Annotated in this window: 50 protein-coding genes (1 of these 50 cut by a window edge); 23 read left to right on the top strand and 27 right to left on the bottom strand. The window is 70.1% G+C overall.

Going from position 1 to position 56437, the window contains the following annotated elements; genetic code table 11:
- From CXQ97_RS16250 to CXQ97_RS16225, 7 genes are all read left to right on the top strand, one after another.
- Positions 1-126 carry the 3' end of a DUF2252 domain-containing protein gene (locus CXQ97_RS16250; protein ID WP_104181927.1) on the top strand. The gene continues 1188 nt to the left of window position 1, outside the view, so 126 of the gene's 1314 nt are visible here — the last part of the coding sequence; its start codon lies beyond the left edge, outside the window; its stop codon occupies positions 124-126.
- A gap of 138 nt (positions 127-264) precedes the next feature.
- Positions 265-2133 (top strand): molecular chaperone DnaK, encoded by a 1869-nt coding sequence (gene dnaK / locus CXQ97_RS16245; protein WP_104181926.1) that lies wholly within the window; start codon positions 265-267, stop codon positions 2131-2133.
- A gap of 2 nt (positions 2134-2135) precedes the next feature.
- Positions 2136-2792, top strand: coding sequence for a nucleotide exchange factor GrpE (locus CXQ97_RS16240; protein WP_104181925.1), 657 nt, complete (start codon positions 2136-2138; stop codon positions 2790-2792).
- A gap of 163 nt (positions 2793-2955) precedes the next feature.
- The gene (locus CXQ97_RS16235; protein ID WP_104181924.1) at positions 2956-3945 is read left to right on the top strand and encodes a DnaJ C-terminal domain-containing protein; all 990 of its coding nucleotides are present in this window, start codon (positions 2956-2958) and stop codon (positions 3943-3945) included.
- Between the two features lie 50 nt (positions 3946-3995).
- Positions 3996-4424 carry a heat shock protein transcriptional repressor HspR gene (locus CXQ97_RS16230; RefSeq protein ID WP_306740138.1) on the top strand — a complete coding sequence of 143 codons (429 nt, stop codon included), beginning with the start codon at positions 3996-3998 and terminating at the stop codon, positions 4422-4424.
- 123 nt (positions 4425-4547) lie between these two features.
- Positions 4548-5114: a hypothetical protein gene (locus CXQ97_RS19970; protein ID WP_181035119.1), complete on the top strand. Its 567-nt coding sequence runs from the start codon at positions 4548-4550 to the stop codon at positions 5112-5114.
- A gap of 50 nt (positions 5115-5164) precedes the next feature.
- Positions 5165-5866: a PspA/IM30 family protein gene (locus tag CXQ97_RS16225; protein ID WP_181035118.1), complete on the top strand. Its 702-nt coding sequence runs from the start codon at positions 5165-5167 to the stop codon at positions 5864-5866.
- Here the strand turns inward: CXQ97_RS16225 and CXQ97_RS16220 are convergent.
- Positions 5823-6401: a hypothetical protein gene (locus CXQ97_RS16220; RefSeq protein ID WP_104181922.1), complete on the bottom strand. Its 579-nt coding sequence runs from the start codon at positions 6399-6401 to the stop codon at positions 5823-5825. The genes CXQ97_RS16225 and CXQ97_RS16220 overlap by 44 nt on opposite strands.
- A 99-nt stretch (positions 6402-6500) precedes the next feature.
- Here CXQ97_RS16220 and CXQ97_RS16215 point away from each other — a divergent pair, with 99 nt between their 5' ends.
- Complete coding sequence (locus CXQ97_RS16215) at positions 6501-7184, top strand: SDR family oxidoreductase (protein ID WP_104181921.1); 684 nt, start codon at positions 6501-6503, stop codon at positions 7182-7184.
- Positions 7185-7227: 43 nt separating this feature from the next.
- Here the strand turns inward: CXQ97_RS16215 and CXQ97_RS16210 are convergent, their stop codons facing one another.
- Complete coding sequence (locus CXQ97_RS16210) at positions 7228-8406, bottom strand: MFS transporter (RefSeq protein ID WP_104181920.1); 1179 nt, start codon at positions 8404-8406, stop codon at positions 7228-7230.
- Positions 8407-8432: 26 nt separating this feature from the next.
- Between CXQ97_RS16210 and CXQ97_RS16205 the strand changes: the two genes are divergently transcribed.
- Positions 8433-9041, top strand: coding sequence for a TetR/AcrR family transcriptional regulator (locus CXQ97_RS16205; RefSeq protein ID WP_104181919.1), 609 nt, complete (start codon positions 8433-8435; stop codon positions 9039-9041).
- Here the strand turns inward: CXQ97_RS16205 and CXQ97_RS16200 are convergent.
- The 7 genes from CXQ97_RS16200 to CXQ97_RS16170 form a co-directional block, all read right to left on the bottom strand.
- Positions 9031-10074 (bottom strand): LLM class flavin-dependent oxidoreductase, encoded by a 1044-nt coding sequence (locus tag CXQ97_RS16200; RefSeq protein ID WP_104181918.1) that lies wholly within the window; start codon positions 10072-10074, stop codon positions 9031-9033. The genes CXQ97_RS16205 and CXQ97_RS16200 overlap by 11 nt on opposite strands.
- Before the next feature lie 53 nt (positions 10075-10127).
- The gene (locus CXQ97_RS16195; RefSeq protein ID WP_104181917.1) at positions 10128-10325 is read right to left on the bottom strand and encodes a 4-oxalocrotonate tautomerase family protein; all 198 of its coding nucleotides are present in this window, start codon (positions 10323-10325) and stop codon (positions 10128-10130) included.
- Positions 10326-10335: 10 nt separating this feature from the next.
- Entirely contained in the window at positions 10336-11817 is a 1482-nt protein-coding gene (locus CXQ97_RS16190) for an aldehyde dehydrogenase (RefSeq protein ID WP_104181937.1), read from the bottom strand.
- The gene (locus tag CXQ97_RS16185; RefSeq protein WP_258062674.1) at positions 11810-12568 is read right to left on the bottom strand and encodes an alpha/beta fold hydrolase; all 759 of its coding nucleotides are present in this window, start codon (positions 12566-12568) and stop codon (positions 11810-11812) included. Before CXQ97_RS16185 ends, CXQ97_RS16190 begins: the two co-directional genes overlap by 8 nt.
- Complete coding sequence (locus CXQ97_RS16180) at positions 12565-13116, bottom strand: amino acid synthesis family protein (protein ID WP_104181916.1); 552 nt, start codon at positions 13114-13116, stop codon at positions 12565-12567. The genes CXQ97_RS16185 and CXQ97_RS16180 overlap by 4 nt, the downstream gene beginning before the upstream one ends.
- Positions 13113-13739 carry an amino acid synthesis family protein gene (locus CXQ97_RS16175; protein ID WP_104181935.1) on the bottom strand — a complete coding sequence of 209 codons (627 nt, stop codon included), beginning with the start codon at positions 13737-13739 and terminating at the stop codon, positions 13113-13115. The genes CXQ97_RS16180 and CXQ97_RS16175 overlap by 4 nt, the downstream gene beginning before the upstream one ends.
- Positions 13740-13852: 113 nt before the next feature.
- Entirely contained in the window at positions 13853-14554 is a 702-nt protein-coding gene (locus CXQ97_RS16170) for a GntR family transcriptional regulator (RefSeq protein ID WP_104181915.1), read from the bottom strand.
- Positions 14555-14694: 140 nt separating this feature from the next.
- Here CXQ97_RS16170 and CXQ97_RS16165 point away from each other — a divergent pair, with 140 nt between their 5' ends.
- From CXQ97_RS16165 to CXQ97_RS16150, 4 genes are all read left to right on the top strand, one after another.
- On the top strand, positions 14695-15639 hold the full coding sequence (locus CXQ97_RS16165) for a flavin reductase (RefSeq protein WP_104181914.1): 945 nt from the start codon (positions 14695-14697) through the stop codon (positions 15637-15639).
- Between the two features lie 130 nt (positions 15640-15769).
- On the top strand, positions 15770-17299 hold the full coding sequence (locus CXQ97_RS16160) for a BCCT family transporter (protein WP_104181913.1): 1530 nt from the start codon (positions 15770-15772) through the stop codon (positions 17297-17299).
- Between the two features lie 110 nt (positions 17300-17409).
- Positions 17410-18930 (top strand): NAD-dependent succinate-semialdehyde dehydrogenase, encoded by a 1521-nt coding sequence (locus CXQ97_RS16155; protein WP_104181912.1) that lies wholly within the window; start codon positions 17410-17412, stop codon positions 18928-18930.
- A gap of 82 nt (positions 18931-19012) precedes the next feature.
- On the top strand, positions 19013-19606 hold the full coding sequence (locus CXQ97_RS16150; protein ID WP_104181911.1) for a riboflavin kinase: 594 nt from the start codon (positions 19013-19015) through the stop codon (positions 19604-19606).
- 71 nt (positions 19607-19677) lie between these two features.
- Here CXQ97_RS16150 and CXQ97_RS16145 read toward each other — a convergent pair whose 3' ends face one another.
- Genes CXQ97_RS16145 through glnT form a run of 7 tightly spaced genes read right to left on the bottom strand, consistent with a single transcriptional unit; the run spans position 19678 to position 27208 of the window.
- Positions 19678-20265 carry an XRE family transcriptional regulator gene (locus CXQ97_RS16145; protein ID WP_258062673.1) on the bottom strand — a complete coding sequence of 196 codons (588 nt, stop codon included), beginning with the start codon at positions 20263-20265 and terminating at the stop codon, positions 19678-19680.
- Positions 20266-20320: 55 nt separating this feature from the next.
- On the bottom strand, positions 20321-21604 hold the full coding sequence (locus CXQ97_RS16140; RefSeq protein WP_104181909.1) for an allantoate amidohydrolase: 1284 nt from the start codon (positions 21602-21604) through the stop codon (positions 20321-20323).
- Positions 21605-21640: 36 nt separating this feature from the next.
- Positions 21641-22774 (bottom strand): FAD-dependent oxidoreductase, encoded by a 1134-nt coding sequence (locus tag CXQ97_RS16135; protein WP_104181908.1) that lies wholly within the window; start codon positions 22772-22774, stop codon positions 21641-21643.
- A 9-nt stretch (positions 22775-22783) separates the two neighbouring features.
- Positions 22784-24163: an FMN-binding glutamate synthase family protein gene (locus tag CXQ97_RS16130; protein ID WP_219815447.1), complete on the bottom strand. Its 1380-nt coding sequence runs from the start codon at positions 24161-24163 to the stop codon at positions 22784-22786.
- Positions 24164-24176: 13 nt separating this feature from the next.
- Entirely contained in the window at positions 24177-24917 is a 741-nt protein-coding gene (locus CXQ97_RS16125; protein ID WP_104181907.1) for a protein glxC, read from the bottom strand.
- The gene (locus CXQ97_RS16120; RefSeq protein WP_104181906.1) at positions 24905-25813 is read right to left on the bottom strand and encodes a glutamine amidotransferase; all 909 of its coding nucleotides are present in this window, start codon (positions 25811-25813) and stop codon (positions 24905-24907) included. The genes CXQ97_RS16125 and CXQ97_RS16120 overlap by 13 nt, the downstream gene beginning before the upstream one ends.
- Before the next feature lie 21 nt (positions 25814-25834).
- Positions 25835-27208 (bottom strand): type III glutamate--ammonia ligase, encoded by a 1374-nt coding sequence (gene glnT, locus CXQ97_RS16115; RefSeq protein WP_104181905.1) that lies wholly within the window; start codon positions 27206-27208, stop codon positions 25835-25837.
- Positions 27209-27366: 158 nt separating this feature from the next.
- Between glnT and CXQ97_RS16110 the strand changes: the two genes are divergently transcribed.
- Both CXQ97_RS16110 and CXQ97_RS16105 read left to right on the top strand, forming a co-directional pair.
- Entirely contained in the window at positions 27367-27954 is a 588-nt protein-coding gene (locus tag CXQ97_RS16110; protein ID WP_181035117.1) for a HutD family protein, read from the top strand.
- Positions 27955-28114: 160 nt separating this feature from the next.
- Positions 28115-29245, top strand: a complete 1131-nt coding sequence (locus tag CXQ97_RS16105) for a tyramine oxidase subunit B (protein WP_104181903.1) — start codon at positions 28115-28117, stop codon at positions 29243-29245.
- Between the two features lie 91 nt (positions 29246-29336).
- Here CXQ97_RS16105 and CXQ97_RS16100 read toward each other — a convergent pair whose 3' ends face one another.
- Together CXQ97_RS16100 and trmB are read right to left on the bottom strand one after the other, a co-directional pair.
- Positions 29337-30368, bottom strand: a complete 1032-nt coding sequence (locus CXQ97_RS16100) for a DUF695 domain-containing protein (protein WP_104181902.1) — start codon at positions 30366-30368, stop codon at positions 29337-29339.
- A 25-nt stretch (positions 30369-30393) separates the two neighbouring features.
- Entirely contained in the window at positions 30394-31272 is an 879-nt protein-coding gene (trmB, locus tag CXQ97_RS16095) for a tRNA (guanosine(46)-N7)-methyltransferase TrmB (RefSeq protein ID WP_104181901.1), read from the bottom strand.
- 560 nt (positions 31273-31832) lie between these two features.
- Between trmB and CXQ97_RS16090 the strand changes: the two genes are divergently transcribed.
- Positions 31833-33509, top strand: coding sequence for a DEAD/DEAH box helicase (locus tag CXQ97_RS16090; RefSeq protein WP_104181900.1), 1677 nt, complete (start codon positions 31833-31835; stop codon positions 33507-33509).
- Between the two features lie 118 nt (positions 33510-33627).
- On the top strand, positions 33628-34029 hold the full coding sequence (locus tag CXQ97_RS16085; protein ID WP_104181899.1) for a YccF domain-containing protein: 402 nt from the start codon (positions 33628-33630) through the stop codon (positions 34027-34029).
- A 22-nt stretch (positions 34030-34051) separates the two neighbouring features.
- Here CXQ97_RS16085 and CXQ97_RS16080 read toward each other — a convergent pair whose 3' ends face one another.
- The 5 genes from CXQ97_RS16080 to CXQ97_RS16060 all read right to left on the bottom strand — a co-directional run bounded on the left by CXQ97_RS16080 (position 34052) and on the right by CXQ97_RS16060 (position 42353).
- Positions 34052-35782: an amidase gene (locus CXQ97_RS16080; protein WP_104181898.1), complete on the bottom strand. Its 1731-nt coding sequence runs from the start codon at positions 35780-35782 to the stop codon at positions 34052-34054.
- On the bottom strand, positions 35782-36807 hold the full coding sequence (locus tag CXQ97_RS16075) for an agmatine/peptidylarginine deiminase (RefSeq protein ID WP_104181933.1): 1026 nt from the start codon (positions 36805-36807) through the stop codon (positions 35782-35784). The genes CXQ97_RS16080 and CXQ97_RS16075 overlap by 1 nt, the downstream gene beginning before the upstream one ends.
- A gap of 128 nt (positions 36808-36935) precedes the next feature.
- Positions 36936-38486, bottom strand: a complete 1551-nt coding sequence (locus tag CXQ97_RS16070; RefSeq protein ID WP_104181897.1) for an APC family permease — start codon at positions 38484-38486, stop codon at positions 36936-36938.
- 250 nt (positions 38487-38736) lie between these two features.
- Entirely contained in the window at positions 38737-40224 is a 1488-nt protein-coding gene (locus CXQ97_RS16065; protein WP_104181896.1) for a flotillin family protein, read from the bottom strand.
- A 146-nt stretch (positions 40225-40370) separates the two neighbouring features.
- Positions 40371-42353: a penicillin-binding transpeptidase domain-containing protein gene (locus CXQ97_RS16060; RefSeq protein ID WP_104181895.1), complete on the bottom strand. Its 1983-nt coding sequence runs from the start codon at positions 42351-42353 to the stop codon at positions 40371-40373.
- Between the two features lie 162 nt (positions 42354-42515).
- On the opposite strand from CXQ97_RS16060, the gene clpB reads away from it, so the two are divergent.
- On the top strand, positions 42516-45128 hold the full coding sequence (gene clpB / locus CXQ97_RS16055) for an ATP-dependent chaperone ClpB (protein WP_104181894.1): 2613 nt from the start codon (positions 42516-42518) through the stop codon (positions 45126-45128).
- 79 nt (positions 45129-45207) lie between these two features.
- Here the strand turns inward: clpB and CXQ97_RS16050 are convergent, their stop codons facing one another.
- Positions 45208-46464 (bottom strand): septum formation family protein, encoded by a 1257-nt coding sequence (locus tag CXQ97_RS16050; protein ID WP_104181893.1) that lies wholly within the window; start codon positions 46462-46464, stop codon positions 45208-45210.
- Positions 46465-46758: 294 nt separating this feature from the next.
- Here CXQ97_RS16050 and CXQ97_RS16045 point away from each other — a divergent pair, with 294 nt between their 5' ends.
- A complete protein-coding gene (locus tag CXQ97_RS16045) occupies positions 46759-46998 on the top strand; it encodes a DUF3073 domain-containing protein (protein ID WP_104181892.1) in 240 nt (79 codons plus the stop codon).
- A 150-nt stretch (positions 46999-47148) separates the two neighbouring features.
- Here the strand turns inward: CXQ97_RS16045 and CXQ97_RS16040 are convergent, their stop codons facing one another.
- Together CXQ97_RS16040 and CXQ97_RS16035 are read right to left on the bottom strand one after the other, a co-directional pair.
- Entirely contained in the window at positions 47149-48309 is a 1161-nt protein-coding gene (locus CXQ97_RS16040) for an ROK family transcriptional regulator (RefSeq protein ID WP_258062671.1), read from the bottom strand.
- Between the two features lie 84 nt (positions 48310-48393).
- Complete coding sequence (locus CXQ97_RS16035) at positions 48394-49452, bottom strand: LacI family DNA-binding transcriptional regulator (RefSeq protein ID WP_219815446.1); 1059 nt, start codon at positions 49450-49452, stop codon at positions 48394-48396.
- A 165-nt stretch (positions 49453-49617) separates the two neighbouring features.
- Between CXQ97_RS16035 and CXQ97_RS16030 the strand changes: the two genes are divergently transcribed.
- The 4 genes from CXQ97_RS16030 to CXQ97_RS16015 are packed head-to-tail and all read left to right on the top strand — an operon-like array spanning position 49618 to position 55032.
- Positions 49618-50919 carry an extracellular solute-binding protein gene (locus CXQ97_RS16030; protein ID WP_104181890.1) on the top strand — a complete coding sequence of 434 codons (1302 nt, stop codon included), beginning with the start codon at positions 49618-49620 and terminating at the stop codon, positions 50917-50919.
- 8 nt (positions 50920-50927) lie between these two features.
- Positions 50928-51875 carry a carbohydrate ABC transporter permease gene (locus tag CXQ97_RS16025; protein WP_104181889.1) on the top strand — a complete coding sequence of 316 codons (948 nt, stop codon included), beginning with the start codon at positions 50928-50930 and terminating at the stop codon, positions 51873-51875.
- The gene (locus tag CXQ97_RS16020; protein ID WP_104181888.1) at positions 51875-52693 is read left to right on the top strand and encodes a carbohydrate ABC transporter permease; all 819 of its coding nucleotides are present in this window, start codon (positions 51875-51877) and stop codon (positions 52691-52693) included. Before CXQ97_RS16025 ends, CXQ97_RS16020 begins: the two co-directional genes overlap by 1 nt.
- 2 nt (positions 52694-52695) lie before the next feature.
- Positions 52696-55032, top strand: coding sequence for a glycoside hydrolase family 3 N-terminal domain-containing protein (locus CXQ97_RS16015; protein ID WP_104181887.1), 2337 nt, complete (start codon positions 52696-52698; stop codon positions 55030-55032).
- Between the two features lie 165 nt (positions 55033-55197).
- Here the strand turns inward: CXQ97_RS16015 and CXQ97_RS16010 are convergent, their stop codons facing one another.
- A complete protein-coding gene (locus tag CXQ97_RS16010; protein WP_104181886.1) occupies positions 55198-56022 on the bottom strand; it encodes a DUF2382 domain-containing protein in 825 nt (274 codons plus the stop codon).
- Positions 56023-56437 lie beyond the last annotated feature (415 nt).

Raw genomic sequence — 56437 nt, 5'->3', positions numbered from 1 at the left:
CGCGAGGACTTCCTCCAGGACATCGGCGGCTTCGGAGAGGCCTACGCGGAAACCGTGCGCCAGGACCATGCGCTCTTCGTCGACGCCTTCCGGGAGGGGCTCATCACCGCCGTGCCGGCTGCATAGGAACCCGAGTTGAGTGTTCTGGACTCAAGTCGGTTTTGATCTCCTGCCGGGCCCGACTATAGTTGAGTGCAGAACGCTCAATCTACGCGCCCGGCGGATGAGCGCCTCGCAAATCCCGGGCAGTCGAAAGGAACTTGCATGTCACGTGCAGTAGGTATTGACCTCGGAACCACCAACTCGGTCGTCTCGGTCCTCGAAGGCGGCGAGCCCACCGTCATCGCGAACGCCGAGGGTGCACGCACCACGCCGTCGATCGTCGCCTTCTCCAAGGCCGGCGAGGTCCTGGTCGGCGAGATCGCCAAGCGCCAGGCCGTCAACAACATCGACCGCACCATCGCCTCGGTCAAGCGCCACATGGGCACCGACTGGAACGTCGGCATCGACGGCAAGAAGTACACGCCGCAGGAGATCTCCGCGCGCATCCTCCAGAAGCTCAAGACCGACGCCGAGAGCTACCTCGGCGAGAAGGTCACCGACGCCGTGATCACCGTTCCCGCGTACTTCAACGACGCCGAGCGCCAGGCCACCAAGGAGGCCGGCGAGATCGCGGGCCTCAAGGTGCTGCGTATCGTCAACGAGCCCACCGCGGCGGCCCTCGCCTACGGCCTCGACAAGGGCAAGGAGGACGAGCTCATCCTCGTCTTCGACCTCGGCGGCGGAACGTTCGACGTCTCCCTCCTCGAGGTCGGCAAGGACGAGGACGCGTTCTCCACGATCCAGGTCCGCTCGACCGCCGGCGACAACCGCCTCGGCGGCGACGACTGGGACCAGCGCGTCGTCGACTACCTGCTCTCCCAGGCCAAGGCCAAGGGTGCGGACCTCTCGAAGGACAAGATCGCCCTGCAGCGCCTCAAGGAGGCCGCCGAGCAGGCCAAGAAGGAACTGTCGTCGGCGACGTCCACGAACATCTCCCTCCAGTACCTCTCGGTCACCGCGGACGGCCCCGTCCACCTCGACGAGCACCTGTCGCGCGCCAAGTTCCAGGACCTCACCAAGGACCTCCTGGACCGCACCAAGAAGCCGTTCCAGGACGTCATCGCCGAGGCCGGCATCAAGGTCTCCGACATCGACCACATCGTCCTCGTCGGCGGCTCGACCCGCATGCCCGCCGTGGGCGAACTCGTCAAGGAGCTCGCAGGCGGCAAGGAGCCCAACAAGGGCGTCAACCCGGACGAGGTCGTGGCCGTCGGTGCCGCACTGCAGGCCGGTGTGCTGAAGGGCGAGCGCAAGGACGTCCTGCTGATCGACGTCACCCCGCTGTCCCTCGGCATCGAGACCAAGGGGGGCATGATGACCAAGCTCATCGAGCGCAACACGGCCATCCCGACCAAGCGCAGCGAGACCTTCACCACCGCTGACGACAACCAGCCGTCCGTGGCGATCCAGGTCTTCCAGGGCGAGCGCGAGTTCACCCGCGACAACAAGCCGCTGGGCACGTTCGAGCTGACCGGGATCGCGCCGGCCCCCCGCGGCGTCCCGCAGGTCGAGGTCACCTTCGACATCGACGCCAACGGCATCGTGCACGTGTCCGCCAAGGACAAGGGCACGGGCACCGAGCAGTCGATGACCATCACCGGCGGATCGTCGCTCTCCAAGGAGGACATCGACCGCATGGTGCGCGAGGCCGAGGAGCATGCAGCCGAGGACAAGCAGCGCCGCGAGGCCGCCGACACCCGCAACGGTGCCGAGCAGCTCGCCTACTCCGTGGACAAGCTCATCGCCGACAACGCCGACAAGCTGCCCGAGGACGTCAGGAACGACGTCCAGGCCGACGTCGACGCCCTGAAGAAGGCACTCGAGTCGCAGGACAACGAGGACGAGGTCAAGACGGCGTTCGAGAAGCTGCAGGCCTCCCAGTCCAAGCTCGGCGAAGCGATCTACGCCTCGGCCCAGCAGGACGCGGGCTCCGCGGCCGGCGCACCGACCGACGACCAGCCGGCCTCCGCAGGCACCGACGAGGACATCGTCGACGCCGAAGAGGTCGACGACATCAACGAGAAGAAGTAGCCATGCCGCACCACGGAAACGAAGAAGAGCACGAGTCAGAGCCGGTGAGCTTTCGCGACAACCGGAAGATCGACCCTGAGACGGGCGAAGTCCGTGGGCAGCAGAACGACGCCGACGCTCCGGCCGCGGAGGAGTCCGCGGCCGGAGGGCAGGCTCCCGGCGGGGACGCCTCCGACGGGGACGCCCTGGCCCAGGCCGAGGCGATCCTCAACGAGGCCGGCGCCGAGGGGAGCGATCCGACGGTGGACGTCGTCGCGGAACTCCGCAACGACCTGCTCCGCCTGCAGGCCGAGTACGTCAACTACCGCCGCCGCGTGGAGCGCGACCGCGATGTCGCACGCGATCAGGCGGTCATCGGCGTTCTCAATTCGCTGATGCCCGTCCTCGACGACATCGATGCTGCCCGCCAGCACGGCGACCTCGCCGAGGGGCCCTTCGCGGCCATCGCCGGCAAGTTCGAGAACGCGCTCAGGACGTACGAGCTCAGCCGGATCGACGAGGTCGGCGTCGCGTTCGACCCGAACATCCACGAGGCGCTCATCCAGCAGCCCAGTGCGGACGTCCAGGCTGATAGCGTCAGCCAGATCCTCCGCGCGGGCTACCGCAAGGGCGAACGCGTCCTCAGGGCCGCCCAGGTCATCGTGGCGGTTCCGGAGTAGTCAGCGCCGTGAACGCCGGAGCAGCCCCCGAACGGCGGCAACGAAATCTCCCTGCTCGCAGAGCTCGCTGGGAGATCTTGAAGCCGCCCTCCTCGGGGGCTGCCCCGGCTTGCGCTGCTTACTCGCTGTCTTGAATCGGAAGAACTAGGAAAGGAGACGCCACTTGGCCAGTCAGGATTGGGTCGACAAGGATTTCTACAAGATCCTGGGTGTCTCCAAGGATGCCTCCGGCGCCGACATCAAGAAGGCGTACCGGAAGCTGGCCCGCAAGTACCACCCCGACCAGAACCAGGGTGATGCGGCCTCCGAGAAGACGTTCAAGGACGTGTCGGAAGCGTACTCGGTGCTCTCTGACGACGAAGAGCGCCAGCAGTACGATGCCATCCGCGCGATGGGCGGAGGGGCACGGTTCTCCGCCGGCGGCTCCGGTGGTGGTGCCGGCAGCAGTGCGGGCTTCGAGGACATCTTCGGGAACCTCTTCGGTCAGGGGGCCGGGACGCGCCAGCGCACCGGCTTCTCCAACAGCAACCTCCCACCCGAGTTCGCGGACCTGTTCGGCGGCGGGGGCGGCAACGGCTTCCCCGGCGGTTTCCAGTCGACCCGGCCGCAGAAGGGCGCCGACCGCACCGCCTCCACGTCCATCTCCTTCGCGGGGGCCATCAACGGGACCACGATCGGCCTGCGCGAACCCTCGGGCGAGCAGATCGACGTGCGCGTCCCCGCGGGCATCCGCGACGGCCAGAAGGTCCGCGTCAAGGGCAAGGGGCAGCCGGGCCAGGACGGCCCGGGCGACCTGATGGTCACCGTCTCGGTCAAGGAGCACCCGCTGTTCAAGCGCGACGGCGACAACATCCGCGTACACGTACCCGTCAGCTTCCCCGAGGCGGTGCTCGGCGCCCAGATCGAGATCCCCACGCTCACGGGTGAACTGGTGAAGATGCGGATCCCCGCCGGCACGCCCTCGGGGCGGACCCTGCGACTGAAGGGCCGGGGCGTGAAGACCTCGAAGGCCACGGGCGACCTGCTCGTCACCGTCGACGTCGTCGTCCCGCAGAACCTGTCCCGCGAGGCCGAGGCCGCCGTCGAGTCCTTCAGGGACGCGACGAAGGACGCCGACCCGCGCGCCGGGCTCGCCGCCAAGGCGCGCCTGTAACCGACCATCCGAGCGACCGCCGGGAGTTCCGGCGAGGAAGGAGGCCCACCGTGGACTATACGACGCCCATCTACGTCATCTCCGTGGCCGCCGAGCTCGCCGACATGCACCCGCAGACGCTGCGCCAGTACGACCGGCTGGGCCTCGTGACGCCCAGCCGGGCGCCGGGCCGCGCGAGGCGCTACTCGCAGAAGGACGTGGGGACGCTGCGGGAGATCCAGCGTCTCTCGCAGGAAGGCGTGTCCCTCGAGGGGATCCGCCGCATCCTCGAACTCGAGAACCAGGTGGCGGCCCTCAGGGCACGCGTCACGGAGCTGACCGCCGAGCTGGCGTCCCGTCGCCTGCACTCCGAGTCCAGCCGCATCTTCGCCGCGGGGCTCGCGGGCGACGTCGTGACGCTGGCGCGCGGTCAGCGCCCCCGCCCGCGCAGCCAGGCGCTCGTGGTGTGGCGCCCCGACACCGCGCGCACGGCGAACTAGGCTCCGCCGCCGACGCGCCCGGGCTGTTGCGCCGTCCGCGGGGTGGCGTCCGGCAGGCCGCGGTGGAATTTGTCAGGGTACGCGGGCAGACTGGATGGATGGAACCCTTCCCGGAGTCGCGGCATGTTTGAACTCTTCGTCGAGGCCCTCGTGGTCGGCGCCGGCGTCCTCGCGGCCCTCGGTGCCGGGACGGGTGTCGCGGGCTGGCTGGTGGTGCGCAAGGTCAGGCGGTCTCACATCATCGAGCGCACGAAGGACCGTGGCATGCTGGCCGCCCGTGCCTACGCCCCTGACCGGCTGACGAGGGAGCCCGCGCGCCTCATCGGTGACCTCAAGCGTTCCTCCCGCGCCACGCACCTCGCCCTCGCGGAGGCCGGGGCGCAGAGACGTCCCGTCGGCGACCTGCCGCGCGCCGCGGCGGAGATCGACCAGGCCGCGGCCTCGCTCGAGAACCTGCTGAGGGCCGCGGACCGCGAACCGAACCGCGCCCTCAAGCAGGAGTGGACCGCCGACCTCGCCGCGCAGGCCCGGGCGCTCGACGAGCTCTCCGCCGACCTGCGCCGCTGCCTCCTGCAGACCTCCCGGTCCATCGACACCCTCCAGCTCGACCAGGCCACCAAGCGCCTCCGCACCGAGATCTCCGCCATGGCCACCTGGCGGGACAGCTACGGGAACCGGCAGACCTGGTGACCGGTTGGACCAGTCAGCAGCAACCCAACCACCGACCCGGGGGTCCCACAGTGTCGATCAAACGCCGCATCACGCGCATCGTGCAGGCCAACCGTTACGCCGCGGCGGAAGCGAAGGAGGACCCGAGGGCCCAGGCGCGGACGGCCCAGCAGGCGCAGCGCGCGCTCCTCGACCAGGCGCGCCGGGGAGCGGCGGACGTCGCGGCACACCACCACCGCGTGGGCCTCGCGGCGAACGAGGCCGCCGACTACGTGAACCGGATCGAGGCCGCGGCGGCGGCGGCGGTGCGGCGGGGCGACGACGACGCCGCCCGGGCGGCGATCCGTGAGTCGATGACCGCGCGGCGCCGCCTCGAGACCCTCACCAGCCAGTTGCACGAGGCGGAGCAGCAGGCCCGCCGTCTCCACGACGACGTGCGCCGGCTCGAACAGCGCGTGCAGCAGAACGCGATGGAGTACGACGCGATGCTGGCGCGCCGCGCAGCGGCCCAGGCTGCCATCGGCGTCCACGACGCGCTGGCCTCGTCCTCCCGCGAGGCGGCGGCGATCGATGCCGCCCGCCGCAACGCCGAACTCGAGGTGCGGCGCTTCGAGGCGCAGGCCCAGGCGCGCGAGGAACTGTCGTGGACCGACCCGTCGTCGCCGCGCCTCCAGCAGGCCTTCGAGGAACTCGAAGCGGAGGCGGCCGCCCAGCAGGAGCTCGAGGAACTCAAGCGGAGGAACGCCCGAGGCTATCCTCCAGCGCAGCGCTGAGCGCCCGCAGGAGGGCGTCGTCGACGTCGTCCTCGTGCCGGAGCCGGATGCGCCAGGCGAACGGGTCGTCGGCGCGGACCGGTTCGAGTCCGGGCAGGTCCGGCACAGCGAGGCGGAAGGACAGATCCGCGGCGGTCCTCGTGCTCGGGGTGAGTTGCGCGAACTTCCGCCGTGACGACTGCAGCGACACGTAGGTCTTGCGCATCTGGATGACGGTCCCGGGCGTCTCCGCGGCCCAGAGCCGGATCCGGTCGGCCAGGGGCCGAAGGGCCGGCCGGTCGGCGTACTGGGCCTCGTAGAGCTCGTCGGCGGACCGGAGGAAGACCTCGGGGAGCCCGAAGACCTCCCAGTCGACGCTCATCAGGCTGTACCCGGTGACTCCCCGGTCCCTGAGCCAGCGGGACAGCTCCTCCCGCGTGGTGATCCCCGCGGAGCGAGCCTCCGCGGCCCAGTCCGACGGCTTCCGCCCGGTGGTGCGGAGGAGCAGCGCCGCGTTCGTGTCCACCATCGACTGCCAGCTCCGCATCTCGGCCATGTCCACACTGTAACGGCACCGGTGGCGGCACCGGGGCGGGGCGGATCCTCCCGGTCCGGCGCCCGGGAGGGCGGCGGCGGCCGTTGCTACACTCGGCGCATGACCGAGCTGAGTGGTGCCCATGTCCTCGTCGTCGGCGCCACCGGGGTCCTCGGGGCCGAGCTGTCCCGCCAGCTCGCGGCCCGGGGCGCCCAGCTCACGCTGTCCGGCAGGTCCGCGGACAAGCTGGGAGGCCTCGCCGAGGAACTCGGGGACGCCGTCGTGGGCCGCGTCGCCGCGGACCTGGGCAAGCCCACCGGGCCGGCCGACATCGCGGCCGCCGTGTACGGCCGCGAGCTGCACGGGCTGGTGTTCGCATCGGGCGTCGTGGCCTTCGGTCCCGCCACCGAGGTGGACGACGACACCCTCGACGAGCTCGTGCTCGTCAACCTGCTCGGCTACATGCGGCTCGTCCGCGCGGTCGCCCCCTCGCTCGGGAAGGACTCGTTCATCGCACAGATCAGTGCCGTCGTCGCCGAGAGCCCGACGGCGGGCATGGCCGCGTACTCTGCCACGAAGGCGGGGCTGAGCGCATACGGGAAGGCGCTGACGCTGGAACTGCGCCGGCAGGGCGTCCGGGTCCTCGACGTCCGTCCGCCGCACACGGAGACCGGGCTCGCGACGCGGCCCATCGCGGGGGAGGCCCCGAGGCTGCCCCAGGGCAAGGACCCGGCCGCCGTCGCCGGACGCATCGTCACGGCCATCAGCGACGGGGAGCGGGACCTGCCGTCGTCGGCCTTCTGAGCCCGGCCTTCTGAGGTCGGCAGCCCCCGGAGCGGGCGGAGCCCTACCGCAGCCGCACGGCGCCCGCCGTCATCGGGACCGCGAGCGCGCCGGCCGCGCACGCGAGAGCCGCCACCGTGAAGCCGACCGCGGTGCTGGCGTTCTCCAGCAGGATCCCCGTGAGCGACGCACCGGCCGCCTGCCCGAGCACGAGGGCGATGAACAGGAGTGACGTCCCGGCCGCGCTGTCCTCCGCGACGGCGGACGCCCACAGGATCAGCACGGACGTCGCCGCCGTGTAGGCGAGGCCGAAGAGGGCTGCAGCGGTATAGGCCAGGGCCAGGGAGCCCGGTGCTGTCCCGATCAGCGCGGTCGCCGCCGCCGTGACGACGGTCGACAGCGACCAGGACACCGGGACGGAGTGGTTCGCGAGCCGGCGGGACACGGCGGCGGCTCCGGCGCCGCCCACCCCCAGGGCTATCCAGGCGCCGGCGGACAGGCCGACGCTCATGCCGCCGGCCTCCTCGAGCGTCGCCCTGCCGTAGACCCAGACGGCAGCCGAGCCGCTTCCGAAGACGAGGGCCCCGATGAGCGGCCGGGCCAGTCCGTGGAAACTCGATCGCGCCACGAGCGAGGGTGCAGTCCGTCGCCCCGCAGGACGCGTGCCGGGACGGTCGCTCCGGTCCAGCCGCAGGACGGCGAGCATCGACGCCGTGGCGAGGACCGCCACCAGCACCCACGCCAGGCGCCACGCCTCGCCGAGCACGAGGGACAGGGCCCCCGCGAGGACGACGCCGAACCCCGTCCCTGAGTTGACCACCGACTGGAGCCGCCCCTGGGCCGATGGATCGGCGTTGCGGCGGACCAGCTCCACCATGGCGGGCGAGGCGAATCCCGCTCCCGTCCCGGCGAGCAGGACACCTCCCGCGAACACCGGGGTGGTGGAGGCGCCGGCGATCGCCAGGCTGCCGAGGGCCGCCGAGACCCCGGCCAGCGCGGCCACCGTACGGGGGCGGAGGGAGGCATGGCGGAAGCCGATACCGGCGGACACGCAGTAGAGGATCGAGGCGCCGGAGGCCAGCAGTCCGCTCACTGCGGGCGTCAGGGGGAACGCCGCGGAGAACGCCGGCAGGAACAGGCCGTAGCCGAGGCGGGCCAGACCGTAGGTGACGGCGATGAGCGCGACGCCGGAGGTGGCGAAGAGCAGGGGCTGGACCCCGGAGGACTGTAACGATCGTTTCATTGAAACGAACGTTATACCCTTGTCGCATGGCACCACAACCGACGGCACGGGACCGGCTGCTCGATGCGGCGGAGGATCTTGCGGCGACGCAGGGGGTGAGCGCTCCTGTCGACGCGATCCTCCAACGCGCCCGGGTCTCGCCGGCCACGCTCTACGCGCACTTCGGCAACAAGGAAGGGCTGATCACGGAGGCACTGCGTCGCCGGCTGGCCCGATGGGACACCACGTGGCAGGAGTGCGTCGACGAGGCGCCCTCCCCCGAGGAGAAGCTGCTCGCCGTCTTCACCGCACTCGGCCGGCACCGGCACGCCCTCACGCCCTCACGATGGTGCGTGTTCCTCGGTGTCGCCGCGGAGACCCCGCACCCCGGGCCGGACCTCGGGGACACGCTCGCCGCCGACACGCGGCTGCTCCTGGACCGGCTGGAGGACCTGGCGGCGCCCCTCGTCGGCGCGCAGCAGGCGCCGCTGCTCGCGCGTCGGCTCGTCCTGATCTACACCGGCGTCCTCGGGATGATCCTGCGCGGCACGGACGTGGACACCGCCACCGCCGAGGGCCGGCACCTCGCCGGCATGACCCTGCACGCCGTCGTCGGGCCGGCTGCCCCGGGAGCAACCCTCCGGCTCATGCGCTGAAGGCCGGGACGACCTCCCTGATGAACAGTTCCAGCGACCTCTTCTTCTCCTCGTGACTCATCCCGTTGTCGATCCAGTAGCTGAACTCGTCGACACCGAGGTCCTGGTAGTGCTTGATGCGCTCGACCACCTCGTCGGGCGTGCCGATCATCGCCGACCGGTGCAGGCTGTCGAGCTCGAACTCCGGACGGTCCGCGAACTTCGCCTCGGGTGAGGGGTCGAGGAAGCCATCGGTCGGGGTCGTCCGATTCCCGGCCCAGGCATCGAAGGACCTGTAGTAGCGGTTGATCGCGGCGGCACCGGGACGCCAGCCGTCCGCATCGCCGGATTCGTGCAGGTAGGTATGGCGCAGGCACATGACCTCGGGCTTCTTCGAGCCGGGGAACTTCTCCACGGCGGCCCTGGTCTTGGCGGTGAGGTCCGCCACTTCGGCGTCATCCTTCATCAGCGGCGTGACCATGATGTTGAAGCCGTTCTGCACAGCGAACTCGTGCGACTCGGGGGAACGTGCCGCCACCCAGATCGGGATGGTGTCCTGCACCGGCTTCGGCACGCTGGTCGAGGTGGGGAACTGCCAGATCTCGCCCTCGTGGGCGTAGTCACCCTGCCACAGGGCCTGCATCGCGGGAAGAAGCTCGCGCAGGTGCTGGGCACCCGCTGCCGCGGGCATGCCTCCGGCGAGACGGTCGAACTCGAACTGGTACGCCCCCCGGGCTAGGCCGAGTTCGAGGCGACCGTTGCTGATGACGTCCACGAGGGCGGATTCCCCGGCGGCCCGGATGGGGTTCCAGAACGGGGCGATGAGCGTTCCCGCACCCAGGCGGATGGTCGTCGTCTTCGCGGCGAGATAGGCGAGCACCGGCATGGGACTGGGGGAGACGGTGTACTCCATGGAATGGTGTTCCCCGGTCCAGACGGTGGAGAAGCCGCCCTCCTCCGCGAGCTGCACCAGCTCCACGAGATCCTCCAGGAGCTGCCGATGGCTGACGTCGCCGTCCCAGCGTTCCATGTGGGCGAAAAGTGAAAAACGCATTGTTGTTGGCCTTCCGTGGTGCGATTGCAGGTGGTCGGGTCGGTCGGATCGGCTCAGGGCTGGTCCCTCGCCTCCGCGATGGTCCGGTCCCCCCTGGACCAGTGGGTGGCGGGAACTTCGCGGATGATGACCGTCGTGTTCTGCGGCAGGGCACCGACCGTCTCCTCGGCAGCGCGGTGCAGGGCGGACACGAGAGCGCGTAGCTGCTCCGGACTGCGTCCTTCGGCGATACTCACATCGATGAGAGGCATGGTCGGGTTCCTATCCGCGCATCACGAACGGGTCGGCGACGGGATCCTCGTCCGTGTTGATCCAGATGCTCTTCAGCCGCGTGTACTCGTGCATCGACTCGAGCCCGTGCTCGATGCCCACGCCGCTGCTCTTGAAGCCCTGGCGCGGGGACATCGGGGACATCGCCCGGTAGGTGTTCACCCAGATCGTGCCGGCTTCGAGCTGTCGGCTCATCCGGTGGGCGCGCGCCAGGTTCTGGGTCCAGACGCCGGCCGCGAGACCGTAGTCGGTGTCGTTGGCCAGCTTGAGGACCTCCTCCTCGGTGTCGAAGGGCATGATCGCGGCGACGGGCCCGAAGATCTCCTCCCGCGTGACGCGCATGGTGTTGTCCACCCCGGTCAGGACGGTCGGTGCGTAGAAGTAGCCCGGCAGGTCGACGTCGGGGCGTTTTCCGCCGGTGAGGACCGTCGCACCCTCGCTCACGCCGAGTTCCACGTAGGAGCCCACCTTGTCCCGCTGGGCTGCGAAGGCCAGGGGACCCAGCTCGGTCTCGTCGAGCAGCGGATCGCCGATGACGATGGAGCGTGCCCGGTCCGCGACCCGTTCCAGCAACTCGTCGTAGATCGAGCGGTGGGCGAAGACGCGGCTGCCGGCGATGCAGGTCTGGCCGGCCGCGGCGAAGATGCCGGCGACGACGCCCATGGCGGCGTTGGGGATGTTCGCGTCACCGAAGACGATATTGGGGCTCTTCCCGCCGAGCTCCAGCGTGCAGCCGATGAAGCGGGCAGCAGCGGAGGCGGCGATGCGCGAACCGGTGGCGGTGGAGCCGGTGAACGAGATCTTCGCGATCCCCGGGTGATCCACCAGCGGCGCCCCCGCCTCGGCGCCGTATCCGGTGACCACATTGATGACGCCGTCGGGGAATCCCGCCTCGACGGCGAGTTCCGCGAGGCGCAGCACGGTGCGCGAGGTGTACTCGGAGGGCTTGATGACCAGGGTGTTGCCCGCTGCCAGGGCCGGCGCCAGTTTCGAGGTGGTCAGCGTCAGGGGTGAGTTCCAGGGGGTGATGGCGCCGACCACTCCGAGCGCTTCGCGCTGGGTGTAGTTGAGCATCTGGACCGAGTTCGTGGGGACCTGGCTGCCCTGGACCTTGTCGGCCAGACCGGCGTAGTAGTACAGGTATTCGGGGAGGCTGATCAGCTGGCCCCTCATCTCGCGCAGGAGCTTCCCGTTGTCCTCGGACTCCAGACGCGCCAGTTCCTCGGCGTGCTGCCCGACTAGGTCACCGAGACGTCGTAGCAGGTGTCCGCGCCGGGTAGGGGAGAGGTCCCGCCAGCGCGGGTCGTGGAACGCCCGGTCGGCGGCCGCCACGGCGGCGTCGATGTCCGCGGACGTGCCGCGGGCGGCCGTGTAGAGGATCTCCAGTGTGGCGGGGTTGGTGCTCTCGAAGTACTCGTCTCCGACGGGTGCGGCGTACCGTCCGCCGATGAAATGGTCGTATCGCTCAGACATGGTCTTCTCCACTCGATTCCTTGATGAAGCGATCAATGATGCGAGCCAGCTCCTCCGGCTGTTCCACGGGGAGCATGTGGCGGGCACCGGGCACCACGACCGTGCGCGCATCGGGGATGGCCTCGCCGAGGCGGCGGGTCATCTCCGGGGTGGAGCCGGGATCCAGCTCTCCTGTCACGGCCAGGGACGGGGTCCCGATCAGTCCGAGGACCGGACCGATCTCGGCGTCCGCGCGTGCGAACACCTCGTATGCGTGGAGGTAGGACTCCACCGAATTCGCCAGCAGGGTGGTCCGCGTCTGTTCGACCCTGCTGCGGTCCACCCCCTGGCCCCGGGGGTACCACCGCTCGATCGAGGCTTCCACGCTGCCGCGGAAGTCCGCCCGGGCACCCTCGAGCCGCCGCTGCACCGAGACCGACTCGTCGGGGGTCCGCCGGCAGACCGAACTGACACTGGTCAGGCTCGCGACCAGGTCGGGGCGGTGCAGGGCCAGGTGCTGTGCGATGAGAGCGCCCAGTGAGAACCCCACGAGATGGGACCGTCCCGGCAGGCGCCGGGCGACATCCTCGGCCAGCTCGCCGAGTGAGACTGGGCCGGTGAGCGCCGGCTCGCTGCCGTGGCCGGGCAGGTCCAGGGCGACGACGGGACCGTCCCGGAGTCGCCGGAGCCCGGCTGTCAGGGGTTCCCACATGCTGCGGTCCAGCCCCACCCCGTGGAGGAGGACGATCGGGAGGGGCTGGGGGAGGGTCACTGCTCGCTGCTCAGCGGAGCCAGGCGTTGCTGGGGACGTCCCTGGGCGGCGGCAGCGAGGGCGATGACGATCTCGCCCGCGTGCGGTGCGTCCGCCAGACGTACCTCGATGCTCTGGTGGTGCGACCGGATGGTCGCGTCGGTGATGTGCTTAAGCGGGATGTCGAACACGACACCCGCCGGTCCACGCTTCTCCACCGCGGGTAGCAGGGTCGTCGCAGAGGCGGCGTCGCGGAAGTGGTTCCCGAACTTCAGGGTGTGGATGAGCGCCGAGCCGTGCTCGATCTCGCCGTCGAGACCGACGATGGCGGCCTTGCCGAAGGCCTCCACCGGGGCTCCCAGGGCTTCGACCACGCGAGCCGCCAGCAGGGCCCCGACCTCGGAGGCGTTCGCGTCGATGCCGGGGTCGAGGTCCTCGACGAAACCCTGGCCGGCCCACGGGTTGGCGATCACCACCGCGACGACGGCCACGCGCGCTGCGGGCTCGACGGGCCGGCCTCCCTCGGTGAGGACTTCTTCGACCAGGGTGACGATCTTGCGTGCGCTCATGCTGGGGCTCCTTGGAGGATGGCGGATGTGACGACGGGGTCCGTGTTGCGGTCCCCGATACGCGGGTGGGGTCGGGGTCCGGTGGAGGCGGCGACGACGACGACGATCTCGTCGGCGCGCGGGCCGTCGTTCACCCTGGTGGTGATGGTCTGGTAGTGGCTGCGCGTCGCAGCGTGGGTCTTGTGCCACATCGGCACGACCAACGGCTGACCGGGCTCCGCGCGGTCGTCGGCGAAGCAGATGATCGACGATCCTTCGAGGAACTCGCGGACGAGGTTGCCGAAGAACGGGGTGTGGATCAGCGCTCCCGCATGCTCGATCTCGCCCGCGGTTCCCACGATCGCGGCCTTGCCGAACGCCTCGATCTGCTCGGCGCCGCCCAGTCCCTCGAGGAGGCGGTCGGTGAGCACCCGCGCCAGCAGCGGGGCGAGGTCCTCGGCGGCCGTGGAGAGATCCGTCTCCGGACCTGTCCCCGCCCAGGGGTTGGACACGACGGCTGCGACGGTCGCACGCCGCACCGACTGGACGGGGCTCTGCCCGTTCTCCGACAGCACGTCCTCCTGGTAGTAGACGATCTTCCGGAGGCCCGCACCGGAAGCTCCGTGGGCCGTTCGCTCGGTCATGGACATCTAGGGCCTTTCGGGGCGGGAACAGGGGCGTGGGGGATGGCCTGCCTCGCACACAGGCTCAGGCCGCCGATGGCACGGTCCGTACCGGCCGGCGGTCGCGGCGGGGATCAGGAGGAGAGCTCGACCGGGGCGGTGCGGGCATCGGTGAGGACCTCCCGTGCCGAGGCGTGGACGTGGTTCCGCATGGCGGCCTCGGCTCCGAAATGGTCCTTGTCGCGGATCATCGTCAGCACCGCGCGGTGTTCACCCGTCGATGCCCTGATCCGGCCGGGGTGCTCCGCGGTGCGCAGCACGAGCCGGTGGTACGCCAGTTGATTCATCAGGCGGTCGTAATGCTCCACCAGCTTGGAGTTCTCCGCGCCGGTGATGATGGTGCGGTGGAACTCGTGGACGAGTGCCGCGTACCGGGTGGCGTCCTGGTCCACCGCCGCACGGTCGGACTCCTCGATGTTGTGCTCGAGCACCCCCAGTTCCGGGACCGAGCCGCGACGGGCCAGCAGGCCGGCAGCAAGACCTTCCAGGCTCTCCTTGAGCTGGAACAGCTCCACGATCTCCCGACGTGTCGGTTCCCGGATGAAGGTCCCGACCTTCGGGCGGATCTCCACGAGTCCCTCGTGCTGCAACTGCTTCAGCGTCTCCCGGATGGGGGTGCGGCTCACGTCGAACTCCTGCGCCAGGAAGACCTCGGAGAGCGGCGCGCCCGGCGAGAAGCCGCCGCTGAGGACCAGCCGGCGTACGCGGTCGAGCAAGGGGCGCTCGCTTTCGTCTACATCGCGGTCCTGATGCTCGGAATCCAGAAGCTGTTGCATGCATCAAACGTTAGAGCCCTCCCGGCAGCGCGTCAAGGTTGTTGGGTGTTGTGCCGGGAAACACGATGTTCACAGCGACTTAATACTCGGTCACCGCTATGTATTGACTCGGATATGTGACGTGGCTAACGTCTACTACCATGCAACAGACATTCCGAGAGACTCTTGACTCCACCTGGGGTGCCGCGTGGGACCACGGAGACGTGGCCGCCCTGGCATCCATCGTCACCTCCGACTACGTGAGGGTCAGCCGCTCCAGCGGCAAGCACGCAGGACTCGTCGATCTGCAGAACGAGATCGAGGCGATCCGCTCCGGCTTCCCGGACCTGGTGACGACCATCGATTCCGTGGTCACCGAGGACGACACCGCTGCGATCTTCTGGACGACGACCGGGACCCACACGGAGACCTTCCTCGGCGTGCCGGCAACGAACCGCCGCGTGCAGACGCGCGGCTGCAACCACGTGAACCTCGTGAACGGGAAGATCGACCGGGAGGAGGTCACGTGGGACGGCTCGGAGCTGCTGCACAGCCTGGGCATTCGCCATCTCAGCGACGCGCCGTCGACGTCGGACGACATCACCCTCGACGACTTCTCGGGCGAACCCGATCCGCAGGTGATGAAGACCTTCAATCGTCAGTTCATCACCGGCGTGACCGTCGTGACCACGCAGGACCAGGGCGCTCCCAAGGGGCTGGCGGTCAACGCCTATGCCTCCATCTCCCTGGAACCACCGCTGGTCATGGTGTGCATCCAGAAGACCTCGTCCACCTACCCGGCACTGTTCGCCGCGACCCACCTGGGTATCAACATCCTCGGCACCGGGCAGCGGGAGACCATCGCGACCTTCGCCTCCAAGTCCGCCGACAAGTTCGCCGAGGTCGACTGGCATGCAGGACCGAACGGGAGCCCGTTGATCGACGGATCCCCGGCCTCACTGGAGGCCGAGATCCGCGAACGGTTCCAGGCCAAGACCCACACCGTCTTCATCTGCCGTGTCCGACACGCAGAAGTCGTCGAGACGCCGCCGATCATCTACAAAGCGGGGCGCTTCTACGACAGCGACGATCTCACCCAGCTGTGAATCCGCCCGAGAAGTGAGCCCTTCCCCCTCGCGAAAGAAACCGGAGCAAACCGTGGTCCAGCACCTCGATCCACCCACCCCGACCCGTTCTCATGACGATCACGCGTCCCGGAGAACCAGGCCGGGAGCAGTGTTCATCGCCTCGATCGCTCTCATCGTCGCGTTCGTGCTCTGGGCCTCGCTGTCCCCGGCTTCCCTGAACGGGGTCATGACGGCGAGTATCAACTGGGCGACGGGGTCGGTCGGTTGGAGCTACCTGATCGTGACCCTGCTGAGCATCGGGTTGCTGCTCTATCTGGCCTTCAGCCGGTACGGCGGCATCCGGCTCGGCTCGAACGACGCCCGCCCCGAGTACAGCACGTGGGCGTGGCTGGCGATGATCCTCTCGGCGGTCATGGGCATCGGACTGGTCAGCTACGGGGTCGCCGAGCCCATCTCCCACTTCCTGGCGCCACCGCACGCCCTCGCCGAACCCGAGACGATGAACGCGGCCGTCCTGGCCATGCAGTACAGCTTCTTCGACTGGGGTCTCCATGCCTGGGCCGTCTTCGGGGTCTTCGGGCTGGCCATCGGCTACTCCACCCACCGCAAGGGACGCCCCGGGCTCGTCTCCCCGATGCTCCGGCCGGTCCTCGGCAAGCTCGTCGATGGCTGGTTCGGCAAGGCGATCGACATCTTCGCGATCATCGCCACACTGTTCGGGACCACCACCTCGCTCGGCCTGGGCGCCTCCCAGATCGCCGAAGGCCTGAACCGCATCCTCGGACTACCGACCAACCTGGCCGTCCAGATCGTCATCATCGCCGTGATCACGGTCCTGTTCACCCTCTCGGCCCTCTCCGGGGTGAACAAGGGGATCAAGTACATCAGCGAGATCACGATGGGCCTCTCGGCTCTCCTGGCGGTCTATGTCTTCGTGATGGGGCCGACGAACTTCATCTCCAACCTCTTCTTCCGGTCCATCGGCCAGTACGCCAGCGAGTTCTTCACCACCAGCCTGATCACCCCCTCCACGCCGGAGGACCTTCAGTGGATGCAGTGGTGGACGTACTTCATGATGGCGTGGTGGCTCAGCTGGGGGGCCTTCGTCGGGGTGTTCCTCGCGAAGATCTCGAAGGGCCGTACCGTCCGACAGTTCGTGGCCGGCGTGCTCCTGGTGCCCAGCCTGGTGTTCTTCGCATGGTTCACCATCTTCGGTGGCGCGGCCATCAAGATGGACATGGACGGAGCCGGTATCGGGGAGGCCACCACCGCCAACATCAACTCCGCCTTCTTCACGATGCTCGACCAGCTCCCGCTCTCCGAGGTCACCGCCGTTCTGACCGTGCTGCTGGTGGCACTGTTCTTCATCTCCGGTGCCGACGCGAACACCTACGTGCTGAGCATGCTCTCGTCCAGGGGCACCCTGACACCCTCCAAGCCCGTCCTCACGCTGTGGGGGCTCCTCACCGGGCTCTGCGCGGTGTTGCTCCTCGCCGCCGGCGGGCTCGCCGCCCTGCAACAGGCGGCGATGCTCTCCGCCCTGCCCTTCACGATCATCGTGGCCCTCCTCGGCATCTCGCTGATCCTCGAACTCCGCAAGGACCCCGAGTTCGAACTGCTACGCCACGCCCGACTCCAGGACATCTCCCGGCAGGGCCCCGGCGCGGACGGGCACTGAGGTCGGCGCCGGGCGGCAGCCGGGCACGACACCCCGTGCGCGCCCGGCCTCGACATCCCCTGCACGTCCCCCTGCCCGATCCGGCAGCAATCCGACGAAGAGGCTGATACATGAGCAACACCGACCTGATCCTGGACCCACCGACGATCCGGGAGAGGACCGGCGACGTGCTGGCGCGGACCCCCACCGGCCTCCTCATCGACGGCACGTGGCGGGACTCCTCCGACGGCGGCACCTTCCCGGTGGAGAACCCTGCCACCGGCGAGGTGATAGCGACCATGGCCTCCGCCACCCGCAGGGACTCGCAGGCGGCCATGGATGCTGCCGCCGAGGCACAGGAATCGTGGGCCCGGACCTCGTCCCGATCCCGTTCGGAGATCCTCCGCCGGGCCTTCGACCTCGTTCAGGACCGCGCCGATGACCTGGCACTCCTGATGACCCTCGAGATGGGGAAGCCCCTCCCCGAAGCCCTCGGCGAAGTGAAGTACGGCGGCGAGTTCCTGCGCTGGTTCTCCGAAGAAGCTGTCCGCGACTACGGCCGCTACTCGGAGGCGCCGGAGGGCGACCTGCGGATGCTCGTCTCGCGCAAGCCGGTCGGCCCGTGCCTGCTGATCACCCCGTGGAACTTCCCGTTGGCCATGGCGACCCGCAAGATCGCTCCCGCCGTCGCCGCGGGCTGCACCATGGTGCTCAAACCGGCCCGCCTCACGCCTCTGACCTCGCAGTACTTCGCCCAGATCATGATCGACGCCGGTCTCCCGGCCGGTGTGCTCAACGTGGTGTCCTCGGCATCGGCGTCGGCCGTCTCCGAACCGATCCTGGCTGATCCACGGCTGCGGAAGGTGTCCTTCACGGGGTCCACACCCGTCGGTAAGCACCTGATGAAGCTGGCGACGGACAACGTGCTGCGCACCTCGATGGAGCTCGGCGGCAACGGCCCGCTGATCGTCTTCGAGGACGCGGACATCGACAAGGCCGTCGCGGGCGCCATGGCTGCGAAGATGCGCAACATGGGCGAGGCGTGCACCGCGGCGAACCGCCTCCTCGTCCACGAATCGGTGGCCGACGAGTTCGTCGCCAAGCTGGCCGCGAAGATGTCGGCCCTGACGGTGGGCGACGGGACCGACGAGGGCACCGACGTCGGTCCGCTGATCGAGGCCAGGGCGAGGGACGCCGTCGAGGAGTTCGTGCTGGACGCGGTGAGGCAGGGAGCGACAGTGGTCGTCGGCGGGTCGCGCATCGACGGCCCCGGATACTTCTTCCAGCCCACCCTGCTGACGCATGTGCCCCGGAACGCCCGGGTCGTCCGCGAGGAGATCTTCGGGCCGGTCGCACCCGTGGTGACCTTCTCGACCGAGGACGAGGCGGTCGAGCTGGCGAACTCGACCGAGTACGGGCTCGCCTCCTACGTCTTCACCGAGAACATCTCCCGCGGACTGCGCATCGGTGACCGCATCGAGTTCGGGCTCCTGGGCCTGAACGTCGGGGTCATCTCCAACGCAGCGGCGCCCTTCGGCGGCGTGAAGCAGTCGGGCATCGGCCGGGAGGGCGGAGCAGAGGGCATCGCGGAGTACACCACCATCCAGTACATCGGCATCGAGAACCCCTGGGCCGGACCACCGCCACGCTGAATGCACGTACGGGTCGGCTCACTCGGCCGGCCTCCCGTCCTCAACCAGCTCGGTCCCGTGCTTCTTGGAAAAGGTGAAGAAAATGCAGACACCCGATATCGGGCGACCGCCGGTGGACCGTCGGCACGACCGCGTCGTCGAGGGGGTCGTTGCCCACGGGGACAAGCGCGGCCGCCTTCTCGGCTTTCCGACGGCGAACATCGCCGGTGACTCCGTGATCCTCGAGGACGGCGTGTGGGCCGGCACGGTGCAGGTGGACCCGCAGGGGGACGGACGGGTATACGTTGCGGCCATCTCCCTGGGCAGTCGGCCCACCTACTACGCGCAGGACGGCGTGCGGCTGATCGAGGCCTTCCTCCTCGACTTCGATGAACAGATCTATGGTCGGCGGGTCCGGGTGCAGTTCATCCATCGCCTGCGCCCGCAGTGGGGCTTCGAGGACTCGTCGCACCTCGTGCGCCAGCTTCGCCGTGACGTGGCGGACGTGGAAGCCTGGGCCCGGCAGCAGGGCTCCCGCGCGGTGCGGTCCTGCCCGCTGCAGGTCCCCAGCTACAGCTGGGTCGCTGCCCGCACGCAACTCCCCGTGGGATACCTTCGTCATCGATATCCGTCCCTGGAACAGCTGAGGGACGCGGGTTCCCCCTCGGCGGCGTCAGGGCCTCCCGGCGCCGGGTAGGGCCGTCCCGGTCGGGCCCCGAAGCGTGTGCCGAGCCCCGAACCGCTGGGGCCCGGACACCGAGGACCCGTTCAGCGGGCGGCGACGGCGAGGAACTGGATGGGGAGTTCGAGGAGCTCGAGCGGTCCGTGGGGTCCTTCTCCGTCGAGGAGCAGTGAATCCCCGGACTCCATGGCGTACTCGTACGGCCCGTGCCCGTACACCATCTTCCCGGCGAGCATGAAGATGAACTCGGTACCCGGGTGCTGGAACAGGGGGAAGACATCGGAGGCGTCGGTCAGCGTGACGAGGGTGGGCTCGAGCGCGTCGGGTCGGCCCTTGAGGGTTCCCAGCACGTGGTATTCATGTCCGTGCTGTGTGCCGCTGCGGACGGTGACGCTGCCTGCGCCGCGCTTGGTGAAGGTGGCATCACGGTCGGTGTCCGCTCCGCGGAAGAGCGCCGTGACCGGGATCGCCAGTCCGTCCGCCAGGCGCTGCAGTGTCGTCAGCGAGCAGGAGGTGCTGGCGGTCTCGATCTTCGAGATCATGCCCTTGGACAGCCCTGTCCGAGCCGCGAGTTCGGCCGATGACAGGTTCTGGGCCGTCCGGTAATGCCTCACCTGGGTGCCGATGACCTGCTCGATCTTCCCGCCGCCGTCGTCCTGAGCATGTTCGGTCATAGCTGCCATCCTAGGTAGAAGCACGAGCGGGGCCGGCACGGTGGCTCCGACCGCCTCAGGAGAGCAGCCCGGCGAGCGAGTCGGCCAGTGCGACGGCGCCTGCTTCGGCGTCGTCGTCCTCGACGAACTCCTCGGGTGAGTGGGAGATGCCGGTGGGGTTCCGCACGAACAGCATGGCCGTGGGGATGTGGGTGCTGAGGATGCCCGAGTCGTGTCCGGCACCGGTGTGCAGGAGCGGTGCGGCGGGGATCAGCTCCTGGAGCCGGCCCCCCAACCCGACGTCGAAGTGCACGGTCGGGCTAAGGGATTCCAGGGTGAGAAGGGCGGTGCATCCCTCCTCGGCAGCCTGGACCTCGGTGCGGGCCCGGATGGCTTCGACGACGGCCGCGGTGACCGCGTCATCGGGGTGGCGTACGTCGATCCACAGGTCCACCCGCGAGGCGATGACATTGGTGCCTCCGGGAACCGGTTGCAGCCGGCCCACCGTTGCCCGGGCGCCCGGGTGTGTCCTGGCGATCTCCCGGATGCTGACGATCATCTTCGCGGCGGCGACCACGGGGTCCCGCCGGTCCGTCATGAGCGTGGTGCCGGCGTGGTTGCCCTGGCCGCCGACGCTCAGCTTCCATCGGCCGTGGCCCAGGATGGACGAGCCGATGGCCACGGGCTGGTCGAGGTCGATCAGACCGCGTCCCTGCTCGACATGCAACTCCACGAAGACTCCGAGCTGTGCAAGGGTGCGGGCGTCGACGCCGATCAGCCCGGGGTCCTGGCCCTGGGACGCCGCGGCGTCCGCATAGGTGGTGCCGTCCGCGTCCGTGAGCCGGCGGGCACTGTCTGCGTCGATGGCGCCGGTGAGGAGGCGTGATCCGAGGCAGGCGATTCCGAACCGCGAGCCTTCCTCCTCGGGGAAGACGGCTATCGCCAGGGGGCGCTCGAGGCTGGTTCCCCGTGCCCGGAGGATGTCGACGGCGACCAGGGCCGATGCCACGCCGAGAGGTCCGTCGTACTCGCCGCCGCCGGGTACCGAATCGAGGTGGCTACCTGTGACGACCGCGTCCTGCCGGACGCCCGAGGCCGTGTCCCACCACGCCCAGATGATCCCGTTGGAGTCCGTGACCACCTCCAGCCCGCGCTCTTCTGCCTGCTCGACGAACCAGCTCCTCAGGTCCATCTCGGCGGAGGAGAAGACGGGTCGCGAGAACCCGCCGCGCACCCTGTCCCTGCCTACGGCGGCGATGCTCCGCAGCAGGCCGCTGACAGTGGTCGGGGTGGTCGGGGTGGTCGGGGTGGTCGGGGTGGTCGGGGTGGTCGGGGTGGCAGGGGTGGCGGGGGAGGGCACGATGGTTCCGATTCTGGCGGGGAGCGGGCAGGGGTATCAGCTGTGGCTGATGTTCAGGGACGGGCGGAAGCGGGCCGGGACGCTGCCCGAACCGGTGGCCAGATCGGCTGCCCACCGGCCGATCAGGGGTGCGAACTTCGCCCCGTGCCCCGAACACGGGGAGAGGATGGTGATCCCGTGTGCGCGGTCGACGATGAAGTCCTCGTCGGGCGTATTGGTGAACAGGCAGGTGGTCTCGGCATACGGCTCGGGATCGACGCCCGGGAGGTACTTCCTGACGTAGTCCACCACCCGGAGCCTGTTGCGCGGGTCGACCGTGCCGGTCTGTTCGGCGGCCGAGGGGATGATTCCGCCGCCGTTGTATTCGGCGACCTTCTGGCCTGCGAAGCCTGCGTCGCGTCCTCCGGGTAGCCCATAGGTCTGCAGGTCGGCGCTCTTGTGGATGAAGGTGGGCCATGGCTCGTCCGTGCGATAGCGGAAGTGGTACGCCTGTTCCTGGCGGACGGTGATCCGCGGCAGCCCCGCGAGGAATCCGGCCGGCAACGGGAGGTGTCCCATCAGTGCGGGTAGCCACCCGCCGGCGCTGACGACCACGTGTCCGGCCTCGATCGTCTCCCCTGCCTCGGAGTGCACGCGGTAGCCCGCCCCGTGCTCCTCCACCCTCGCTGCACTCCATCCGGTCAGGACCGTCGCGCCGTGCTGTATGGCCTGCCCGACCATCGCGTGCACGGAACGTTCGGCGTCGATGACCCCGGCGCCGGGGTGCCACAGGACGGGCGTGTCGAAGGCGATCTGCGGCCACCGTGATCGTGCCTCGGCCGCGCTGAGCAGCTCGTGGTCGACCCCGGCGCCGGCGAGGACCCGGGCCAGCTGGTCCGGCCCGCGGTGCGGACCGTAGTCCACGGCGCCGGCCGGGGTGATCAGTTCCAGCCCGCTGGCCCGATCGAGTTCGTCCCACAGGGCCCTCGACTCGACCACGGCCCGGGCATAGAAGGGGTCGGGGTAGGCATAGCGGAAGATGCGGGCCGATCCGTGGGAGCTGCCGTCATGGCTCGCCGGAGTCGTGCGTTCGACGATCGTGACCTGATGGCCCCGCCTGGCGAGCTGCCAGGCCGTCGCTGCACCCGCCAGGCCGGCGCCGACGACGACGTAATCGGTGGACGTGGTCATCGAGGTCTCCTAGCCTGCACCGGGGATCCAGCTGGTGCCTGCCAGCGGGACTCTCGCCATGGCGGAGGCCTCGATGGTCAGGGCGACGAGGTCCTCGGGTTCGAGGTTGTGCAGGTGCGACTTCCCGCAGGCCCGGGCGATGGTCTGGGCCTCCATCGTCAGGACGCGGAGGTAGTTGGCCAGGCGCCGGCCCCCGGCGACCGGGTCCAGGCGCAAGGCGAGGTCCGGGTCCTGCGTGGTGATGCCCGCGGGGTCGCGGCCGTCCTGGAAGTCGTCGTAGAACCCTGCCGCGGAGCCCAGCGCACTGTAGTCGGCCGCGTACCTGGGGTCGTTGTCGCCCAGCGCGATGAGGGCCGCCGTCCCGATCGCGACCGCATCGGCGCCGAGGGCCAGCGCCTTGGCCACGTCGGCCCCCGTGCGGATGCCGCCGGAGACGATGAGCTGGACCTTCCGGTGGACGCCGAGCTCCTGGAGTGCCTGGACGGCCTGCGGGATGGCGGCGAGGGTGGGGATGCCGACGTTCTCGATGAAGACCTGCTGCGTCGCGGCGGTGCCGCCCTGCATCCCGTCGACCACGACGACGTCGGCACCGGATTTCACGGCCAGCGCGGTGTCGTAGTAGGGGCGTGACGCGCCGATCTTGACGTAGACGGGCGTCCTCCAGTCGGTGATCTCCCGCAGTTCGCCGATCTTGATCTCGAGGTCGTCCGGACCGGTCCAGTCCGGGTGGCGACTGGCGGAGCGCTGGTCGATGCCCACCGGCAGGGTGCGCATGCCGGCGACGCGTTCGGTGATCTTCTGGCCGAGCAGCATGCCGCCGCCGCCGGGCTTGGCTCCCTGTCCCAGCACGATCTCGATGGCGTCCGCCTTGCGCAGGTCGTCCGGGTTCATGCCGTAGCGGGACGGCAGGTACTGGTACACGAGGTGCCTGGACTGGCCCCGCTCCTCGGGCGTCATGCCGCCGTCGCCCGTCGTGGTGGAGGTGCCGACCTCGCTCGCCCCACGGCCCAGTGCCTCCTTGGCGTTGGCCGACAGGGCGCCGAAGCTCATGCCGGCGATGGTCACGGGGGTCTGCAGGTGGAGGGGCCTGCTGGCGTGACGGTCGCCGAGGACGACGTCGGTGTCGCACTTCTCGCGATAGCCCTCCAGCGGGTAGCGGGACATCGAAGCCCCCAGGAACAGCAGGTCGTCGAAGTGGGGGACCTTGCGCTTGGCACCCCAGCCCCGGATGTCGTAGACGCCGGTGGCGGCGGCGCGCTGGATATCGGCGATGGTCGCGCGGTCGAACGTCGCGGATTCCCGCAGACCCGACTCGGCGGTGTTCGGGGCGGGGGCGTGCGGAGCAGGGATGTGCGCGGGGGCGTCCTGCTGGACCGGGGGAAGGGTCATGGGAGTGTCCTTGCTAGTACGACGTCGAGTTGTGGACGTTGAAGTGGTAGAGCTTGCGGGCCGAGCCGTAGCGCTTGAAGTCCGCCGGGCTGTCCGTCCGCCCGGCAGCGGCGAGCAGGCCTGCGAGTTCGTCGAGATGCTCGGGCGTCATGGGCTTCTCGATGCAGTCCGCCCCCAGGGAGGCGACGGAACCCCGGACGTAGATCCGGGCCTCGTAGATCGAGTCGCCCAGTGCGTCGCCTGCGTCACCACAGACCACCAGGCGCCCGGCCTGTGCCATGAACGCGGACATGTGCCCGATACTGCCGCCCACGACGATGTCCACGCCTTTCATGGAGATCCCGCAGCGGGCCCCGGCGTTGCCGTCGATGACGACCAGGCCACCGTGTCCCGTGGCTGCCGCGGACTGGGACGCATCACCCGTGACGTGGACGGTGCCGGACATGATGTTCTCCGCCAGCCCGACCCCGGCGTTGCCGGTGATGGTCACGCTCCCCTTCTGGTGCATGCCTGCCGCGTAGTAACCGGCATGACCTTCGATGGCGACGTCGATGTCCGCGGTGATACCGACGGCGAGACTGTGTCTGCCGCCGGGGGAGGTGACCGTCCAGGACTGGCCGTCCACGGCGTCGTGCAGGGCCTGGTTGAGCTCGCGGACGGGCGCCGTCCCGAGATCGATCGTGCTCGTCCCGGCCGCTTCCGCGCCGGCGCCCTCCGTGGGTGCGGCGGCGTCGGGCAGTGTCAGAGTGACCATGTGTAGACCTTTCCGGGTTCCGGTTCGAAGATGCGGGCGCTTCCGATGCCGGGCAGTGCAGCAAGGGCGCGGTATTCCGACGCCATGGCGACGTAGTCGTCCGTCTCGGCGATGATGGCCGGCTTGCAGGCGATGGGGTCGCGGACGACCGCCATGCCGTCCGCAGTGGTGACCACGAGGGTGTAGAAGCCGTCGAGGACCCTGCCGAGGTTGACCAGGGCTTCCTCGAGCGAGTCGCCCTGCGTCAGGCGGGAGGCGATGTAGCGGGCGCCGACCTCGGTGTCGTTGTCCGAGTCGAAGACCACTCCTTCCCGCAGGAGGTTCCGGCGGACCGTGGCGTGGTTGGAGAAGGAGCCGTTGTGGACCAGGCAGAGGTCGTCCGCGACGGAGAACGGGTGGGACCCGCCGGCGGTGACTGCTGATTCGGTGGCCATCCGGGTGTGGGACAGGCCCTGACTCCCGGCCATGGACTCGAGACCGTGGTCGGCGGCGATCTCCATGGGGTGGCCGACGCTCTTCATCACGGCCACGTGCTCACCCCGCCCGGTGATGGTCGAGCCGGGAAGCGTCTCGCTGACGGCCTTGACCAGGAGGTCGGTCGGGACGGCCGCGTTGACCAGGGTGGTGTCGCCGATGATCTGCACGGTCGGGGAGGCATCCGAAGGCAGCAGATCGCCGAGGGACGCCGTGATGATCGAGGCGTCCCTGCCCTGGTGTCGACCGAGGAGGCTCAGGGTCGAGGTCCCCGGCGAGACCAGGCCCGGGACGTCGTACACGGCCAGGCCGGCCGAATCCGGGCCGCGGTCCACGATCTGGCACAGCATCGAGGACAGCAGGGTGCCCATCCGGGGGTGCAGCGATGGGTTGCGCAGCTGCAGCGCGGCGATTCCGCACATGAGTCGTCCTTTGCTGGGGGGTTAGATGGAGGTGAGGTACGTGCGGATCTCCCAGTCGCTGACCTGGTTGTGCCAGCTCAGGAACTCCTCCTCCTTGGCGTCGGCGTAGTACCTGCCGATCGTTGCGTCGCCACTGAGACTGGAGAGGATCACGGGGTCCCGCCGGAGGGCCTCGACCGCGTGCAGGAGCGTGGCGGGCAGCAGGTGGGCGTCAGGCCGCGATTCTCCCGGACCGGACGGCGATCCCGGGTCGGTCGTGCATCTGACGCCGTCCAGTCCTGCCTCGATGGCCGTGGCGATGGCGAGGTACGGATTCGCGGCGCCATCCCCGGAACGGAGTTCGATTCTCCTGTCGTCCGGGACACGGACCAGATGCGTGCGGTCGTTGCCGCCGAAGGAGGCCTTTCGCGGCGACCAGGTCGCCCCCGACGAGCTCGTCGTGGCTCCGGAGCGCTTGTAGGAGTTGACGGTCGGCGCCAGGAAGGCCTGCAGGGCCGGGGCGTGCTCCAGGAGGCCGCCGATGAAGGAGTACGCCAGCGCGGACAGTCCGAGCCCGCGCGTGTCTTCCGCGTCCGGGAACAGCGCGTCGTCACCTGCCCACAGGGACAGGTGGAGGTGCAGTCCGGTACCCGTCCGGTCCGTGAACGGTTTGGGCATGAAGGTCGCCGTCATGCCGCGCTGGTCGGCGAGGATATTGAGGATGTAGCGGAGGGTGACGACGCGGTCGGCGGTGGTCAGGGCGTCGGCGTAGTCGAAGTTCTGCTCGAACTGGCCGGCGGCGTCCTCGTGGTCGTTGGCGTAGTTGCCCCAGCCCAGGCCATTCATGGCCTCGGAGATGGACGTCAGATGCTCGTACATGCGGGTGACCCCGCGGGCGTCGTAGCACGGGTGGGGTGAATCGTCCTTGGGATCGGCCGTGCTGAGTGTCCCGTCCGGGTTCCTGTTCACCAGGAAGTACTCGACTTCTGCGCCGATCTTCGCCTGCATCCCCTCCTGCGCCAGCCCGGCCAGGGTGTTCTTGAGGATGACGCGCGGCGCGTAGGGCCAGGGCTTCCCGTCCACGTGCGGGTCGCAGTGGATGATCGCCAGGCCTTTCCTGATGAAAGGGACCGGTGTGAACGATGTCAGGTCCGGCACGGCGATCAGGTCGGAGTCCTGGGGCTTCTGGCCGATGAGGCCGGCTGCGTATCCCGCGAAGCCCATCGCACCGGCTTCGAGCTCGTCCGCCGCCTCCACCGGCACGAGTTTCGCGCAGGGTTTGCCCGTCATGTCCACGAAGGTGGCGAGCAGGAACCGCACGTCGTGGGCCTTCGCGATGTCCGCCAGGGAGATGCGGCCCGCCTCGACCGGTCCCGGCGTCGCGGTCTGCGCCTTCGGGGTTGCAAGACTTGTCATGGGGTTCCCGTCGCCTCCTGTTGCTTCAAGTGAAACACTGTTGAACTACAGTAGACAGATCGGGTGTTTCGGCCAGGCGAGCGGAGTGTTAACTCTGCGTGACACGGTCCGGGAGCCAGCAGCCGCGACGGGAGCAGCAGCGTGAGGGGATGGGGAGAATGGTCCGCGAAGGCAGTGGTGGAGACCTCCGGCCCGCCTCGGGCTCGATCGTCAGGACGCAGGATGTCGCGCCCAGCGCCTGGAGGAACGGAGCAGGGACCACGCGGGAGATCGCCGCCTGCCGGGCTGCGGGATCCGCAGCCGACTTCGACTGGCGGATCAGCGTCGCGGACCTGAGGCATGATGCGTCGTTCTCCCGCTTCCCCGGGATCGACAGGACGTTCCTCCTCGCGTCGGGTGCCGGCGTCGTTCTGGAGATCGCCGGCACCGCAGTGGCCCTCGAGGAGTGGCAGGCGACGGCTTTCCCGGGGGAGGACGAGGTGAGCGTCGCTCTTCCGCGGGGTCCGGCCACCGCCGTGAACCTCATGACCGCACGTTCGCACACCGGGACGATGAGCGTGCTGCCCGTCGATGGGGCGCACCCCCTCACGCCCGCCACGGTCGCCGTGCTGGTGCTGGAAGGAGGAGCCCGCACTCCCCGGGGGAGGGTCCTCCGCCCGATGGACTTCCTGCTGCGTGGCGCCGGTCCGGAGATCCTGCACTTCACGGACGCGGTTGCCGTCTTCGTCGACATCCGCGGACGGTAGGCACGGCGACGGGCACGCGCCGATACCGTCCCGCGAGACTCCGCAGGCCCGTCGGGTGAGAAGTTACACGCTGGAAACCCGGGGATGACCGACCAGAAACGCTCCCTGCGTTCACTTGGGGTAATCGAAGTTTCACCACGTGAATCACCAGGGAGCTCCCATGTCGACCGAAATCAACTTCCGTTACCTCAGCGAACCCGACATGATCGACGCCGGCGTCGGCGATGTCGTCCGCTGCACCGATGTCATGGAGGAGGCTCTCGTCCTCCTCCGCCAGGGCGACTACCGGATGGCGGGCGAGAACGGCAATTCACACGGCGCGATGATCACGTTCCCCGAGCGCCCCGCGTTCGACGGCATGCCCGCGGACGGGCCGGATCGCCGCTTCATGGCGATGCCCGCCTACCTGGGAGGGCGCTTCGGCACCACGGGCGTGAAGTGGTACGGCTCCAACGCGGAGAACCGTCGGAAAGGCCTGCCCCGATCGGTCCACGTCTTCGTGCTGAACGACCGGGACACCGGGGCGCCGCTCGCGATCATGAGTGCCAACCTCCTCAGCGCCTACCGTACCGGCGCCGTACCCGGTGTAGGGGTGAAGCACCTCGCGAAAGCCGACGCGAGGACCGCGGCCGTGATCGGCCCCGGGGTGATCGCACGGTCCGTCCTCGAGACGACGTTGGCGCTCCGCCCCTCGATCGACACGGTTTCGGTGAAAGGCCGGAGCGCCGCCGGCACACAGGCGTTCGTCGACTGGGCCACGGCGAAGTTCCCGCAGCTCAGCCGCGTCATCGCGGCCGAGACGATCGAGGAGGCGATCGCCGATGCCGACATCGTCATGGCGACCACCACCACCGACGCCGCCGGAAGCGAGGCGTTCCCGTACTTCCCGAAGTCCGCCATCAAGCCGGGCGCCCTGCTGCTGCTCCCGGCCGCTGCCCGGTTCGACGACGACTTCCTCCAGGACGCACGCCTCGTGATCGACGCTGAAGGCCTCTACCAGGCCTGGCTGGAGGAATACGGCCCCACCGCCTACCAGATCCTGGGCATCCCGGGTTCGCACTGGTTCGGGCTCCTCGAGAACGGGACGCTGCCTCCCTCGAAGATCGAGGAGATCGCGGACATCGCGACCGGGAAGCTCCCCGGTCGCCGGGACGACGACGAGATCATCCTCTACTCCGTCGGGGGGATGCCCGTGGAGGACGTCGCATGGGCGACGGACCTCTACCGCGTCGCCGAGGAGAGGAACATCGGCACCGTCCTGAACCTCTGGGACACGCCGGCCCTCGCCTGATCCGCCGCGCTGCCGTCGCGTCGAGGGTGCCCGTCGTCGCACGGGCCCGACCCGCTGCCGGCCGGCATCGTTCGGTGCCGGCCGGCACGCGTCAGGCGAAGTCCTGCACCTTCTTCCAGCCGGGGTCGAGCACGTGCCTGGCCGTCACGGGGCGCCGCTCCCGCGCGGCGGCATCGAGGACGTCCCGCCCGTTCTGGTCCTCGGAGTCCGAATAGAAGTGGAACGTCCTGATCCCCCTCGAGGTCTCGGCCGCGACGAGCATCCCGCGGCGGCCGAGGCCGCGCACGAGGGCGTCCTCCAGCTCGTCCAGGGCGCCCAGGGCCGACGGCCGGGGAAGGCCCTGCCCGTCGGCGTCGAACGGGACCCGCAGTGCCGTGTGGAGGTCGAACCGTGGATGGTCGATCCACCGCAGCGGGCGCAGGACCCGCACGAGCACCGGGTCGCCGGTGCCGAGCGTCCCCTGCATCAGGAGCCAGCCCGGATCGGGCAGGGTCCGCGCCAGGTCCGTCACCCGGGCGGGCAGGTCCGACGCCGGGATGCTGTCCACGACGTCGTCGGCGATGCAGTCCACGCGGCGGACCCAGCGTTCCACGTCGTCCTCGCCGAGCAGCCATTCGAGCAGCAGGACGCACAGGCCGTGCTCGTCGTCCCACTGGCCCGTGAACCCGGGGTTGTGCACCGAGACGATCAGGCCGTCGCCCTTGGGTGCGACGGCGGCGTGGACGCGGGTACGGCTCAGGTCGAAGGTCCTGCCGCGGTAGGTGATGGTCGAATCGAGCATGTCGGGCCTGGCGCTGCGGGCGGGGAGGAACTCCCAGCGCCAGCTCGACGGCGGGGACGCCCGGTACCAGCGCTCGGCCACGGGACGCAGCGCGGCATCACCACCGCTGGAGACGCAGAGGGTGTGCTCGGCGTCGACACCCGTCCGCGTCTCCCACTCGAGGCCACGGGCGATCGCCCGCACCCTCCGGGTCATCTCGTCGACGTAGGCCTCGAAGTCCCCGGCCCGTGTGGCGGTGGTCAGCAGGTCCTCGCCGTCGTCCGCCCACCACTGCCAGAACGCGACGATGGGATCCGTCCCGCGCCCTCGCCCCGGGCAGGCCCGGCGGTCGAAGAGTCCCATAGCGCCTGCTTCCCCTGATGCCCGGTCAGCGGCGGCGGTAGGTGAGGTCGAAGACCATCCGTCCGGCCGCGATCGCCTTGTTCTCGAAACTCGTGAGGGTCCGCCCGTCGAAGCGCGGCGCCCACCCGCCGCGCTCGTCGACGCCTTCGTTGAGGCCCGTGTTGCCGGTGCTCACCGGGTCGCGGCCTTCCCGCACCGGAGCGCCACCCACGACGGACTCCACCCCGCTGTCCCACACCTGGGTGAGGGGACTCGCCGCGCCGGCGCGCTCGCCGTGGTGCAGGTTCTCGAAGTGCCTGCTCGCGTCCAGGGCCGCGCGCATCTGCACCGCGTAGCTGGACCAGTCGGTGGCCAGGCGGAAGATGCCGCCCGGTTCGAGGACACGCGCCGCGAGCTCGACGTAGTCGTCCTTGACGAGCCTGCGTTTGTGGTGGCGGGCCTTGTGCCAGGGGTCGGGGAAGAACGTCCACAGCTCGGCGACGGACGACGCCGGGATCATCCCCGCGAAGGCCGCTGCCGCATCGACCTGGGCGGTGCGCACGTTCGTCAGTTCCTTCTGGCTGATGCGCAGCATCGTCTGCGCCAGTCCCGGGCGGTAGACCTCGAGGGCGAGGTAGTCGCGGTCCGGGTCGAGCCCGGCGGCGTGCGTGATGGCCTCGCCGAGTCCCGAACCCACCTCGACGACGAGCGGTGCGGTCCGCCCGAACACCGTTCCGGCATCGAACACGAACCCGGGTGCCACGGAGGTGTCGGCGTTCTCCACGCGCGGCACCTCGACGAGGAAGGCCTCGGCGAGCTCGTCCCACGCCTCGCGGCGCCGTCCCTGCAGGCGCGAGCCCCGCCGGACGAAGGACACGGGCTGGGTGCGGTGCGGCTGGTCGGGGGTCTGCGCTAGTGGCTCCATCACCTCCAAGGCTACCGGCAGCGGGCCGGGCGGCCCTTCCGTCCCCGGGTGCACCGGGCGGCGCCCGGTGCACCCGGGTCATCCCGGCCCGACGCCGGCCGGACGTCGAATCGACCCGCGCGGAGATCGTCCGGGCGGCGCTCTCCCTCACCCCGCGGCGTCGATCAGCCTCGTCCGCGCCCGCCGACGCGTCGAATGACGGGCCGCCTCGGCGGAGCTGCCCCGGATCATCGACGCCCTGCAGGCCGAGGCCCGGCAGGGCCCCTGCCTCGACGCCGTCGTCCGCGAGCGGATCGTCCCGGTGACGGGAACGGCGGCCGCGCCGCCGGGTGCCGATGCGGGCTCGGGGCTGCTCTGCTGGTAAACTGGGGATACTTGCCTGCGCAGGGCGGATCGGTTCCGCCAGTGAGATGCGCAGCCTGCGTCGCTAGAACGCATTCTTTTGTCCCGCATCCAGCTTCCGGAACCGGAAGCGCGGTGGACACTGTCTGACTTTTCTTCGGCGAACCCCCGCGCCGACCGGTGCCGGGGAAGATGAGAAGAAAGTTCCTGTACTTCACATGACTACTTTTGCTGCCCTCGGTGTGCCCAAAGCGCTGGTCGAGAACCTCTCCGCGCAGGGGATCACCGAACCTTTCCCCATCCAGGTCAAGTCCCTCCCGGACTCCCTGGCCGGGCGCGACGTCCTCGGACGCGGCCGCACCGGCTCGGGCAAGACCCTCGCCTTCGCGCTGCCGATGGTCACCCGCCTCGCCGAGCAGGAAGCGGCCTACCGCCGGAAGCCGGGGCGTCCGCTGGCGCTCGTGCTCGCCCCCACGCGTGAGCTCGCCACCCAGATCAACGCCACGGTCGAGCCGCTCGCCCGGGAGCTCGGCCTGAACACCACGGTGATCTACGGCGGTGTGTCCCAGCAGCGCCAGGAGAAGGCGCTCCGCGCCGGCGTCGACATCGTCATCGCCTGCCCCGGCCGCCTCGAGGACCTGATGCGCCAGAAGCTCATCTCGCTCGAGTCCGTCGAGGTCACCATCCTCGACGAGGCGGACCACATGGCCGACCTCGGTTTCCTCCCCGTCGTGAAGAAGCTCCTCGACACCACGCCGAAGGACGGCCAGCGCCTGCTCTTCTCGGCCACGCTCGACAACGGCGTGGACAAGGTGGTCAACCGCTACATGACCAACCCCGTCACCCACTCGGTCGACGATCCGCAGGCCGCGGTCACCACCATGGAGCACCACGTGCTCATGGTCGGCGACCAGACCCAGAAGAAGCAGCTCATCGTGCAGCTCGCCTCGGGCACCGGACGCCGCCTGCTGTTCATGCGGACCAAGCACCACGCCCGCAAGCTCGCCAAGACCCTGACCGACGCCGGCATCCCCGCCGTCGACCTCCACGGCAACCTCTCGCAGAACGCCCGGGACAGGAACCTGGCCGAGTTCTCCTCGGGCGACGTGCGTGTCCTGGTCGCCACGGACGTCGCCGCCCGTGGCGTGCACGTGGACGACGTCGAGCTCGTGGTCCACGTGGATCCGCCCACGGAGCACAAGGCGTACCTGCACCGCTCGGGCCGCACGGCCCGCGCGGGATCCTCGGGGACCGTGGTCACGATCACGCTGCCCGAGCAGAAGTCCGAGGTGCAGAAGCTGATGAAGGCCGCCGGGGTCGACGTCGCCTTCGAGACCGTCAAGGCGACCTCCCCGCTCGTCCAGTCCCTGATCGGCGACCTCGCAGACAAGATCGATCCCCGGACCCGGGCCGCGCTCCTCGCATCCCGCGAATCGGCGCGTGGCGAGGGCACCTCGACCGGAGCGAACGCCGAGCGCAAGCGCGCCCGCCGTGGCACGGCCGCCCCGGCTGCCGGAGGCCGTGGGGGACGGGGTGGACGCGGACGCGTCTCCGCCGAGCCCCAGTCCGCGCAGGGCAACCGCGCCGACCGCCGCAAGGACCAGCCGCAGGCTCCCCGCTTCGGGTCCGACGCCGGTGCAGCCCCGAAGACCGGTGGTTCACGCCGTCGGGCCGACGAGCCCCGCACCGCCTCGGAGACCTCGACGCGCAGCCGTCGTCCCGCCTCCGGCCAGCGCGTCGGCGACGCCGTCCGCAGGTCCGCCGCAGGAGCCCCCGCGGCAGGTGGCCAGCGGAGCCACGCGCCGTCGTCGGCCCCCCGGACCGAGGGCGCACGCCGCGCCGCCGGTGCCCGCAGGGCGAGCGCGCCCGCGTCGAACGACCGCCGCACCCGCTAGCAGCCCAGCCGCCCGACGCGGCGGCCCGGCACATCGAGGACCCCTACCCGGGAGGGTAGGGGTCCTTCCCGTTCCCGGGAGGGGTGCGTTGCCGCCGCGCGTACGGGACAATGGGCGGATGAGCGCAATCCTGAACGTCATCTGGCTTCTGTTCGGCGGCATCTGGCTCGCCCTGGGGTACTTCGCTGCGGGGATCATCTGCTGCCTGCTGATCGTGACCATCCCCTTCGGCGTCGCCTCGTTCAGGATCGGCATCTACGCACTGTGGCCCTTCGGCCAGACCGTCGTGAACCGGGGCGGGCCGACGAACGGCTTCACCGCGGTAGGGAACGTCATCTGGCTCCTCGTCGCGGGGATCTGGATCGCCATCGGCCACGTGCTCACGGCCATCCCGATGTTCGCAAGCATCATCGGCATCCCGCTGGGCATCGCCAACCTCAAGCTCATCCCGGTGTCCCTCGCACCGCTCGGCAAGGTGATCGTCCCGTCGTCGGGCACCTACCTGCCCACCTACCGCTGAGTCCCGCCGCCGGACACCCGGGTCAGGCGTCCGCGTCCAGTCGGGGCGTCCGGGGTGGTGCGACGCGCCGGGACGCGCCGGTGCGTTCGAACGCGGCAGCCAGTTCGAGCAGGCCGGTGTCGGCGTAGGCGGGTCCGGCGAAGGTCAGGCCGACCGGCATGCGGAGGTCGCCGAGCAGTCCCAGGGGTACGGTGACCGTCGGGATGCCCAGGTGGCGGGGGACGAGGTTGCCGTTGGACACCCAGACGCCGTTGCGCCAGGCGATGTCGGCGGACGCGGGATCCCGGTCGCTGTCCGCGGGCCCGATGTCCGCCGCCGCGGGGAAGACGACGGCGTCGAGGCGGTGCCGGTCCATCCACCGGTCGAGGTCCACCCGCCGTGTCTCCTCGAGTCCTCGCAGTCCCTCCTCGAGGTGCGGGATGTCCGTCAGTGCGTCGATGGCGTGCTCGCGGACGTGTGCCGGGTATCCGGTGATGTCGTCGTCGAACCCGGAATAGCGGTCCGGGAGGGCGCCCTCCGGCGGGGGGAAGATCACCGAGCCGTCGACGTCGGCGAGGCTGGAGAGCGTGGGGTCGTTGTTGGCCTGCAGGAAGTCGTGCCACGCCCACGAGGACAGGTCCGTGATCTCCCGGCGGAGGAAGTCCTCGCTGACGAGGCCGCGGGAGGAGATGGTCGGTGCTCCCGGACGGTCGCCCTCGTAGTTCGAGACGACGGGGAAGTCGACCTCGACCACGACCGCCCCCGCATCCTCGAGGTCGCGGCGGGCCGCCTCCCAGAGCGCGATGACCGACGGGCGCGTGGTGATGGCCTGGCCTGTCGGCCCGCCGATACCGGGTGCCTCGGCGGTCCCCGCGTCGGGGTCGGCGTTGATGTACATGCGGGGGACGCCGAGGCGTTTGCCGGCGAGGACCCGGCGCGCGTCGTCGATGCTGCCGGGGCGTAGCGCGGGGTAGGAGGCGGGGCGCAGTCCGGACGCCGGTGGTATCGGTATCCAGGGTTGTGCCCTCCAGAAATCCCCTCGTGTTTCGGTGTCGTCGGCGACGATGACGTCGAGGACCTCGAGGAGGTCGGCCATGGTCCGGGTGTGCGGGACGACGACGTCCATGGTGGGGACGAGGGGCCAGTTGCCGCGCACGGAGATGATCCCGCGGGACGGCGTGTAGGCGCACAATCCGTTGTTGGAGGCCGGTGCCCGGCCCGAGGACCAGGTCTCCTCGGCGAGGCCGAAGGCCGCGAAGCTCGCGGCCGTCGCGGTTCCCGAGCCGTTCGAGGATCCGGAGGCGAAGGCCGCGGTGAGGTAGCCGGCACTGTAGGGGCTCTCGGCCCGGCCGTAGAGTCCGCGCTGCATGCCCCCGTTGGCCATGGGTGGCATGTTGGTGAGGCCGATCAGGATCGCCCCGGCGCCGCGGAGGCGCTCGATGGTGAACGCGTCGCGTCGGGCGATCAGGTCCCGGAAGGCGGGTGAACCGGCCGCGACGGTGAGGCCCTCGACCTGGTAGCTGTCCTTCGCCGTGTAGGGGATGCCCTCCAGCGGGCCCAGCGCCCGGCCCTCGGCACGACGGCGGTCGGATGCGCGCGCCTCGTCCCGTGCGTCGGGATTCATCACGACGACGGAGTTCAGCCGGGGGCCGCCCTGGTCGAACGCCTCGATCCGGCGAAGGTAGCCGACGACGAGCTCCTCGCTGGTCGCCGTGCCTGTTGCGAGTGCGGTCCGCAGGTCGGCGATGCTCGCCTCCACCACGTCGAAGCCCATCAGGCACCACCCGCGCGGCAGGGGGCGGGTTGCTGCTGCGTGATGCAGTGGATGCCCCCGCCGAAGGCGAAGATGTCCCGGGCGTCGACGAGTTCGACGGCCCGGTCAGGGTATGCCTCCTGCAGGATCGCCGCGGCCACGGCGTCGTTCGGATCGTCGAAGGCGCAGAGCACCACCACGCCGTTGGCGACGTAGTGGTTGATGTAGGACCAGTCGACGATCCCGTCGTCGTGGGTGACGGTCGGTGCCGGCACCTCGATGATCGACAGTGGGCGCCCCCCGGCGTCGGTGGAGGATTCGAGGACGGCCCTGATCTCGCGGGTCACCTCATGGTCCGGGTGGCCTGCATCGTCCTGCCGGTGGACGAGGAGCGAGCCCGCCGGGGTGAACGCCGCGACGATGTCGACGTGCCCCCGGGTGCCGAACTCCCCGTAGTCCCGGGTCAGGCCCCGCGGGAGCCAGACGGCGTGGCGGGTGCCGAGCCGGGCATGGATCTCGCTCTCGACGGACTCCCTGGTCGCCCCGGGGTTGCGGCCCGGATCCAGCTGGACGGTCTCCGTCAGCAGCACGGTGCCGCGTCCGTCCACATGGAAGCCGCCGCCCTCGTTGACGAGTCCGCTGCCCAGGACCGGCACTCCGGCCAGGTCCGCCACCGTGCGTCCCACGTGCCGATCCCTGGCCCAGGCCGCCCAGTGCTGGGCACCCCACCCGTTGAACACCCAGTCGACACCGGCGACCGCGCCGTCCGGACCGTGGACGAAGGTGGGCCCGGAGTCGCGCAGCCACGCGTCGTCCAGCGGAGCCGATTCGACCGCGACGGCCCCTCCGAGGAGTGCCCTCGCCGTCTCGGTGTCCGCGGGATCGGCCAGGACCGTCACCGGCTCGTAGCGGGCGATGATCAGCGCGACGCGCGCCCAGGCATTCCGCGCCCGACGCAGGGTCGTGCTTCGTGCGGGACCGAACGTGTCGTTGGCCGGTGGGAAGGCCATCCAGGTGCGTTCGTGGGGCTCCCACTCCGCGGGCATCCTCTGCCTCCCGGTGTCGGTGGGCGCTTCGGCCGTGAGGGACGTGCTGTCGTGCTGTCGGGAGTTCACTGAAGTTCCTCTGGATCGGGGGGGGTGTCGGGACGGCGCCGGGGCTGCCGGGAGGCGCGTCAGTCGTCGAGGACGAGCGACGACGAGTCGCGCGTCAGCGTCCGGCCGCGGAAGAAGTCGGGGCTGCGCCGGTGGACGACGAGCATGACGACGGCGCCGGCCACGAGTATGCCGATGCCGATGACGAAGACGAGGCCGACACCGAGGATCTCCGATCCGCTGCCGAACGCCGGGTCCCAGCTGTCCACGGCGGTCTGGAGGAAGACGACGATGAGTCCGATCCCGCCGAGGAGGGGCGCGCAGAGCCGGTAGACCACGTTCCGGATGCTGCTGAACAGCGAGTCCCTGAAGTACCAGACGCAGGCGAGGGCGGTCAGTCCGTAGTAGAAGCAGATCATCAGGCCGAGCGCCTGGATGGTGTCGTTGAGGACGTTCTCACTGATGAGGCGCATCAGGACGTAGAACGCGGCCGAGACGGCGCCGGAGAAGACCGTCGCGTAGATCGGCGAGTTGAAGCGGGCACTGACTCCCGCGAACCGGCCGGGCAGGGCACGGTAGTAGCCCATGGCGAGCAGTGTGCGGGCGGGCGAGACGAAGGTCGACTGCAGCGACGCCCCGCAGCTCGAGAGGACGGCCAGCGACAGGAGGATCGCGAACGGGCCCATCACGGGGGCAGCGAGACCGGTGAACACGTTCTCGGAGTTGTCCGGGTTGTTCAGCCCGATCCCGGTGTCACCGATGCCGGCGAACATCACGGTGGCGATCGACCCGAGGAGGTAGATCACGAGGATGGCGACCGCTGCGACGGTGGCGGCCAGGCCCGACGTCCGGCGGCCGTCGGTGGCCTCCTCGCTCACGGTGAGGCAGACGTCCCAGCCCCAGAACGCGAAGATGGAGAGCGACAGGCCGGCGGCGAAGGCGGAGAAGCTCTCGATCCCGAACGGGTTGAACCACTCCCAGCTGAAGGCGAGGCCGGAGGCGTTGCCCGCCGCGATGCGCGCGAAGGCCTGGACCGTGTACCAGCCGAGGACGAGCAGCTGGAAGCCGACGAGGACGTACTGCACCGTGCGCGTGGTGCGGATGCCCCGGCAGGACACCCAGACCGCTGCCCCCATGAAGACCAGGCAGGTGGCGATGTTGACGGCCTTGTTCGAGGTCAGGTCGGCGAGCGATGGGTTCCCGGTGAGTTGCCCGAGGAACAGGTAGAAGAAGTCCACGGCCACGCCGGCCAGGTTGGACAGGACGATGATGTTCGCTGCGAGCAGGCCCCAGCCGCCCATCCACCCGACGAAGGGACCGAAGGCCTTCGTGACCCAGGTGAAGGTGGTCCCGCTGTCCGGCGAGTCGGCGTTGAGTTCCTTGTAGGCGAGGGCGACGAGGAACATCGGGATGAACCCGACGATGAAGATGGCCGGCAGGTGGACACCGACCTCGGCGACCGTGAGGCCCAGTGTGCTGGTCAGGACGTAGGCGGGGGCGATCGTCGAGATGCCGATGACGACGATGGCGAGCAGGCCGAGCTGGCCGCGGGCGAGGCCCTTCGGCGAGGTCGCTGTCGCGCCGGCGGAGCCGGCCCCGGAGGTCGCGGTCTGGCTGGGCGTTACGGGCACGATGGTCGGCCTTCCTCAGGAGGGCGGACGCGCCTCGTCATCGACGGGTCCACCGGGGGCGGGTAGGGCCGGGGGGTGTCCGACCGTCGGCGGGACGTGACCCGCACCTCAAAATGAATGGCATTCATTTACTCGGACAACTGTAGGGGGCGTCGTCGGCTTTGGGAAGGGGCGTGGCCCCGGCATCGGGTACGAACGACAGGAAGGGCCGCCACCGACGACGCGGTGACGGCCCTTCCGGTCCTGGAAGCTAGGACCCGTTGGCAGCGGAGGACCCGCTGGAACCGTTCATCCCGACCTTGTCCGCGTTCTTCAGCAGGTCGCCGAGCAGGGTGATGATGTCGAGTCCCGTCGTGTCCTTGACCAGCTGCGTGGTCTGGTGGACGCCGTTCGAGACGTTCTTGCTGAGCTGGCTCGCGCCGTCGTTCGAGACCACGGTCATGGTGTCGATCGCCGACATCGGGGCTGCGATCTCGCGGGCCATCGCCGGGAGGACCTCGAGGACCTTCGACAGGATGGCGGCCTGGTTGAACTTCTCGTAGGCCTCGGCCTGTGCCGCGATGCCGGCGGCCTCCGCCTTGCCGCGGGCCTCCGCGGACCCGGCCTCCGCCTCACCGCGGGACGCGATGACGGCTGCATCCGCACGGCCCCTGGCCTCGTTGATCGCTGCCTCGGCGGTGCCGCGTGCGGTGTTCGCCGCGGCGTCCGCCTCGGCCGCCACGCGGTCACCCTCGGCGACGAGCTTGCGGCGTGAGAGGTCCACGCGGGCCTCGATCTCGCTCGCCTCGGACGCGCGACGACGTTCCTCGAGTTTCGCGTCCGCCTGCTGGATGAGGCGGTACTTCTCGGCGTCGGCGGGCTTGCGCACCTCCGTGTCCAGTTCACGCTCCCGGAGTTCGGCACGCCGCTGGGCGACCTGCTGCTCCCGCATGATGACCTGCTCCTGCTGTTCGGCCTGCGCGAGCGGACCCGACGCGTCGGCACGCGCCTGGCGGGCGTCCGCCTCCTCCTTCAGCTCCGCGCGCCGGATGATCAGCTGCTGCTGCGCGAGGGCCACCTGCTCGTCGGACAGGGCGCGGGCCTGCTCGGACTCCTGCATGGAGCGCGCCTCGGCGATCTTGGCGTTGCGCTCGGCGAGGGCGGCCTCGGGCCGGCCGAGGTTCTTCAGGTACCCGGAGTCGTCGTCCACGGACTGGATCTGGAACGTGTCGATCTCCAGGCCCTGGTTGTGCATGGAGTGCTCCGCCTCCTCCTTGACGCTCTTGGCGAAGGTTGCCCGGTCCCGGATGATCGACTCGACCGTGAGGGTCCCCACGATGGAGCGCAGCGAGCCCGAGAGCGTCTCCTGCGTGTAGTGGTCGATGGCGTCCTGCTGGTTCAGGAAGCGCTGCGCCGCCTTCCGGACGGCGTCGGCGTCGCCGCCCACCTTGACCTGGGCGACGCCCGTCAGGTGCAGCTTGATGCCGTTCTTGGAGATGCCCTCGATGCGCAGGGACACCTGCCTCGAGGCGAGGGACAGGGGATAGGCGCGCTGCGAGAACGGGTTGATGAAGATACGGCCGAAGACGACGCGCTGGCTGTCGGGGTCCGGCTGCCCCTTGCTGTCCTTCGACGAGATGATGAGTGCCTGGTCCGGGCTGGCGATGTGCAGCGCCATGCGGGCGAGCACGATGGCGACGACGATGACGACGAGCAGTACCACCGCGCCGATGATGAGCGGGATGAACGTGAGATCCACTGCGACCCTTTCAACGGTCTTCGAATTGCCTCCGGCGCTCCTGTTGGGCGCCGGAGGATGATCAAGCTCCTGTCTTCACTGCGCTGATCCGACCCCCATGTCGTCGAAGTGGACGGCCCGCGGTCTTCGCGGCGGGCCGGTAGCTGTTAGGCGGCGGCTCCCGCGAGGAACGCCTGCATGAGGGGGCCGCCCGAGGTCGATCCCAGGTCGCCCTCCTCGACGAAGACGGCGACGGCGAGGTCGCCCTGCAGGGCGACCACCCAGGCGTGGGTGCGTGGCGGGGTCTCGCTGCCGAATTCCGCGGTGCCCGTCTTGGCCAGGACGGGTTCGCCCGGCACGTCCTCGAGGAGCTGCGCGCCGCCCTGGTCGACGACGGCGGCCATGAGCGTCTTGAGCGTCGTGGCCTCGGCGGCCGTGAGCGCGCTCGGCGTCGCCCCTTCGGAAGGTCCCGCAGGCGTCGACGGCGTGGCGTCGCCGGTCGGTGCCGGTGTCGCCGCTGCGCCCTCCGACCCGGGGTCCGGGGCCGTGGATTCGCCGGGTGCCAGGAGCGTGGGCGTGACGCGCGCACCGGCCCCGACGGAGGCGGCCATGGTGGCGAGCGAGAGGGGTGAGACGAGCACCTCGCCCTGGCCGATCATGGCGGCGGCGTGGGCGGTGCCCTCCGCCTCCGTCGGCACGGAGCCGAAGAACGCGGGCGTGCCGATGCTCGCCTCGACCCCGATGCCGAGGTCGGTGGCGGCTCCCGCGAGTTCCGTCTGGCCGATCCTGTCCCGCGCCGAGATGAACCCGGTGTTGCAGGACTGCGCGAAGGTCTCGAGGAGCGGGATGGTGCCGAGGAACTGGTCGGGGTAGGTGCTGGCGTTGTTGAACGTCCGGCCGTCCACCGTCACCTCCTCCGTGCACTCGGTGGGCGTCTCCGGGGTGAAGCCCTGCCGCAGGAGCGCGAGGCTCGTGGCCACCTTGAAGGTGGAGCCGGGCGGGTACTGGCCCAGGAGCGCGGTCTGCAGCCCGTCACTGCCCGGACCGTTGGCGGCCGCGAGGATCTCGCCCGTGCTGGGCCGGATGGCCACGATCGAGGACGCCGAGGGTTCCTCGGCGAGCACGTCCTCGCCGAGGCCCTGCAGGCGGGGATCGAGCGTGGTCGCGAGATCGTCGCCGTCCACGGCCGGCCGGGCGAACAGGCGCTGGGTGGGCGTGGCCGGCGTGTCGACCGGCGCGGCATGGACCTCCACGCCGGGCGTGCCGGCGAGCCGCGCGTTGTGCTGCAGCTGCAGGCCTCCGAGGCCTGTGATGTCCCCGGCCGCGATGGCGCCGTCGGACTGTTCCACGAGTTCCTCGGTCGCCTCGCCGACGCTGCCGAGCAGTTCGCGGGCGAAGGTGCGGGTCGGCGCGAGTTCCAGGGTGTCCGCCTGCCGCAGGGCGCCCGGGATGGCGTCGATCTGCGCGTTCGTGACGGTGCGGGTGGCGTCGTCGCGCAGCACGAGGGCCACCACGAAGGCCTCGGCGCCCGCTTCCGCGACCTGCTGTCCGTAGTCGGCGGCGTCGAGCTCGAGCAGAGCCGCGAGCGCCCGCGCGGACGCTGCCTGCTGGTCCGCGGGGACGAGCGTCTTGTCGATCCCGACCCGGAGGACGGGCCGCTGGGTGACGACGACCTCGCCGCGTGCCCCGGTGATGTCCCCGCGGTCGCCCGGGACACGGGTCAGCGTCAGCTTCTCCCGGGGCAGGAGGTCCGGGACGAACACCGACGGGTCCCAGGCGGCCTGCCAGACGTCCTCGACGCGTGTCAGGTCCACCGTCGTGCTGTAGGTCCAGTCGGAGTCGGTGGCGTCGAGGTCCCAGACGTAGTCGAGGGTCGCCGTCGCGCTGTCCTCGCCCGTCTCCTCGACGCCGGCCACCGTGACCTGCGGAGCCCCGGGCGTGAAGCCCCCGGTGATCGTGGCGAGCTCGCCCGTCACCGCTGACGCCTCGGCGGAGGCGAACGCCGACTCCCCGACGTCGAGCCGAGCGAGGCCCTCGGCCAGCGTGCGGGCCGCGTCGTCCGCCGTCGGGCGGGCGTCGGTGCAGGCCGCGAGGCTCAGGGCGAGGAGGGCGGTGGTCAGCACGGACGTGGCGCGGTGAAGTTTCCCCATACGGCTCATTATGTCCGAGGCGGCTGCTCCCGCCGGCTCCTCGGCCCGCCGCGGCGTCGCCAGGTCCCCGGTGGCCGGGAATTCCCGGACCTGTCACAAAGTTGAGTCGAGTACACTCAATGTGATCGCATTCCCCTGCGTGAGGACAGAAAGGATCCGCCCGTGGACACCAATTTCACCACCAAGAGCCGTGAGGTGCTGTCGGCTGCCGCCATGAATGCCTCCACGGCGGGCAACGCGCAGATCGAGACCCCGCACTTCCTCAAGGCGTTGCTCGACCAGCGGGAAGGCATCGCCGTCGCGCTCCTCAGGGCTGCCGGCACGGACCCCGACACCGTGAGTGTGCAGGCGAGCTCCGCGATCAGGGCCCTGCCGTCGTCGGCGGGCTCCTCCGTGGCGCAGCCGCAGTTCTCCCGCGGCGCCCTGCAGCTCGTCAACGCCGCCAAGGAGGAGGCCGAGACGCTGGGGGACCAGTTCGTCTCCACCGAACACCTCCTGCTGGCGCTCGCCTCCGACGGCGGAGCCGCGGGCGGTATCCTGCGGTCCGCCGGACTCACGCGGGAGGCCCTCGCCGCTGCGCTGCCCGGCGTGCGGGGAGACCGGCGCGTGACCTCGCCGGATCCCGAGAACACCTTCCAGGCCCTCGAGAAGTTCGGCGTCGACCTGACCGAGGTGGCCCGCAGCGGCAAGCTCGATCCTGTCATCGGCCGCGACGCGGAGATCCGCCGCGTGGTCCAGGTGCTCAGCCGCCGCACCAAGAACAACCCCGTCCTGATCGGCGAACCCGGCGTGGGCAAGACCGCCGTCGTCGAGGGCCTGGCCCAGCGCATGGTGGCCGGGGACGTCCCCGAGTCGCTCCGGGGGAAGCGGCTGATCAGCCTCGACCTCGGCTCCATGATCGCGGGCGCCAAGTACCGGGGGGAGTTCGAGGAGCGGCTGAAGGCCGTGCTCGAGGAGATCCGCTCGTCCGACGGCCAGGTGGTGACCTTCATCGACGAACTCCACACCGTGGTCGGCGCGGGCGCATCCGAGGGCTCGATGGATGCCGGCAACATGCTCAAGCCCATGCTGGCGCGGGGCGAGCTGCGGCTCATCGGCGCGACGACGCTGGACGAGTACCGCGAGAACGTGGAGAAGGATCCTGCACTGGAGCGCCGGTTCCAGCAGGTCTACGTCGGCGAGCCGTCGGTGACCGACACCGTCGGCATCCTGCGCGGCCTGAAGCAGCGCTACGAGGCGCACCACAAGGTGTCGATCGCCGACTCCGCGCTCGTCGCCGCCGCCACGCTGTCCTCCCGGTACATCCCGGGCCGGCAGCTCCCCGACAAGGCGATCGACCTCGTGGACGAGGCCGCCTCGCGCCTCCGCATGGAGATCGATTCCGCGCCGGTGGAGATCGACGAGCTGCGCCGCTCCCTCGAGCGGATGCGCATGGAGGAGATGGCGCTGTCCCGCGAGAAGGACGAAGCGTCCCTCGAGCGGCTGCAGGCCCTGCGTGCGGAGATGGCGGACCGCCAGGAGGAGCTCGACGGGCTGAACGCACGGTGGGAGGCCGAGAAGGCGGGCCTGAACCGCGTGGGCGACCTGAAGGCGTCCCTGGACGACCTGCGATCCCAGGCCGACCGCGCCCAGCGCGAGGGCGATCTCGAGACGGCGTCGCGCATCCTCTACGGCGAGATCCCGCAGGTGGAGCGGGAGCTGCGCGAGGCGCAGGCAGCGGAGGAGCAGACGGTCAGCGGGCCCGAACTGATGGTGGCGGAGGAGGTCACGGCGCAGGACATCGCCGAGGTCATCTCCGCCTGGACGGGTATTCCCGCCGGGCGCATGCTGCAGGGGGAGAGCGAGAAGCTGCTGCGCATGGAGGAGGTGATCGGCGCACGCCTGATCGGCCAGCAGAAGGCCGTCTCGGCGGTGTCCGACGCCGTCCGCCGTGCGCGGGCCGGCGTCTCCGACCCGAACCGCCCCACCGGGTCCTTCCTGTTCCTCGGCCCCACGGGCGTGGGCAAGACGGAGCTCGCGAAGGCGCTCGCGGACTTCCTGTTCGACGACGAGCGCGCCATGGTCCGCATCGACATGTCGGAATACTCCGAGAAGCACTCCGTGGCGCGCCTCGTCGGTGCGCCTCCGGGATACGTCGGCTACGAGGAGGGCGGGCAGCTCACCGAGGCGGTCCGGCGCCGCCCCTACAGCGTGGTGCTGTTCGACGAGGTGGAGAAGGCGCACCCCGAGGTCTTCGACCTGCTGCTGCAGGTGCTCGACGACGGGCGCCTCACCGACGGCCAGGGCCGCACGGTCGACTTCCGCAACGTCATCCTGGTCATGACCTCGAACCTCGGCTCGCAGTTCCTCGTGGACCCGTCGCTCGACGACGCGGCGAAACGCTCCGCCGTGATGTCCGCCGTCAACGCGAACTTCCGGCCCGAGTTCCTCAACCGGCTCGACGACGTCGTGGTGTTCGACCCGCTGAGCCTCGACGAGCTCTCGCGGATCGTCGACCTGCAGGTCAGGGCGCTGGGGGACCGGCTCCATGACCGTCGGCTCGAGCTCGACGTCAGCGAGGCCGCGAGCGAGTGGCTCGCCCTCACCGGGTTCGACCCGGCGTACGGGGCGCGCCCCCTCCGGCGGCTCGTGCAGCGCGAGATCGGCGACCGGCTGGCGCGGGGCATCCTCGCCGGGGAGATCGTCGACGGCGATACCGTCGTGGTCGACCGTCCGGAGCCGGACGCCGACGCCGGTCCGGACGCGGACGGCCTGCTGGTGCGCGCCGCACGGTAGGCCCCGGGAGCGACGCCGGAGGCCGGGAAGGGGAGGGACCCGGGGTTCCTCCCCTGCGTCGGTACCCGCGTCAGCCCGGTCAGGGGCCGAGCAGGCTCCGGCTCAGGGTGCCGCCGTCCTCGACGACGGCGAAGCAGTCCACCCGCCGGTCGCCGCCGGCCCAGGTCTCGGTCGTCGGAGTGGCGCGGAGGAGGGTGACCTGCACGTCGCCGCCGACCAGGTCCGGGTCGATGCCGGACGAGGCGGTGGCGCATGCCGCTTCCGCGCGCAGGCCGAGCTGGTCGCGGCCGGGGAACTCGGCGTCGTCCGGGTAGTTCTCGCTCGCCACGAGTTGCGCGTTGTGGGGCTCCGAGCAGTCCACCCGCGCGGCGTCCTCGGTGATGTCCGTGAAGCCGGCCAGGCATTCGCCCGCGGCGAGCGAGGACGGGTCGACGCGGTCCTCGTCGGTTCCGCCGAGGAGGGACACGAGGAGCCAGATGAGGAGTCCGACGAGCACGACGACGCCGCCGGTCACCAGCAGCAGCGGCAGGGCACTGCCCTTCGTCCGGCTCCTGTCCCGCAGCGGCAGCCCCTCGGCGGCGCCCGTCTCCCCGCCGGACGCCTGCGGCGCCCAGGCGGCGGTCGCGCCGTGGCTCTCCGGCTGGACGTCGGGAGAAGCGGCGGGGGTTCCGCTGTCTGCACCGGTTCCCCCGCGTCCGGCAGGTCCCGCGCCGTCCCCGGCCCTGTCTCCTGGACCGATGAAGGCCGGATCGGTGCCGGGGTAGAGGCCCGGGTGCCCGAGGCCCGGCTCGCCGCCCTCGGGTGGGAAGGCATACGGGCCGCCGATCGGGCCGCCGCCCGGGCCGCCGACCGGGCCCACGTCGCCGTCGCCGCCTGCACGGCCGATGTCGACCGTCGGTCCGACAGCAGTACTGCCGTCCCGGGCGTCCCCGGTCTGTCGGGATTCCTGGGTCACGTCACCGGCCACGCCGCCCGCGGGCGCAGTACCGTCCGGGGAGGCGCGGACGGCCGGGGTGTCCGCGGGCATCGGCCCGCCGACCAGCGTCCCGGTCCTCTCCGCCTCCGCAGCGACCGCCCGGGCTTCGGCGGCCGCCTCCTCGAGCGAGGCGGCCGCTGCGGTGTCGGTGCTGATCTGCGCCGGTTCGAGGGCCGGTTCCGCCAGGTCGAGGGCGTCGGGCGAGACCGACAGTTCCGGTTCGAGGGTGTCGAGGGAGACCTGGCCGTCATCGAGGACGACGTCATCGGGATCCACGACCGACGGGTCCTCCTGCAGTCCCGGCCCGTCCGACGCGGCATCGCGCGCGGACTCCCTCTGTGCCTGCTCCTCGTTGCTCATGGTGGGCCGCTGTCTCCTTGCATTCGTGATGGCTCGTGGCCGGGGCGCTCCGGCGTGGCTCCGACTCTATCCAAGATCGCTTTCGCGCGGAGCCGGGGCGGTGCGTTCCGTGGAGCGGGCTCGTCACGGCCGCGGAGGCCTGTACCCCGTCGACAGGAACCGGGCTCGGGTGCCGGTGAAAGCATGTAACCTATACTTACGACAATTTGACCAAATATTCCGGGGCCTCGCTGCAGCCTTGGGCCTCGCGCCCCAGTGACCACCTCCGGATCTAAGCACAAAGGGGGTCACGCCATGGGGCGCGGCCGTCAAAAGGCAAAAGCTACCAAGCAGGCCAGGGACATGAAGTACTTCAGTCCGGCCACTGACTATTCGGCACTGCAGCGAGAGCTCACAGGCCCGGGCAGTCGTGCTTCCACCCGGCGTACCGAACCTCTCGAGCCGGTCGAACCGGACTACTCGCAGTACGAGGACAAGTACGCCGACGAGGTCGACGACGACGGCGAGGAGAGCGGCTCCCGCCGCACCGGCTGACAGGTCCATCGTCCTTCCGCAGGCGCATCGGCCCGAAAGGGAGGGTGCGCCGTTCCGTGTGCCCGGAGCGGGAGGTCCTGCGGCCCGTCCCTGACGGATGCGCGGGTGCCGCCCGTCCCCCGTACAGGGCGCCGCATGCGCTCGGAGTCCTCAGGAGGGTGAGGCGAGCAGGGGCCGGAAGGCCAGTTCCGCGGCGCCGATCAGCAGGAGCTCCGGGCCGAGCGCGGCGCGGCTGACCTCCACCCCGCCCGCGAGCGACGCCGAGTTGACCGCTTCGCTGAGCAGGTCCCCGCGGAACCCGACGAGTGCTCCCAGGAAACCTCCGAGCACGATCAGGCGGGGATCGAAGATGTTGGTGAAGTCCACCAGCGCGACGGCGAGCAGCTCCAGCTGGCGCTCCGCCTCCGCCCGGACGGCCGCCCCCGGGTCGTCCGACAGCACCCGTTCGAGGGCCTCGATGCCGCCCCCGGCCTCGCCGGCGGCGTCGAGCAGCCGCTCCAGCCGCACCTCGGCGTCGAGGCACCCGGAGCGGCCGCAGTGGCAGGCAGCGCCGCCCGGACTGACGAGCGTGTGGCCCAGTTCCCCGCCGTAGCCGCGGCTCCCCACCAGTTGCGCCCCGCCGGTGACGATCCCGCCGCCGATGCCGCTGGCACTGCCGTTGAGGTACACCGCGTCGCTCACCCCGAGTGCCGCGCCGAAGATGCTCTCCGCGAGGGATCCGAGGGAGGCGTCGTTCGCGGCGACGACCGGGAGCCCGAGGGCCTGACTGAAGGGCCCGGTGAGGTCGGCGTCCCGCCAGCCCAGGTGCGGCGCGACGAGCACGCGTCCGGTGCCCGCGTTGACGAGGCCGGGCAGGGCGATACCGACGCCGAGGACCCGGTCGAGGCCGGCGAGGGTGGATCGGAGGTCCTCCACCGTGTCCCGCGTGAGCGCGACGGCGTCGTCGAGGGTCGGGATGCCGTGGGTCTCGCGACGGATGCGCTGGTGGACGTGCCCGCCGAGGCCGACCACGCCGACGGTCAGCGCATCGATGTCCGGGTTGACCGCGAGTACCGCCACACCCGGGTTCACCTGCACGATGGGGCTCGGGCGACCGACCCGGCCGCCGACGGCCGGCTCCGATTCACGCACCAGGTCCTTCTCGGTGAGGGCCTGCACGAGAGCCCCGACCGTGGACCGGTTGAAGCCGCTGCGCCGGGTCAGCTCGGACCGGGACAGGGGGCCGTTCCGGTGCACCATGGTCAGGATCTGGGACAGGTTCTGCGCACGGAGACCCTCGGTGCCGTTCGCCGTCCCGACTGATGACCGCACGGCCCGGATCCCCCTTCGTCATGCAGGAGCCCTCTGTGCGCCTGGTCGGACCTCCATCGTAACGAGACGCCGGTCGGGCGTGACTCAGGCCCGCTGGCCGATCGGGCCGTCCACCGTCAGCACGCCGTCCGAGGGCGGGGACGTGCTCTGGCGCACCACGAGACTCGTCGCGAGGTCGAGCCGCAGGTTGTCGGGGCGGTGCCCGTCGCGCAGGCGCAGGACCATGCGGGTGGCTTCCTCGGCCATCTGGATGAGCGGCTGGTGGACGGTGGTGAGGGCGGGGCTCGACCACTGCGCGACCGGCAGGTCGTCGTACCCCACGATCGAGAGTTCCTCGGGAACGCGGAGCCCGATCTGGCGGGCGGCGTCGAGCACGCCCAGGGCCTGGAGGTCGCTGCCGGCGAAGATCGCGGTGGGCGGACGGGGGCCGCGCAGCAGGGAGAAGGCGTGGTCGCGTCCGCCGTCCACGTGGAAGTTCCCGAACCTGATGAACGACGGGTCGATCGGCAGGGACGCCATGTTCATGGCCGAGCGGTATCCGTCGATCCTCGCCAGGGAGCACATCATGTCCTCCGGCCCGCTGATCGCCGCGATGCGCGTGTGGCCGAGGTCGATCAGGTGCCGCGTCGCCATCATCCCGCCGGACCAGTTGGCGGACCCCACCGAGGGGACATCGGGGGAGGGGTCGCCCGCAGGGTCGATGATGACGAACGGGATGGACCGTGCGTCGAGCTTGGCTCGGAAGTCCTGGGGCAGTTCCGAGAACACGAGGACGACGCCGGCGGGGCGTCTCGACATGACGCCCTCGATCCACTCCAGTCCGGGGGCGTGGCGCGAGCCGGTCTCCGTGAGGACGACGCTCAGGCCGTGGCTGCGGGCGACGTTCTCCACGCCGCGGATGAGTTCGAGCGCCCACGCGCTCTCCAGTTCGTGGAACACGAGTTCCACCAGGCCCGCCTTGGCGGTGGAGACCTTGCGCCGCCGGTAGCCGTGTTCCTCGAGGAGCTCCTCAACTTTCGCCCGTGTTGTCGGCGACACGTCGGTGCGACCGTTGAGCACCTTGGAGATGGTGGAGAGGGACACCCCTGCTTTCGCGGCGAGCTGGGCGAGAGTGACGCGCGGTTCGTCCGCCGGAATCGACATGAGCGATAGCTTACCCCCGCGCATTCGCGGCGTAGCGGACGCCGTTCGTCGCGAAATGTGACCGGCTGCACACTCGGCCTTGCGCTGGCGGAGGACTGCTACATACACTCGACGCATTACAACACTTTCGATCTTATGGTCGAAACTTTCGAGAGGCGTTCAACGATGAACAACCGAACCTGGATGTCCCGCGGTCTCGCGGGGACCGCGGTCATGATGCTCGGCCTCACCCTCGCCGGATGCGGCGGAGGGGGTGGCGACGCGTCGAGCCGGCCCGAGAACGAGCTGCACGTGGCCGTGTACGGCGACGCGAGCAACAAGGTCGAGGAGGCGATGGTAGCGAAGTTCAACGAGACGTCGGACGTGAAGGTCGTGCTCGACACGATCCCCGGCGCCGACTACCAGACGAAGCTGCAGACCATCATCGACACCGATTCTGCTCCCGACGTCTTCTTCAACTGGGGCGGTGGAAGCATCGCGAACTTCGTGAAGGCCGACCTGCTGCTGCCTCTCGACGACTTCATCGAGGAGGACCCGAAGCTCAAGGACGCCTTCCTGCCCTCGGTCTTCGAGACGGCCGAGATCGACGGCAAGAGCTACGGTGTCCCGATGCGCGGTACCCAGCCCGTGATGCTCTTCAGCAACTCCGAGGTGCTGAAGCAGGCGGGCATCGACGCGCCTCCCGCCACGTGGGACGAACTGCTGGAGGACGTCGAGAGGCTGAAGGCGGCCGGCGTGACCCCGATCGCGCTCGGCGGCGCGGACCAGTGGCCCACCCAGATGTGGTTCCAGTACGTGTTCGACCGCGTGGCAGGCGAGGGCCTCTTCCAGGCCGCGCTCGACGGCGACACCGAGGTGTGGGACTCCGAGGAGAGCCGCGAGGCGCTCGGCAAGCTGCGCGAGCTGATCGACGCCGGCGCCTTCGGCACCAACTTCGACTCCGTCAAGTTCACCGACGGCGGTTCGCCCACCCTGCTCTCGAGCGGCCGTGCCGGCTTCGAGCTCATGGGTTCCTGGGCCTACGCGACCCACCTGGACGCCGACCCCGAGTTCGCGGAGAACGTGCTCAGCTACAGCGAGTTCCCGGAGATCGAGGGTGGCAAGGGCGACCCCCACAACCTGGCCGGCAACACGAACAACTTCTACTCGGTCCACAAGGACACCCGGTATCCCGAGGAGGCAGCCGAGTTCCTGAAGCTCATGTACTCGGACGAGTTCGTGCAGGAGCAGATCGCCATCGGCAACCTGCCCACCACCACCAACACGGAGGAGTTCCTCGACGAGGCCTCCAACCCCGAGTATGCGAAGTACCAGTTCGACCTCGTGAAGGACGCGCCCAACTTCCAGCTCTCCTGGGACCAGGCGTACCCGCCCGAGGCGACCGTCACCATCCACACCGCCGTGTCCCAGTTCTTCAGCGGCCAGATCGATGAAGACGGCTTCATCAAGGCGATGCAGGGACTGTAGGACCAACCATGACAACGCTTGCAACCCGCAGGCAGGCAGGGCCGGGCGGCTCCACCGAGAGCCGCCCGGCCCGCTCGGGCGCCTCCTCCGTGGGGCGCCCCGGCTTCGCCTGGGCCCTGCCCGCCACCATCTTCTTCGCGCTCTTCGCGCTCGTGCCGCTGGCCGCGGTCGCCGTCCTGTCCTTCACCTCGTGGAGCGGCCTCGGTGATCCGGAGTTCGTGGGGTTCGAGAACTGGGAGACGCTCGTCGCCGATCCCGTGATGCTCAAGAGCCTCTGGCTCAGCCTGCTGTTCATCGTGCTCGGCGTGGTGACGCAGACGCCGCTGAGCATCCTGCTCGGCGTCTGGGCTGCGGGTCACCAGCGCAATCGTGCCGTCCTCAGCGCCATCTACTTCATCCCGCTGCTGCTGTCCTCGGCCGCCATCTCGGTGCTGTGGCGGGCTCTGCTCGATCCGAACTTCGGCCTCCCGGGGCAGCTGCCCTGGCTCTTCGGTGACGGCAATCTGCTCGGCACGCAGGCCGGCGCCATCGGCGTCCTCATCTTCGTGGGCATGTGGCAGTTCACGCCCTTCCACACCCTCATCTACCAGGGTGCCGCCAAGGGCATCCCGACCGTGCTCTACCAGGCCGCGTCGATCGACGGCGCGGGCACGGTGCGGCAGTTCTTCTCCATCACCCTGCCGCAGCTGCGCAACACGGCGATCACCTCGATCATCCTGATGGTGGTCGGCGGCCTGACGACCTTCGAGACCGTGCTCATCCTGACCAACGGCGGACCCGGGACGGACACCACCATCACCGCCTTCTACATGTACCAGGAGGCGTTCCAGAGCTTCGACTTCGGCGTCGGCAGCGCGATCGCCCTCGTGCTCGTCGTCGTCGCGACCCTGATCTCCCTCGTGGTGGTCAAGGTGTCCGGCTACGACAAGATGAACAGCTCGCTGGAAGGCCTGTGATGAAGACCCGCCCCAACTACGCTGCCGGTGTCGGCTCCTTCATCTGGCTGCTGATCGTCGCCATCCCGCTGTACGTGATGCTCTCGGGCACGTTCCAGACGCGGGAGGAGTTCGGCGACAACGGCCCCCTGTCCTTCCCCACGAGCTTCACGCTGCAGAACTACGCGGACGCGATCACGAGCGGCTTCGGCCGGTACTTCCTCAACACCGTCGTGGTGACCGTAGGCGTCGTCGCCATCGTCCTGCTGCTCGTCCCGCCGCTCAGCTACGCGATCGTGCGCAGCCGGAGCAGAGGAGCGTCCTTCGTGTTCCGCTTCTTCCTCCTGGGCCTCGCCATCCCCGCGCAGGCGGTGATCGTGCCGGTGTTCTACCTGATCAACGCCGTGGGACTGTACGACAACCTGCTCGGCATCATCCTGCCCACCGCCGCGTTCGCGCTGCCCATCTGCACGCTGATCCTCAGCGGGACCATGCGCGACATCACGGGTGAGCTGTACGAGGCGATGGCCATGGACGGGGCGAGCCCGGCCCGGGCGTTCTTCCGCCTGGTGCTGCCCCTGTCCAAGGGCGGCATCTCGACGATCGCCGTCTTCTCCGCACTGCAGGCGTGGAACGGCTTCCTGTTCCCGCTGATCCTCACCCAGTCCGAGAGCACCCGCGTGGTGACGCTCGGCCTCTTCAACTTCCAGACGCAGTACGGCATCAACATCCCGGGGCTGCTCGCCGCGGTCACGCTCTCCATGGTGCCCGTCCTGCTCGTCTACCTCTTCGCGCGACGCGCGCTTGTCCAGGGCCTCATGGGCGCTGGCGGAAAGTGATCATGACTGAGACAACACTGAACGACGCCCCCTGGCGGGACCGCGGCGCCGCACCCGAGGACCGCGTCGAGGCGCTGGTCGCCGAGATGACCCTCCGGGAGAAGGTCGCCCAACTGGTCGGCGTGTGGGTCGGCGCCAACACCGAGGGCGGCGAGGTCGCCCCGCACCAGCACGAGATGAACGACGCCGTGGATCTCGACGAGCTCCTGCCCCACGGCCTCGGCCAGCTGACGCGCCCCTTCGGGACGGCACCGGTCGAGCCCGGCCTGGGTGCGCTGTCACTGCAGCGGACCCAGGAACGCATCGCCGCGGCCAACCGCTTCGGCATCCCCGCCCTCGTCCACGAGGAGTGCCTCGCCGGCTTCGCCGCGTGGAAGGCGACGGCGTACCCGGTGCCCCTCGCCTGGGGCGCCACCTTCGACCCTGACCTCGTGCGGACGATGTCCGCCGCGATCGGCGCGGACCTCCGCTCGGTGGGGGTCCACCAGGGCCTCGCCCCCGTGCTCGACGTGGTGCGGGACGCCCGCTGGGGCAGGGTCGAGGAGACCATCGGCGAGGACCCCTACCTGATCGGGACGGTCGCGACGGCGTACGTGCAGGGACTCGAGCAGGCAGGCGTCGTCGCGACGCTGAAGCACTTCGTCGGGTACTCGGCGTCGAAGGCGGGCCGCAACCTCGCGCCCGTCTCGATCGGGGAGCGGGAGCGCGCCGATGTGCTCCTCCCGCCGTTCGAGATGGCCGTCCGCGAATCCGGTGTCCGCTCCGTCATGCACGCCTACACGGACATCGACGGCGTACCCACGGCGGCCGACGCCTCGCTCCTGACCTCACTGCTCCGCGACACCTGGGGTTTCGACGGCACGGTGGTCGCCGACTACTTCGGCATCGCGTTCCTCAAGGAGCTCCACCGCGTCGCAGCGACCCTCGGTGAGGCCGCCGCCGCAGCGCTCACCGCCGGCGTCGACGTCGAGCTGCCCACCGTGCACACCTTCGGGGACCACCTCATCGCCGAGATCGACGGCGGACGCCTCGACGAGGACCTCGTCGACCGGGCACTGCGCCGCGTGCTGCGGCAGAAACTGGACCTGGGACTGCTCGACGCGGACTGGTCCGCCGTGCCGTCGGCGCTCGCGGGGGGCGGGGCGCCCCGGGTCGACCTCGATCCCGCGAGCAATCGGGACATCGCACGCCGACTGGCCGAGCAGTCCATCGTCCTGGTGGGCAACGCGGGCATCCTCCCCCTGGCGGGGACGCCGCGCATCGCGCTGATCGGGCCCAACGCCGACACCCACCGCGCCTTCCTGGGCTGCTACTCGTTCCCGGCGCACGTCGGCGAGCAGCACCCCGAGATCGAGCTGGGGCTCCGGATCCCCACCCTCGCGGAGGCGCTGCGGGAGGAGTTCGCCGGCAGCGAGATCACCACGGCCGCCGGCTGCACGATCGACGGCAGCGCGACGACCGGCTTCGACGAGGCACTCGCCGTCGCGCGCGGGTCGGACGTCGTCGTCGCCGTCCTCGGGGACCGGGCCGGACTCTTCGGCCGGGGGACCAGCGGCGAGGGATGCGATGCCGAGTCGCTCGACCTGCCGGGCGTCCAGCAGCAACTCCTCGAGGGACTGCTCGCCACCGGGAAGCCCGTCGTCGTCGTGCTCCTCACGGGACGCCCGTACGCGCTCGGTGCCGCGGCGAGCGGGGCGGCGGCGATCGTCCAGGGCTTCTTCCCGGGTGAGGAGGGTGCCGGCGCCGTCGCCGGAGTGCTCAGCGGGCGGATCAACCCCGCAGGGCGCCTCCCGGTCAGCATCCCCGGGTCACCGGGCGCCCAGCCGTCCACCTACCTCGCGGCGCCCCTGGCGCAGTCCAGCGGGGTGTCCAACATCGACCCGACGGCCGCGTTCCCCTTCGGGCACGGCCTCGGCTACACGCACTTCACGTGGACCGACGCGGCATCGGGGGCGGAGGCCTTCGCCACGGACGGCGAGATCGGGCTCGAGGTCACGGTGACGAACGCGGGGGAGCGCGACGGCGTCGAGGTGGTGCAGGTGTACCTGCACGATCCCGTGGCGTCGGTCGTGCGACCCGTGCAGCGGCTGGTCGGCTACGCGCGGGTTCCGCTCGCGGCCGGGTCCTCCGCTCGCGTCTCCTTCGTCGTGCCGGCGGACGTCGCGTCCTTCACGGGCCGCGACGGCTCACGGATCGTGGAGCCGGGCGCCCTCGAACTGCGCCTCGGAGCGTCGAGCGGTGACATCCGGGCTGCCCTGCCGCTCACCCTGACCGGGGCCGTCCGGCGCGTCGACCACACCCGGCGGCTGCACTGCGACGTGCGGGTCACGGCGCTCTGACGGAGCCCCGACGCCGCTCGGACGGCGTGCGAGCGGCGTCCCCCACGCCGCCGACCACCTACCTGGGCGAGGATGCCCGGGACGAGGGTGACGCACCGAAGGGCGCGCCGTGATCGGCGCGCCCTTCGGTCGAGCGGTGTCGGTCGAACGGTGTCGACCGGCGGGTCAGCGGCGGGTGCCGTCGCCCTCGGTCTCGATGCGCTCTTCCCGTACCTGCTCGTTGACGGTCTGCTGCTCGGTGACCGTCTCCTTGTCGAGGCGGACGCGCTCCACGGGAACGGCCTCCTTCTCCACGACGGGACGCTCCTCGGTCAGGACCACCTCGTGCTCCTCCTCGCTGATGGCGGGGCCGTCCAGGGCGTCGCCGCGGTTGGCATCCGTGATCGGCTCGCGCTCGACGCGGACCTCCTCGTGGCTCACCGGGACGGTCTGGCTGACGTTCTCGGTCACGACGTGCTTGCGCAGGCGCGCCCTGCCGGCCTCGTGCGTCTCGGTGCCGACGCGGAGCTCCTCCTTGGAGCGCGTCATGGCGTCGTCGGTCGTCGGGCCCGAGGTGTCGTGACCCACGACTCCGCGGCTCTCCGAACGGTCCACCTTCTCGTCCCCGGGCTGGAAGCCGGGGGCTTCGCGGCCCCGGTCGGACGTCGTGTCCGTCGTGGTCGTCGTCGTGCCGGATCCGAGGCTGTAGTGCCGGTACAGGCGCTCCTCCTCCTCCGGGCTCAGGTGGCCGTCACGCTCGACGGACGGGGCGTCCTTCACGAGGTCCTTGGAGTAGGGGACGCGGAGGTCGTTGCCGTCCGCGGAGGCGTCCTGCAGCGGCACGAAGGTCTCCTTCGTGCCGAAGAGTCCCGTGTTGACGGTGACCCAGCTGGGCTGCCCGGTGCTGTCGTCGACATACAGCTCGCCGATCGAGCCGAGCTTGTCGCCGTCGTTGGTGTAGACCGTGCCCTTGCCGCCGGTGAGGCGGTCGAGATCCTGTGAGGTGATCATGTAGTGCTCCTAGCATGTGCAACCGTGACCGTGCAGCGGGGGACTGCACTCCCGCCTCACTGTAGGCAAGCCACAAACACATAACAAGCCTCCTTACTACTTTCCGCGTCGGGGAGCTCCTGCCCTGTGGCGGTCCGCAGCGCTCCCGGCCCCGGCCTGACGCGGAAGGGCAGGCCCGAACGCTGCAATCTTGCACACCGGGCAAAACAATCAGGTTGCGGTCACGACCCGGGCGGAGTCACGGTAGTAAGCAGACTGATCATTGTCGTCCGACAGCATTCGCTGCGGAGGGCGCGGTGATCCACCGACCGAGGAGCAGCATCATGGCATCAGAGAATACCTCCGGGGCGAGTACGCCGAGGAGCAGGCGCAACGACGTCGTCGCGGCGGAGAAGGAACGCTTCGGCGGCATCAA

This window comes from Arthrobacter sp. B0490, assembly GCF_002929355.1.
In the GTDB taxonomy this organism is placed as follows: domain Bacteria; phylum Actinomycetota; class Actinomycetes; order Actinomycetales; family Micrococcaceae; genus Arthrobacter_D.
This window is presented reverse-complemented; position numbering and strand designations above follow the sequence as displayed.

What these genes read in the sequence shown, in the direction of transcription:
- dnaK (WP_104181926.1), top strand. Translation starts at nt 265, where the DNA reads ATGTCACGTGCAGTAGGTATTGACCTCGGAACCACCAACTCGGTCGTC.
- CXQ97_RS16240 (WP_104181925.1), top strand. Translation starts at nt 2,136, where the DNA reads ATGCCGCACCACGGAAACGAAGAAGAGCACGAGTCAGAGCCGGTGAGC.
- CXQ97_RS19970 (WP_181035119.1), top strand. Translation starts at nt 4,548, where the DNA reads ATGTTTGAACTCTTCGTCGAGGCCCTCGTGGTCGGCGCCGGCGTCCTC.
- CXQ97_RS16220 (WP_104181922.1), bottom strand. Translation starts at nt 6,401, where the DNA reads ATGGCCGAGATGCGGAGCTGGCAGTCGATGGTGGACACGAACGCGGCG.
- CXQ97_RS16215 (WP_104181921.1), top strand. Translation starts at nt 6,501, where the DNA reads ATGACCGAGCTGAGTGGTGCCCATGTCCTCGTCGTCGGCGCCACCGGG.
- CXQ97_RS16210 (WP_104181920.1), bottom strand. Translation starts at nt 8,406, where the DNA reads ATGAAACGATCGTTACAGTCCTCCGGGGTCCAGCCCCTGCTCTTCGCC.
- CXQ97_RS16205 (WP_104181919.1), top strand. Translation starts at nt 8,433, where the DNA reads ATGGCACCACAACCGACGGCACGGGACCGGCTGCTCGATGCGGCGGAG.
- CXQ97_RS16200 (WP_104181918.1), bottom strand. Translation starts at nt 10,074, where the DNA reads ATGCGTTTTTCACTTTTCGCCCACATGGAACGCTGGGACGGCGACGTC.
- CXQ97_RS16195 (WP_104181917.1), bottom strand. Translation starts at nt 10,325, where the DNA reads ATGCCTCTCATCGATGTGAGTATCGCCGAAGGACGCAGTCCGGAGCAG.
- CXQ97_RS16190 (WP_104181937.1), bottom strand. Translation starts at nt 11,817, where the DNA reads ATGTCTGAGCGATACGACCATTTCATCGGCGGACGGTACGCCGCACCC.
- CXQ97_RS16180 (WP_104181916.1), bottom strand. Translation starts at nt 13,116, where the DNA reads ATGAGCGCACGCAAGATCGTCACCCTGGTCGAAGAAGTCCTCACCGAG.
- CXQ97_RS16175 (WP_104181935.1), bottom strand. Translation starts at nt 13,739, where the DNA reads ATGACCGAGCGAACGGCCCACGGAGCTTCCGGTGCGGGCCTCCGGAAG.
- CXQ97_RS16170 (WP_104181915.1), bottom strand. Translation starts at nt 14,554, where the DNA reads ATGCAACAGCTTCTGGATTCCGAGCATCAGGACCGCGATGTAGACGAA.
- CXQ97_RS16165 (WP_104181914.1), top strand. Translation starts at nt 14,695, where the DNA reads ATGCAACAGACATTCCGAGAGACTCTTGACTCCACCTGGGGTGCCGCG.
- CXQ97_RS16155 (WP_104181912.1), top strand. Translation starts at nt 17,410, where the DNA reads ATGAGCAACACCGACCTGATCCTGGACCCACCGACGATCCGGGAGAGG.
- CXQ97_RS16150 (WP_104181911.1), top strand. Translation starts at nt 19,013, where the DNA reads ATGCAGACACCCGATATCGGGCGACCGCCGGTGGACCGTCGGCACGAC.
- CXQ97_RS16145 (WP_258062673.1), bottom strand. Translation starts at nt 20,265, where the DNA reads ATGACCGAACATGCTCAGGACGACGGCGGCGGGAAGATCGAGCAGGTC.
- CXQ97_RS16135 (WP_104181908.1), bottom strand. Translation starts at nt 22,774, where the DNA reads ATGACCACGTCCACCGATTACGTCGTCGTCGGCGCCGGCCTGGCGGGT.
- CXQ97_RS16130 (WP_219815447.1), bottom strand. Translation starts at nt 24,163, where the DNA reads ATGACCCTTCCCCCGGTCCAGCAGGACGCCCCCGCGCACATCCCTGCT.
- CXQ97_RS16125 (WP_104181907.1), bottom strand. Translation starts at nt 24,917, where the DNA reads ATGGTCACTCTGACACTGCCCGACGCCGCCGCACCCACGGAGGGCGCC.
- CXQ97_RS16120 (WP_104181906.1), bottom strand. Translation starts at nt 25,813, where the DNA reads ATGTGCGGAATCGCCGCGCTGCAGCTGCGCAACCCATCGCTGCACCCC.
- glnT (WP_104181905.1), bottom strand. Translation starts at nt 27,208, where the DNA reads ATGACAAGTCTTGCAACCCCGAAGGCGCAGACCGCGACGCCGGGACCG.
- CXQ97_RS16110 (WP_181035117.1), top strand. Translation starts at nt 27,367, where the DNA reads ATGGTCCGCGAAGGCAGTGGTGGAGACCTCCGGCCCGCCTCGGGCTCG.
- CXQ97_RS16105 (WP_104181903.1), top strand. Translation starts at nt 28,115, where the DNA reads ATGTCGACCGAAATCAACTTCCGTTACCTCAGCGAACCCGACATGATC.
- CXQ97_RS16100 (WP_104181902.1), bottom strand. Translation starts at nt 30,368, where the DNA reads ATGGGACTCTTCGACCGCCGGGCCTGCCCGGGGCGAGGGCGCGGGACG.
- trmB (WP_104181901.1), bottom strand. Translation starts at nt 31,272, where the DNA reads ATGGAGCCACTAGCGCAGACCCCCGACCAGCCGCACCGCACCCAGCCC.
- CXQ97_RS16090 (WP_104181900.1), top strand. Translation starts at nt 31,833, where the DNA reads ATGACTACTTTTGCTGCCCTCGGTGTGCCCAAAGCGCTGGTCGAGAAC.
- CXQ97_RS16085 (WP_104181899.1), top strand. Translation starts at nt 33,628, where the DNA reads ATGAGCGCAATCCTGAACGTCATCTGGCTTCTGTTCGGCGGCATCTGG.
- CXQ97_RS16080 (WP_104181898.1), bottom strand. Translation starts at nt 35,782, where the DNA reads ATGGGCTTCGACGTGGTGGAGGCGAGCATCGCCGACCTGCGGACCGCA.
- CXQ97_RS16075 (WP_104181933.1), bottom strand. Translation starts at nt 36,807, where the DNA reads ATGCCCGCGGAGTGGGAGCCCCACGAACGCACCTGGATGGCCTTCCCA.
- CXQ97_RS16060 (WP_104181895.1), bottom strand. Translation starts at nt 42,353, where the DNA reads ATGGGGAAACTTCACCGCGCCACGTCCGTGCTGACCACCGCCCTCCTC.
- CXQ97_RS16050 (WP_104181893.1), bottom strand. Translation starts at nt 46,464, where the DNA reads ATGAGCAACGAGGAGCAGGCACAGAGGGAGTCCGCGCGCGATGCCGCG.
- CXQ97_RS16045 (WP_104181892.1), top strand. Translation starts at nt 46,759, where the DNA reads ATGGGGCGCGGCCGTCAAAAGGCAAAAGCTACCAAGCAGGCCAGGGAC.
- CXQ97_RS16035 (WP_219815446.1), bottom strand. Translation starts at nt 49,452, where the DNA reads ATGTCGATTCCGGCGGACGAACCGCGCGTCACTCTCGCCCAGCTCGCC.
- CXQ97_RS16030 (WP_104181890.1), top strand. Translation starts at nt 49,618, where the DNA reads ATGAACAACCGAACCTGGATGTCCCGCGGTCTCGCGGGGACCGCGGTC.
- CXQ97_RS16025 (WP_104181889.1), top strand. Translation starts at nt 50,928, where the DNA reads ATGACAACGCTTGCAACCCGCAGGCAGGCAGGGCCGGGCGGCTCCACC.
- CXQ97_RS16020 (WP_104181888.1), top strand. Translation starts at nt 51,875, where the DNA reads ATGAAGACCCGCCCCAACTACGCTGCCGGTGTCGGCTCCTTCATCTGG.
- CXQ97_RS16015 (WP_104181887.1), top strand. Translation starts at nt 52,696, where the DNA reads ATGACTGAGACAACACTGAACGACGCCCCCTGGCGGGACCGCGGCGCC.
- CXQ97_RS16010 (WP_104181886.1), bottom strand. Translation starts at nt 56,022, where the DNA reads ATGATCACCTCACAGGATCTCGACCGCCTCACCGGCGGCAAGGGCACG.